Source organism: Christensenellaceae bacterium, from assembly GCA_031260975.1.
GTDB lineage: Bacteria > Bacillota > Clostridia > Christensenellales > UBA1242 > JAISKJ01.
On the sequence record JAISKJ010000002.1, the window covers coordinates 1 to 57,671 of the forward strand.

59 protein-coding genes, 3 tRNA genes and 3 rRNA genes (1 of these 65 running past the window's edge) are annotated in these 57,671 nt (G+C 39.8%); 20 read left to right on the plus strand and 45 right to left on the minus strand.

Going from position 1 to position 57,671, the window contains the following annotated elements:
- The 5 genes from LBN07_00345 to LBN07_00365 form a co-directional block, all read right to left on the minus strand.
- Window positions 1–513: hypothetical protein (locus LBN07_00345; GenBank protein ID MDR0849922.1), on the minus strand; the 513-nt coding region annotated here is incomplete at its 3' end.
- A 20-nt stretch (window positions 514–533) separates the two neighbouring features.
- Window positions 534–1,334, minus strand: coding sequence for a hypothetical protein (locus LBN07_00350; GenBank protein ID MDR0849923.1), 801 nt, complete (start codon window positions 1,332–1,334; stop codon window positions 534–536).
- A 1-nt stretch (window position 1,335) separates the two neighbouring features.
- Window positions 1,336–2,268 (minus strand): ABC transporter ATP-binding protein, encoded by a 933-nt coding sequence (locus LBN07_00355; GenBank protein MDR0849924.1) that lies wholly within the window; start codon window positions 2,266–2,268, stop codon window positions 1,336–1,338.
- A 132-nt stretch (window positions 2,269–2,400) separates the two neighbouring features.
- The gene (locus LBN07_00360; protein ID MDR0849925.1) at window positions 2,401–3,687 is read right to left on the minus strand and encodes a hypothetical protein; all 1,287 of its coding nucleotides are present in this window, start codon (window positions 3,685–3,687) and stop codon (window positions 2,401–2,403) included.
- A 296-nt stretch (window positions 3,688–3,983) separates the two neighbouring features.
- Window positions 3,984–4,463, minus strand: a complete 480-nt coding sequence (locus LBN07_00365) for a hypothetical protein (protein MDR0849926.1) — start codon at window positions 4,461–4,463, stop codon at window positions 3,984–3,986.
- Window positions 4,464–4,551: 88 nt separating this feature from the next.
- Here LBN07_00365 and LBN07_00370 point away from each other — a divergent pair, with 88 nt between their 5' ends.
- From LBN07_00370 to LBN07_00380, 3 genes are read left to right on the plus strand one after another with little or no spacing between them, the layout of a single operon-like run.
- On the plus strand, window positions 4,552–4,974 hold the full coding sequence (locus tag LBN07_00370) for a DUF4417 domain-containing protein (protein ID MDR0849927.1): 423 nt from the start codon (window positions 4,552–4,554) through the stop codon (window positions 4,972–4,974).
- Window positions 4,975–5,020: 46 nt separating this feature from the next.
- On the plus strand, window positions 5,021–5,605 hold the full coding sequence (locus LBN07_00375) for a hypothetical protein (protein MDR0849928.1): 585 nt from the start codon (window positions 5,021–5,023) through the stop codon (window positions 5,603–5,605).
- A complete protein-coding gene (locus LBN07_00380) occupies window positions 5,602–5,793 on the plus strand; it encodes a hypothetical protein (protein MDR0849929.1) in 192 nt (63 codons plus the stop codon). Before LBN07_00375 ends, LBN07_00380 begins: the two co-directional genes overlap by 4 nt.
- Window positions 5,794–5,956: 163 nt before the next feature.
- Here the strand turns inward: LBN07_00380 and LBN07_00385 are convergent, their stop codons facing one another.
- From LBN07_00385 to LBN07_00395, 3 genes are all read right to left on the minus strand, one after another.
- Window positions 5,957–6,238, minus strand: coding sequence for a hypothetical protein (locus LBN07_00385; protein ID MDR0849930.1), 282 nt, complete (start codon window positions 6,236–6,238; stop codon window positions 5,957–5,959).
- 10 nt (window positions 6,239–6,248) lie between these two features.
- The gene (locus LBN07_00390; protein MDR0849931.1) at window positions 6,249–6,635 is read right to left on the minus strand and encodes a hypothetical protein; all 387 of its coding nucleotides are present in this window, start codon (window positions 6,633–6,635) and stop codon (window positions 6,249–6,251) included.
- Between the two features lie 217 nt (window positions 6,636–6,852).
- On the minus strand, window positions 6,853–7,035 hold the full coding sequence (locus LBN07_00395; protein ID MDR0849932.1) for a hypothetical protein: 183 nt from the start codon (window positions 7,033–7,035) through the stop codon (window positions 6,853–6,855).
- Between the two features lie 129 nt (window positions 7,036–7,164).
- Here LBN07_00395 and LBN07_00400 point away from each other — a divergent pair, with 129 nt between their 5' ends.
- Window positions 7,165–8,118 (plus strand): DDE-type integrase/transposase/recombinase, encoded by a 954-nt coding sequence (locus tag LBN07_00400; GenBank protein ID MDR0849933.1) that lies wholly within the window; start codon window positions 7,165–7,167, stop codon window positions 8,116–8,118.
- A 171-nt stretch (window positions 8,119–8,289) separates the two neighbouring features.
- Here LBN07_00400 and LBN07_00405 read toward each other — a convergent pair whose 3' ends face one another.
- From LBN07_00405 to LBN07_00415, 3 genes are all read right to left on the minus strand, one after another.
- Window positions 8,290–8,469 (minus strand): hypothetical protein, encoded by a 180-nt coding sequence (locus LBN07_00405; GenBank protein MDR0849934.1) that lies wholly within the window; start codon window positions 8,467–8,469, stop codon window positions 8,290–8,292.
- 33 nt (window positions 8,470–8,502) lie between these two features.
- Window positions 8,503–8,619 (minus strand): 5S ribosomal RNA (gene rrf, locus LBN07_00410).
- Window positions 8,620–8,737: 118 nt separating this feature from the next.
- Window positions 8,738–11,662, minus strand: a 23S ribosomal RNA gene (locus LBN07_00415).
- A 618-nt stretch (window positions 11,663–12,280) separates the two neighbouring features.
- Between LBN07_00415 and LBN07_00420 the strand changes: the two genes are divergently transcribed.
- Complete coding sequence (locus LBN07_00420; protein MDR0849935.1) at window positions 12,281–12,952, plus strand: HAD family phosphatase; 672 nt, start codon at window positions 12,281–12,283, stop codon at window positions 12,950–12,952.
- Window positions 12,953–13,598: 646 nt separating this feature from the next.
- On the opposite strand, the gene LBN07_00425 is transcribed toward LBN07_00420, so the two are convergent.
- Complete coding sequence (locus LBN07_00425; GenBank protein MDR0849936.1) at window positions 13,599–13,775, minus strand: hypothetical protein; 177 nt, start codon at window positions 13,773–13,775, stop codon at window positions 13,599–13,601.
- A gap of 289 nt (window positions 13,776–14,064) precedes the next feature.
- Between LBN07_00425 and LBN07_00430 the strand changes: the two genes are divergently transcribed.
- Window positions 14,065–15,321, plus strand: a complete 1,257-nt coding sequence (locus tag LBN07_00430; protein ID MDR0849937.1) for an MBL fold metallo-hydrolase — start codon at window positions 14,065–14,067, stop codon at window positions 15,319–15,321.
- A 58-nt stretch (window positions 15,322–15,379) separates the two neighbouring features.
- On the opposite strand, the gene LBN07_00435 is transcribed toward LBN07_00430, so the two are convergent.
- The 11 genes from LBN07_00435 to LBN07_00485 form a co-directional block, all read right to left on the minus strand.
- Entirely contained in the window at window positions 15,380–16,108 is a 729-nt protein-coding gene (locus tag LBN07_00435; protein MDR0849938.1) for a hypothetical protein, read from the minus strand.
- 201 nt (window positions 16,109–16,309) lie between these two features.
- Window positions 16,310–16,597, minus strand: a complete 288-nt coding sequence (locus tag LBN07_00440; protein ID MDR0849939.1) for a hypothetical protein — start codon at window positions 16,595–16,597, stop codon at window positions 16,310–16,312.
- A gap of 96 nt (window positions 16,598–16,693) precedes the next feature.
- Complete coding sequence (locus tag LBN07_00445; GenBank protein MDR0849940.1) at window positions 16,694–16,942, minus strand: hypothetical protein; 249 nt, start codon at window positions 16,940–16,942, stop codon at window positions 16,694–16,696.
- 195 nt (window positions 16,943–17,137) lie between these two features.
- Window positions 17,138–18,693: ribosomal RNA gene (locus tag LBN07_00450) — 16S ribosomal RNA — on the minus strand.
- Between the two features lie 405 nt (window positions 18,694–19,098).
- A complete protein-coding gene (locus tag LBN07_00455) occupies window positions 19,099–19,602 on the minus strand; it encodes a hypothetical protein (protein MDR0849941.1) in 504 nt (167 codons plus the stop codon).
- Window positions 19,599–20,042 (minus strand): hypothetical protein, encoded by a 444-nt coding sequence (locus LBN07_00460; GenBank protein MDR0849942.1) that lies wholly within the window; start codon window positions 20,040–20,042, stop codon window positions 19,599–19,601. Before LBN07_00460 ends, LBN07_00455 begins: the two co-directional genes overlap by 4 nt.
- Window positions 20,043–20,156: 114 nt before the next feature.
- Window positions 20,157–20,747, minus strand: coding sequence for a recombination mediator RecR (gene recR / locus LBN07_00465; protein ID MDR0849943.1), 591 nt, complete (start codon window positions 20,745–20,747; stop codon window positions 20,157–20,159).
- 255 nt (window positions 20,748–21,002) lie between these two features.
- The gene (locus LBN07_00470; protein ID MDR0849944.1) at window positions 21,003–21,323 is read right to left on the minus strand and encodes a YbaB/EbfC family nucleoid-associated protein; all 321 of its coding nucleotides are present in this window, start codon (window positions 21,321–21,323) and stop codon (window positions 21,003–21,005) included.
- A 141-nt stretch (window positions 21,324–21,464) separates the two neighbouring features.
- Window positions 21,465–21,848: a hypothetical protein gene (locus LBN07_00475; GenBank protein ID MDR0849945.1), complete on the minus strand. Its 384-nt coding sequence runs from the start codon at window positions 21,846–21,848 to the stop codon at window positions 21,465–21,467.
- Window positions 21,821–22,918, minus strand: a complete 1,098-nt coding sequence (dnaX, locus tag LBN07_00480) for a DNA polymerase III subunit gamma/tau (GenBank protein MDR0849946.1) — start codon at window positions 22,916–22,918, stop codon at window positions 21,821–21,823. Before dnaX ends, LBN07_00475 begins: the two co-directional genes overlap by 28 nt.
- 11 nt (window positions 22,919–22,929) lie before the next feature.
- On the minus strand, window positions 22,930–24,792 hold the full coding sequence (locus LBN07_00485) for a nucleoside hydrolase (protein MDR0849947.1): 1,863 nt from the start codon (window positions 24,790–24,792) through the stop codon (window positions 22,930–22,932).
- A 152-nt stretch (window positions 24,793–24,944) separates the two neighbouring features.
- Here LBN07_00485 and LBN07_00490 point away from each other — a divergent pair, with 152 nt between their 5' ends.
- A complete protein-coding gene (locus LBN07_00490) occupies window positions 24,945–25,799 on the plus strand; it encodes a hypothetical protein (protein ID MDR0849948.1) in 855 nt (284 codons plus the stop codon).
- 9 nt (window positions 25,800–25,808) lie between these two features.
- Window positions 25,809–26,249 carry a tRNA adenosine(34) deaminase TadA gene (gene tadA, locus LBN07_00495; protein MDR0849949.1) on the plus strand — a complete coding sequence of 147 codons (441 nt, stop codon included), beginning with the start codon at window positions 25,809–25,811 and terminating at the stop codon, window positions 26,247–26,249.
- Window positions 26,250–26,300: 51 nt separating this feature from the next.
- Here tadA and LBN07_00500 read toward each other — a convergent pair whose 3' ends face one another.
- The 3 genes from LBN07_00500 to LBN07_00510 all read right to left on the minus strand — a co-directional run bounded on the left by LBN07_00500 (window position 26,301) and on the right by LBN07_00510 (window position 29,857).
- A complete protein-coding gene (locus LBN07_00500) occupies window positions 26,301–27,095 on the minus strand; it encodes a histidine phosphatase family protein (protein MDR0849950.1) in 795 nt (264 codons plus the stop codon).
- A gap of 165 nt (window positions 27,096–27,260) precedes the next feature.
- Window positions 27,261–28,034 (minus strand): sporulation transcription factor Spo0A, encoded by a 774-nt coding sequence (gene spo0A / locus LBN07_00505; GenBank protein MDR0849951.1) that lies wholly within the window; start codon window positions 28,032–28,034, stop codon window positions 27,261–27,263.
- Between the two features lie 416 nt (window positions 28,035–28,450).
- Window positions 28,451–29,857: a hypothetical protein gene (locus LBN07_00510; protein MDR0849952.1), complete on the minus strand. Its 1,407-nt coding sequence runs from the start codon at window positions 29,855–29,857 to the stop codon at window positions 28,451–28,453.
- A gap of 418 nt (window positions 29,858–30,275) precedes the next feature.
- Between LBN07_00510 and trpS the strand changes: the two genes are divergently transcribed.
- Window positions 30,276–31,331, plus strand: coding sequence for a tryptophan--tRNA ligase (trpS, locus tag LBN07_00515; protein ID MDR0849953.1), 1,056 nt, complete (start codon window positions 30,276–30,278; stop codon window positions 31,329–31,331).
- A 30-nt stretch (window positions 31,332–31,361) separates the two neighbouring features.
- On the opposite strand, the gene LBN07_00520 is transcribed toward trpS, so the two are convergent.
- Window positions 31,362–31,754, minus strand: a complete 393-nt coding sequence (locus tag LBN07_00520; GenBank protein MDR0849954.1) for a hypothetical protein — start codon at window positions 31,752–31,754, stop codon at window positions 31,362–31,364.
- A gap of 103 nt (window positions 31,755–31,857) precedes the next feature.
- Here LBN07_00520 and LBN07_00525 point away from each other — a divergent pair.
- Together LBN07_00525 and LBN07_00530 are read left to right on the plus strand one after the other, a co-directional pair.
- Window positions 31,858–31,941, plus strand: a tRNA-Leu gene (locus tag LBN07_00525).
- 53 nt (window positions 31,942–31,994) lie between these two features.
- Window positions 31,995–32,480: a hypothetical protein gene (locus LBN07_00530; GenBank protein ID MDR0849955.1), complete on the plus strand. Its 486-nt coding sequence runs from the start codon at window positions 31,995–31,997 to the stop codon at window positions 32,478–32,480.
- 157 nt (window positions 32,481–32,637) lie between these two features.
- Here the strand turns inward: LBN07_00530 and LBN07_00535 are convergent, their stop codons facing one another.
- Entirely contained in the window at window positions 32,638–32,907 is a 270-nt protein-coding gene (locus tag LBN07_00535) for an HU family DNA-binding protein (GenBank protein ID MDR0849956.1), read from the minus strand.
- Window positions 32,908–33,181: 274 nt separating this feature from the next.
- Between LBN07_00535 and LBN07_00540 the strand changes: the two genes are divergently transcribed.
- A complete protein-coding gene (locus LBN07_00540) occupies window positions 33,182–33,517 on the plus strand; it encodes a hypothetical protein (protein ID MDR0849957.1) in 336 nt (111 codons plus the stop codon).
- Here LBN07_00540 and LBN07_00545 read toward each other — a convergent pair.
- The 3 genes from LBN07_00545 to LBN07_00555 all read right to left on the minus strand — a co-directional run bounded on the left by LBN07_00545 (window position 33,510) and on the right by LBN07_00555 (window position 36,887).
- Window positions 33,510–34,208 (minus strand): DUF421 domain-containing protein, encoded by a 699-nt coding sequence (locus LBN07_00545; protein MDR0849958.1) that lies wholly within the window; start codon window positions 34,206–34,208, stop codon window positions 33,510–33,512. The genes LBN07_00540 and LBN07_00545 overlap by 8 nt on opposite strands.
- A 235-nt stretch (window positions 34,209–34,443) precedes the next feature.
- Window positions 34,444–35,772 (minus strand): tRNA lysidine(34) synthetase TilS, encoded by a 1,329-nt coding sequence (gene tilS, locus LBN07_00550; protein ID MDR0849959.1) that lies wholly within the window; start codon window positions 35,770–35,772, stop codon window positions 34,444–34,446.
- 242 nt (window positions 35,773–36,014) lie between these two features.
- Window positions 36,015–36,887 (minus strand): radical SAM protein, encoded by an 873-nt coding sequence (locus LBN07_00555; GenBank protein ID MDR0849960.1) that lies wholly within the window; start codon window positions 36,885–36,887, stop codon window positions 36,015–36,017.
- Between the two features lie 123 nt (window positions 36,888–37,010).
- On the opposite strand from LBN07_00555, the gene LBN07_00560 reads away from it, so the two are divergent.
- The 3 genes from LBN07_00560 (at window position 37,011) to pflA (ending at window position 41,107) form a co-directional block, all read left to right on the plus strand.
- The gene (locus LBN07_00560; GenBank protein MDR0849961.1) at window positions 37,011–37,925 is read left to right on the plus strand and encodes a hypothetical protein; all 915 of its coding nucleotides are present in this window, start codon (window positions 37,011–37,013) and stop codon (window positions 37,923–37,925) included.
- Between the two features lie 219 nt (window positions 37,926–38,144).
- On the plus strand, window positions 38,145–40,367 hold the full coding sequence (gene pflB / locus LBN07_00565) for a formate C-acetyltransferase (GenBank protein MDR0849962.1): 2,223 nt from the start codon (window positions 38,145–38,147) through the stop codon (window positions 40,365–40,367).
- A gap of 17 nt (window positions 40,368–40,384) precedes the next feature.
- Window positions 40,385–41,107, plus strand: coding sequence for a pyruvate formate lyase-activating protein (gene pflA / locus LBN07_00570; protein MDR0849963.1), 723 nt, complete (start codon window positions 40,385–40,387; stop codon window positions 41,105–41,107).
- A gap of 53 nt (window positions 41,108–41,160) precedes the next feature.
- On the opposite strand, the gene LBN07_00575 is transcribed toward pflA, so the two are convergent.
- On the minus strand, window positions 41,161–42,024 hold the full coding sequence (locus LBN07_00575; protein MDR0849964.1) for a DegV family protein: 864 nt from the start codon (window positions 42,022–42,024) through the stop codon (window positions 41,161–41,163).
- Window positions 42,025–42,331: 307 nt separating this feature from the next.
- Here LBN07_00575 and radC point away from each other — a divergent pair, with 307 nt between their 5' ends.
- Complete coding sequence (gene radC / locus LBN07_00580; GenBank protein ID MDR0849965.1) at window positions 42,332–43,096, plus strand: DNA repair protein RadC; 765 nt, start codon at window positions 42,332–42,334, stop codon at window positions 43,094–43,096.
- A gap of 8 nt (window positions 43,097–43,104) precedes the next feature.
- On the opposite strand, the gene LBN07_00585 is transcribed toward radC, so the two are convergent.
- The 4 genes from LBN07_00585 to LBN07_00600 form a co-directional block, all read right to left on the minus strand.
- Complete coding sequence (locus LBN07_00585) at window positions 43,105–43,950, minus strand: hypothetical protein (GenBank protein MDR0849966.1); 846 nt, start codon at window positions 43,948–43,950, stop codon at window positions 43,105–43,107.
- Window positions 43,951–44,146: 196 nt separating this feature from the next.
- The gene (locus tag LBN07_00590; protein MDR0849967.1) at window positions 44,147–44,950 is read right to left on the minus strand and encodes a 1-acyl-sn-glycerol-3-phosphate acyltransferase; all 804 of its coding nucleotides are present in this window, start codon (window positions 44,948–44,950) and stop codon (window positions 44,147–44,149) included.
- Window positions 44,951–44,967: 17 nt separating this feature from the next.
- Complete coding sequence (locus tag LBN07_00595; protein MDR0849968.1) at window positions 44,968–46,239, minus strand: glycosyltransferase family 2 protein; 1,272 nt, start codon at window positions 46,237–46,239, stop codon at window positions 44,968–44,970.
- 13 nt (window positions 46,240–46,252) lie between these two features.
- Window positions 46,253–46,654, minus strand: coding sequence for a hypothetical protein (locus LBN07_00600; GenBank protein ID MDR0849969.1), 402 nt, complete (start codon window positions 46,652–46,654; stop codon window positions 46,253–46,255).
- A gap of 207 nt (window positions 46,655–46,861) precedes the next feature.
- Here LBN07_00600 and LBN07_00605 point away from each other — a divergent pair, with 207 nt between their 5' ends.
- Window positions 46,862–48,109: a hypothetical protein gene (locus tag LBN07_00605; GenBank protein MDR0849970.1), complete on the plus strand. Its 1,248-nt coding sequence runs from the start codon at window positions 46,862–46,864 to the stop codon at window positions 48,107–48,109.
- A gap of 225 nt (window positions 48,110–48,334) precedes the next feature.
- On the opposite strand, the gene LBN07_00610 is transcribed toward LBN07_00605, so the two are convergent.
- From LBN07_00610 to LBN07_00620, 3 genes are all read right to left on the minus strand, one after another.
- Window positions 48,335–48,832, minus strand: coding sequence for an NUDIX domain-containing protein (locus LBN07_00610; GenBank protein ID MDR0849971.1), 498 nt, complete (start codon window positions 48,830–48,832; stop codon window positions 48,335–48,337).
- 52 nt (window positions 48,833–48,884) lie between these two features.
- Complete coding sequence (locus LBN07_00615; GenBank protein MDR0849972.1) at window positions 48,885–50,645, minus strand: AIPR family protein; 1,761 nt, start codon at window positions 50,643–50,645, stop codon at window positions 48,885–48,887.
- 255 nt (window positions 50,646–50,900) lie between these two features.
- Window positions 50,901–50,990, minus strand: a tRNA-Ser gene (locus LBN07_00620).
- A 373-nt stretch (window positions 50,991–51,363) separates the two neighbouring features.
- Between LBN07_00620 and LBN07_00625 the strand changes: the two genes are divergently transcribed.
- Window positions 51,364–51,439, plus strand: a tRNA-Pro gene (locus tag LBN07_00625).
- A 20-nt stretch (window positions 51,440–51,459) separates the two neighbouring features.
- Window positions 51,460–51,789, plus strand: coding sequence for a hypothetical protein (locus LBN07_00630; protein ID MDR0849973.1), 330 nt, complete (start codon window positions 51,460–51,462; stop codon window positions 51,787–51,789).
- A gap of 42 nt (window positions 51,790–51,831) precedes the next feature.
- On the opposite strand, the gene LBN07_00635 is transcribed toward LBN07_00630, so the two are convergent.
- From LBN07_00635 to LBN07_00645, 3 genes are all read right to left on the minus strand, one after another.
- On the minus strand, window positions 51,832–52,857 hold the full coding sequence (locus tag LBN07_00635; protein MDR0849974.1) for an NAD(P)-dependent oxidoreductase: 1,026 nt from the start codon (window positions 52,855–52,857) through the stop codon (window positions 51,832–51,834).
- A 397-nt stretch (window positions 52,858–53,254) separates the two neighbouring features.
- Entirely contained in the window at window positions 53,255–53,992 is a 738-nt protein-coding gene (gene pnuC, locus LBN07_00640; GenBank protein ID MDR0849975.1) for a nicotinamide riboside transporter PnuC, read from the minus strand.
- Between the two features lie 170 nt (window positions 53,993–54,162).
- Window positions 54,163–55,002, minus strand: a complete 840-nt coding sequence (locus LBN07_00645) for a hypothetical protein (protein MDR0849976.1) — start codon at window positions 55,000–55,002, stop codon at window positions 54,163–54,165.
- 105 nt (window positions 55,003–55,107) lie between these two features.
- Here LBN07_00645 and LBN07_00650 point away from each other — a divergent pair, with 105 nt between their 5' ends.
- Window positions 55,108–55,254 (plus strand): hypothetical protein, encoded by a 147-nt coding sequence (locus LBN07_00650; GenBank protein MDR0849977.1) that lies wholly within the window; start codon window positions 55,108–55,110, stop codon window positions 55,252–55,254.
- Between the two features lie 150 nt (window positions 55,255–55,404).
- Here the strand turns inward: LBN07_00650 and LBN07_00655 are convergent, their stop codons facing one another.
- The 3 genes from LBN07_00655 to LBN07_00665 all read right to left on the minus strand — a co-directional run.
- On the minus strand, window positions 55,405–56,979 hold the full coding sequence (locus LBN07_00655) for an ATP-binding cassette domain-containing protein (GenBank protein ID MDR0849978.1): 1,575 nt from the start codon (window positions 56,977–56,979) through the stop codon (window positions 55,405–55,407).
- A gap of 1 nt (window position 56,980) precedes the next feature.
- Window positions 56,981–57,154 (minus strand): hypothetical protein, encoded by a 174-nt coding sequence (locus tag LBN07_00660; protein MDR0849979.1) that lies wholly within the window; start codon window positions 57,152–57,154, stop codon window positions 56,981–56,983.
- Between the two features lie 119 nt (window positions 57,155–57,273).
- A protein-coding gene (locus LBN07_00665) for a hypothetical protein (protein MDR0849980.1) crosses the window boundary here: on the minus strand, window positions 57,274–57,671 show its end. It continues 1,321 nt past the right edge of the window; the window shows 398 of its 1,719 coding nt (coding positions 1,322–1,719); its start codon lies beyond the right edge, outside the window — the gene reads right to left on this strand; the stop codon is at window positions 57,274–57,276.

Here is a 57,671-nt window from a genome sequence, read left to right on the forward strand (position 1 = left end):
CAAAACTCTCCACGTCAGCTCATATCTGTCTTCACCTGAGCTTAACTTTATGATTTTTGTTATTTCTCCGCCGAGCTGAACGTTGTGGTTGCTGGTTATTTCAATGGAAGTGGCATAAACAGGAACAAAATAAATTTTTGTTATAACATTACTTCCATCATTTGTTTTAAGTGATATTACCAAATTTCCACTTCCATTAAAAACCACTAACAGCCCCGTATTTGAAATTTGCTCTATTTTATGTTGTGTATTTTCATTCCAAGAAGCAGTAACAGACTTGTCCGAAGTTTCTTCCGGCAAAACCTTCCATGTCAACTCATAACTATCTTGATCACTTCTCATAAAAACAGTTTTGATTTCCTCTTCATATAATTTAATTGTGTAATCGCTTATTATCTCAATAGATTCGGCATAAACTTTAGGGGCTGGGGTGGGGCCTTCGCACGCTGAAAGCGCCCCACCCATAACAAACATAAAACATAAACAAATAATGCTACTCAATAATTTTTTCATATTACACTCTCCCTCAATAATCACTTCAAATTTTGCGCAGCAACCTTACTACTTTTGATTGCAAAGAATATCAAAAGTGCCATGAGCACAAAAGTACTAAGCCCTGCCGACAGATACTCATACCAGGTATTTTTGGCCACGACAAGCGCAACGCCGTTTTGCAGTTGGTCAAGGAACAAGAATGGTGAAAAATTTGAAAGAGTGCTGCTTCCGATGGGTATCATTCCAAAGATATTGCTTACAAAAATCAACGTGAGAATTGATATCAGTGCCGTCAGCCAGCCCTTTTTGATTATTGCATTGAGTGAGATTGTGAACGTTGTTATAAAAATTATAAATACAAGCAGCATAGCATAGTAATACAGCATATCCCAAACAGTTATGTTTGCGGTAAAAAATATAATGGTTATAATCATATGAAATAAGCTTGCCGCAATAAATGCAAGAACAATGGCAGCCGTATTAACAATCAGTTTGCTTGCAATCATGTGGCTGGGTTTGACACCGCTGCATATGGGAAGTGTCCATTTTTTATCCTGCAGCTCCTTGCTTACAACTCGCATAGTCATAATGATTGCCAGAATCACAAAGTATGTTCCCATTATAGTCATGAAATACATCACGCTGTTAGCGTAGGTCATTTCAAACATCACCATCATTCCTGCCATCTGCTCAGCGGCAACCTCAAAGGAGGATACCACTTTCATCATAAAAAATAGCATAACGGACATCAAAGCCATACCTATTCCTGCACCCATATATATCCAAAATTTGCCAGTGCGTAAAACCTCGAGAGTTTCCTTTTTTAAACAAGCTTTCATATCACACCTCCCCCTTTTGCGCTTTAAGGAAGATATCCTCTACCGTGCTTACTTTGAGACTTACAGAAGTAAGTTTGTTTGAAGCCCCTGTGATTATTTCAAAAATCTTTTCCTGTTTGCCCTCTTCAAAAACAATCTCCATACTCTCAGAGATTATCCTTATTTCCTTTACATCTTTTATCTTTTTAAGAGCAGCCTCAACCTTAACAAGTTCTGTGTCATCCCCCAAAACAACAAAAGCATTTTCGCTGAATCTTTTCAAAACGTCATGAAGCGTTCCTTCAACAACGAGCTTTCCTTTGCTGAGAAGCCCCACCCTGTCACACACACGTTCAACATCACTGAGTATATGCGTAGATAAAATTATGGTCTTGCCGCGCTCGCGCAGCCGCTCAATAATTTTAAGCACCTCATATCTTCCCTGCGGGTCAAGCGCACTGCTGGGCTCATCCATAAGTATAATCTGCGGGTTAGAAATAAGGGCCGCTGCAATTCCAAGCCGCTGTTTCATGCCCCGACTATATTTTTTTATATATTTCCCCGCAACATCACTCAGCCCCACCTCACCAAGCAGATAGTCTGTCATAGTTTTGAGTGCTTTCTTATCCTTTTTTTGAGGACTTGATAAATATTCAAAATATTCGTGTGCCGTCATAAAATCAAACATGGCGGGGATATCCAGCATATACCCCACCTTGCCCGAAATGTCGTTTATGGTGCCCATTTTAACACCGTCAATTTCAATAGTTCCGCCGTCCTCTTTGAGCACTCTCGAAATTATATTCATAAGAGTGGTTTTTCCGGCACCATTCGCCCCCACCAGACCATAAACCTCACCATCCTTAATTTCAAGATTGATGTTGTCCAAAACTATCTTTGGCGTCTTGGCCACCTTGTCCAAAAAAGTTTTTGTAACAGCACTTATTTTCAGCATCTTTCCCCTCCTTAATTTTTATTGTCATTGTGAGCTGCACTCCAGAGTATCACTTTCGAAGCAATCCTTCAATTAAAGATGCATCAAGGGATTACCATGTCGGGCAAAAACCCTCCTAATAATGACGTAAGATTAGTGCCCACAGCAATCCATCGCGTGCGGATTTACACTCCCTGACTTTACCTGCTCATAAAGTTCTTCTGTAGCCAGCGAAATCTTTTGTATACGCTCAGGCGTTTTTGACACAAAGAAATATGAATCATTGTTGTCACTGAATGAAACTATGTCATGCCGTTTTAAAAACGGCGTAGAATATTCCACATGAACGGCATAATTTTCAAGCGGTTCTTTCACAATCTCAAAATCCTGTCCGTTAAAACTGCCGCTGACTTTAAAACCACTATTGTCATGCCTGAAGTTTACACTGCCTATAGGAATCATCTTTTTGGGATGCGGCATACTGAAAGCCAACATATTTTCTTCTTCAAATTTATATGCCCCCGTCATAATCTGTTCCTTCACCTGCTCGCGTTCCCAATCATACCACTCCGGAATGCTCAGGGTTTTTCCGCTTCTGTCCTCAAGCTGTCCGTCAGTGCGAAGCTGCCACTCCTGACTACACTTGTTGCATCTGAGAAAACTGTCTTCGCTTGTCATGCCAAACTCCTGACCGCACGACTTGCACTGATACAAAATCTTGTGCAACCCCTCAGCCCTGAAAGGTTCGGTTATCTTTATATTATTTTTAAGCTGATAGTCATAATCATTATACTCAAAAGCGCCCAGCACAATTTGTTTTATTTCGTCAATCTTTTTGGTTTTTATGTCACTCGTGCTTAACACCTGTGTCATGCTGGCATAAACAGGTACCTTACGTTTTTTGTCGGCCCAATCAGGATACTGCAAGTGATGCCCCAGCATCTTTAAAACAACCACCGGCAAGCCCAGAAGTTTAATCATTTTATAAAGTGAATCGGGCATCTTGGCAGTAGCTCCGCTTGGGTTATACCTCGCCTCAGGATAAAGAGTTGTGATATTTTTGTATTTTGTAAGCGTGTGCTTTATCTGTCTTATAATCATAGTATTGTTTGTAAACTTACGTTTAGGAATTGACCCGATGTTTCTGATAAGCGGCGGATAAACAACATAAGCGTCAAGGGACGCAACACTATTCATTCGTCTTGGAAAGGTCGCCAAAGCCGCTATCTCAAAGTCCATAAATTGGTTGTGATTACATAGCATAAGATAAGGCGGTTTAAGGCCTTCCATATTAAACTTTTCAAGCTTTCTCTTTTGTTTTCGCAGTAATATCCTTGACATAAGCCCGATAAACCATATGCTCCAAAGCGACTGCTTCCTGGGCATTTTTATCATGTTATAAGGCTTTACTTTTTTGTGATACTTTAATTTTGTTTCCATAATATTTCCAACTTACTCCCCCTAGAAATTTGTGCTGTAATCAAAAAAACTCTGAATAGCTATCATTTTAAAAATAAATTAAAGATTTAATTTTAATATTCGACATTAAGTTTCTTATTTTTACAATTATATCAAAAAGCACAAACAAAGTAAAGCAAACGAAACCAGCAGAAAATTGATTGACTTAGTCAACCAAATGCCCCTAAACCCCTCTAAAATAGAGATACAAAAAAGAAAAACCCTCAAAACGCCGAGTTTATTGTAATAATTTTATTCTACAAAACAAAAGAGCACTATTATAAGTGCTCCAGATCTAAAATTATCTGATTTGGGAAAGTTTGCGGAAACTCCTTCATTCCGGGATTTTCTTCAAAAATAGCCGCCTTTGTATTAATATTATGCTGCATCAAATTTATCCAGGCGTTTCCTTCTCTTTGAGCCCTTACCAATGAAAATACTCCCCATGCCGTGCCGGCGGCACCAACAGTCATTGTTGTATGTTCACCATATAAAACACCCAAACCCAAGCCAAGAGCCGACACAACTGTAAGCGCACAGCATTTTAACTTATGCTTAAATCCTTTATAATACTCTTCTGCAAAATAATTATGATTTCTATCACAAACATACATAGCAAAATTATAATCAGCTTCAGATGCATTGCCATAAGCAGCCTCAGTCAGGGCTTTATGTTCGTCACCGTTTTTGATTACAACATGGGTTTCACCAAATCTCGTTGAAAGCGGCCAAACTTCCGCTGTCTCCATATATCCCATAACTGTTCCTCCATCAGATAAATATACAAGTTATTTATATTTTTATTATAACACACCCCCCCCCCTCTGTCAATAGGGGCACCAGCCTTTGAAATATGTAGAGCGCCTGCGCAAGGTTAAAAATATTATAGGCACAGATTTCTCGCTATATCATGACACTCCCCTAGCACTGCAAATATATAATACATATAGAAATCGCTGCCTTGACGTTCTTTTTCAAAAATTCGGTTTCAATGTAATACCTGTTGCCAGATGGGGCGATGAAAGCAGTTATGAATGGTGTTTTGCCGGACTGCCTAAAAACAGCACTATTGCTATAAGCAGCAACGGTGCGCTGCGGGGCCATAGCAAAGAATTTTTTCTAAAAGGCTTTGCTGAAATGAAAACTAGATTGAATCCTGAAAAAATAATCTTCATCGGCACAGTGCCGAAAGAGCTGGCTGCGGAGGAATCTATTCTTATCTTTTCAGCTCATCAATTTTCCACTCGAGTGGAAAAACTAACTAACTAAAAACTTGTAAAAAACAAATAAAAGGAGTATACTGTTATGGGTGGACGTGGCAGGTTATAACGCTAAAGGATATAGACACTTTAAAGATGGGCTTGCAGCAGATGCATATTTCAAGAAAAATAACTACGATTGGCATAAAAAATTAACTGACGATGAGATATTTGATATCAAAAAATATACTATTGTAGCAGAAGATATCAATGATTATCTAAGAGACAACTCTATTACTCCAAGTAAATTTGTGCTTGAAACTATATCGGGGATTAGAGGTGCAATAAATAAGTTCAATCTTAAGAATAACATAGTTGTCTATCGTTCTACAAGTTCTCAAGAATTTAATCACGATTTTGAAACAATACAAAATTTAACTCAAAAAGGATATTTAAATAAAGGTTTTCTAAGCGCTAGCGCAGATTATAAGGCAACAGAAAATTTCAAAAAAGGCGAAAATGATATTTTATGGGAAATATCAGTTCCGGCGGGGCGCGGACGCGGTGCTTACATAAATAATATTAGTTATTTTAAAGATAAGGAATATGAGTTTTTATTAAAGGATGGTACCCGAATGAGTATAAATAATGTAAGATATAGGGATGGTAAGTACTATATAAAAGCTGAGGTGATATCATGATAAAAATACCTAAAGAGTTAGAAGAGCGTATGCAGCGAGTAGAGCTTTCCCCCGAGTGGATGGATGGCGTCATAAAAGACTTGCGCGGAGATAAATCATTTGATGAATTTTCAGACCCTCAACTCATAGAAAAAATCATCTACAATCGTGAACGTAAACTTGGTATAAAAACAAACCGCCCTATTTGATTTTCCACTTAAATGAAAGACCTACTTAGAACCTACACACTTACACTCCCGCCGGCAAAAAATAATAAAAACAAAATTTAGTTTAACAAGCTTCATAATAAAAAAAGAGTTGGCATTATAGCCTACTCTTTTTTCTTCTAAAAATAGCTTTCTGTTATATCTCCTAACAGTCGAAAGTTATTTCGCAATAATCAAAATCGTTGTCTCCTACCTTATCACATGAAACTTCAGCCCCATATTTAAAAAATTTATACGTTGTGTTGTAATAAAAAAGTTCTGAATTTTTGCTTCTTGTATAAAATGACCCTAATTCATAACAGTCCATGCTAGAATTTCCGTGCTGCGTTTCTAATTTATCTAGATAAACATTAAAATTAAAATACTCATCAGTCATGTTATATTTTAAGAATTCCTTAAACTTCTTTTTAAAACTTTCTGTAAACATAACAACTCCTTTATCTTGTCTTTAGTTCTTTCGCAAGTTGTTTGTTGTATCTGATTATCGCTTGTGCAACTCTTCGTCCTTCAATTGTTTTGTAATAATATATGTCTGTACCTTCCCCTGAGCCGTCTGTTAATTTCTTTAATTTATGCTTATCAGCAATTTTAGAGCGATTATTATCATAAGTTGAGAACATTTCGTCTTGCAATTCGTAGTATAAATCTTCATCAATTTCTTCATCAATTTCAATGTAGTCATTTAAATATTGAAGTATACTCTCGCTGCTGTAACCTTCATCAAGCCAAAACCCTGATTCTTTGATTTCTTCAAGCATCGCAGTCTCTATTGCGTTTTCAAGTTCCTTAACATTCTTTACTAAAATTTTGTTTTGTGTTTTCATAAAAAACTCCTCGCTCTAAGCTGCGTGGGCTATATCCTCACGTCTTATGCTTTACACGAGAAGCGTACTGTGCTATAATATACACAGCCGCTTCTGTGGCCGGAATAGTTGTTCTTCTTCGTGGGATTGCAACTATTCCTTTTTTTGTAACTTTCTTTGTTACATAGTAATTATATCATATATACGTATATATGTAAACAGTTTTTTCAAATATTTTTTATTTTTCTAAGTCTTTTCGTATAAGTTGTTTTATATATCTACTATACCCACCCTGCTGCTGCTTTTGATATTCAAGTTTATCTATTATGTCAGCTTCAGTTGTTTTTAGGCAAAGAAGTTCATAGCGCATGCCTGATTTCTTTAAATATCGCTCTTGAGCTGTAATCTTTTTATCGCTCATAAATACCCCCCTTTTGCAGAATTATATCATATATACGTATATAATCAAAACAAAATTAAGCAAACTATAATTTGCTTATTGACAAAATTTCAATTTAGTGTTAGAAATTAGAAAAAAGGAGAAAGCAAAATGAGCATTAACTTAAGACAAAGAATAAATATAATTGAAAAACTTACAGTACTTTCGGTGGCCGCTGTAGCGAAATATTATAAAATTAACAGAAGTACAATTTTCAGATGGAAAAAGAACTATGACGGAACTACAGAGAGTTTAAAAAACAAAACTTATGAATTAACTGTAAGACATCCGCGGGCCCAAAGTGATAAGGAAATCAAACACATTGCAGATTTAATAAAGCGAAATCCAAATATAAGACTAAACGAACTTTACGGTAAACTTAGATTAAATTATAGCTACAGCAGGAACCCCGTAACGCTTTATCGCTATCTTCGAAAAATTGGTTATTATGCTACAAATCCATATATACCGTATGTGCCGCAAAAATATGACACACCGGCAGAAATCGGTGTTAAATGGCAGATGGATGTGAAACATATACCAAGGGAGTGTAAAGCGCTTAGAATGTTCGGTGATACAAAATATTATCCATTTGGCATAATAGACGAGGCGACTAGGGAACGTTTTATTTATCCATATCTCGAAATTTCCTCACACTCTACTGTTGATTTCGTAAAACGTGCTATTGCGTATTTCGGCTACAAACCCGAACAACTGCAGACTGACAACGGCCCGGAGTTTGCTCATAACAACAGCATCAAACAAATACATCCGCTAGACATTTTGTGTAGAGAATTAAAAATAAAACACCTTCGTATAAGACCGTACACACCACGTCACAATGGTAAAATCGAAAGAAGTCACCGCAGTGATAATGAACGTTTCTATAAGCACTTAAAGTTTTATTCTTATGAAGATTTAAAAACCCAAATGAAAGCATATTTGAAATGTTCTAATAATATTCCATCTTCAGTGCTTTCAAGTGCAGATGGAAAAAAGAAATGGCTCACTCCACTTGAAAAAAGAAAAGAACTTATGCTATTAAATTGGGGCGTTATAGAATAATCTTTAAATATAGAAACTTTTGGCTGCAGTCATAGCGGCCTTTTGTCGTTTTATTAAATATAAAAAAGCGATCTACCCCTAGGGGTAGGACTTAGAATTCTTTACGTCTTTATTTTATCTTTACTTAAAAAACATACTACTTATCATTGTTTTGTGCAGTTGCGCAAACTTTTATTTAGCGTTGCAAAATCTTGACAATTCTACAGGCACCAGCTGAAAAAACAAAAAAACACCTCTTGCGGTGTCTTTAGACATATTATCAATAGATACTAATGCAGAACTCACAGGACATTGCCCTTTTGCCTTTGGCAAAAGATAATTTTGCGTTGCAAAATTATGTGCATCAAACAAAAAAGCAACCTCCTGCGGTTGCTTTGTTTGATGCACTGGCAATGTCCTATCTTGACGGGCCGTCTCCAGCCAACTATTTTCGGCGATGAGAAACTTAACTTCCGTGTTCGGGATGAGAACGGGTGGGTCTTTCTCTCTATGGTCACCAGTACTTGTATATTAAGAGCTTACGCCCGTAATACCGATTTGTCGAGTGCAAATACACTCACAACTGCATATTCAAACTTCAAATTAGAGCAAATCATAGCGTATTAAAGCTAAATCATTTCTGATCAAGCCCTCGACCTATTAGTATCGGTCAGCTGCATGCATTACTGCACTTCCACCTCCGACCTATCAACCTTGTAGTCTACAAGGGGTCTTACTGACTTATGTCATGGGATATCTAATCTTGTGGCAGGTTTCACGCTTAGATGCTTTCAGCATTTATCCTTTCCGTACTTCGCTACCCAGCAATGCCTCTGGCGAGACAACTGATGCACAATAGGTACGTCCACTCCGGTCCTCTCGTACTAGGAGCAGCTCCACTCAAATATCCTACGCCCACGATGGATAGGGACCAAACTGTCTCACGACGTTTTGAACCCAGCTCATGTGCCACTTTAATCGGCGAACAGCCGAACCCTTGGGACCTACTACAGCCCCAGGATGTGACGAGCCGACATCGAGGTGCCAAACCCCTCCGTCGATGTGAACTCTTGGGAGGGATCAGCCTGTTATCCCCAAGGTAACTTTTATCCGTTAAGCGACGGCAATTCCATACTCTACCGCCGGATCACTAAGTCCTACTTTCGTATCTGCTCCACTTGTAGGTGTCGCAGTTAAGCCCGCTTATGCCTTTATACTCTAAAAATGGTTTCCAACCATTCTGAGCGAACCTTTGAACGCCTCCGTTACTTTTTAGGAGGCGACCGCCCCAGTCAAACTGTCCATCAGACACTGTCCCCTGTCCGGATTACGGAATCAGGGTTAGAATCTCAAAATTTGAAGGGTGGTATCCCAAGGATGGCTCCACGAATACCAAAGTACTCGCTTCAAAGCCTCCCACCTATCCTGTGCATCAAAGTTCGAAATCCAATATCAAATTACAGTAAAGCTCTATGGGGTCTTTCCGTCCAGTCGCGGGTAATACGTATTATCACGCATACTACAATTTCGCCGGGCCCCTTGTTGAGACAGCGCCCAAATCGTTATGCCATTCATGCGGGTCGGAACTTACCCGACAAGGAATTTCGCTACCTTAGGACCGTTATAGTTACGGCCGCCGTTCACTGGGGCTTAAGTTCTATGCTTCGGATTGCTCCTAACACTTCCCCTTAACCTTCCAGCACCGGGCAGGCATCAGCTCCTATACTTCAGCTTACGCTTTAGCAGAAACCTGTGTTTTTGGTAAACAGTCGCTTGGGCCGATTCTCTGCGGCCAACACTTAAGTTGGCACCTCTTCTCCCGAAGTTACGAGGTCATTTTGCCGAGTTCCTTAACAAGGGTTATCCCGCTCATCTTATGATTCTCTCATCGTCTACCTGTGGCGGTTTGCGGTACGGGTACCTAAACACTATCTAGCAGCTTTTCTCGTCAGTGTGAATTCATCGGCTTCGTTACTAAATTTCACTCCCTATCATCACCCAGGGCTTTGATAACAAACGTACTTCACTATTTGTTCCCCTCATGATTTAGCCACGCATTTCCATCCGCGTGGTCCGACTATCCTACTGCGTCCCTGCCTCGACTCTTTGTCGTGTTTCGGTAGTACAGGAATATCTACCTGTTGGACATCACCTACGGCTTTCGCCCTCGGCTTAGTTCCCGACTTACTCTGGGAGGACAAGCCTTCCCCAGAAAACCTTAGACTTTCGATGGTGAGGATTCTCGCCTCACTCTCGCTACTTATACCGGCATTCTCTCTTGTATGCAGTCCACCGCCCCTTTCGATACGGCTTCAGCCCACATACATTGCTCCTCTACCGATGCCTATTACAGCATCCCTAAACTTCGGTGGCAAGTTTTAGCCCCGTGAATCTTCGGCGCCCTATCACTCGACCAGTGAGCTATTACGCACTCTTTAAATGAATGGCTGCTTCTGAGCCAACATCCTGGTTGTTTTAGCAATAAGACATCCTTTACCACTTAACTTGCACTTTGGGACCTTAGTTGTAGATCTGGGTTGTTTCCCTTGTGGCAACGAAACTTATCTCACGCTGCCTGACTCCCTATTATCAATACGTTGGTATTCGGAGTTTGATAAGGTTCGGTAGGCCGCGAAGCCCCCTAGCCCATTCAGTGCTCTACCCCCAACTATCTTTACATAGAGGCTAGCCCTAAAGCTATTTCGAGGAGAACCAGCTATATCCCAGTTCGATTGGAATTTCTCCGCTATCCACAAGTCATCACCGTATTTTTCAACAGACGTGTGTTCGGACCTCCACGATGTGTTACCATCGCTTCATCCTGCTCATGGATAGATCACTGGGTTTCGGGTCTACAGCATGCAACTAATTCGCCCTATTCAGACTCGCTTTCGCTGCGGCTCCGCAACATAGTTGCTTAACCTTGCTACATACCATAACTCGCCGGCCCGTTATACAAAAAGTACGCGATCACACTATATAGTAGTGCTCTCGCCGCTTGTAAGCATGCGGTTTCAGATTCTATTTCACTCCCCTCCCGGGGTTCTTTTCACCTTTCCCTCACGGTACTATACACTATCGGTCACTTGGTCGTATTTAGCCTTAGGAGATGGTCCTCCTGTCTTCACACCGGATTTCTCGTGTCCTGTGTTACTCTGGATACCCCCAGCGGTCTGCTAGTTTCGTTTACGGGACTATTACCCTGTTTCGTGCTGCTTTCCAGCAGTCTTCTACTACTAACATCCCATGCCTTATGGGGTCCTAACCCCGGAGATATTGCTACCCCCGGTTTGGGCTCTTACCCGTTCGCTCACCACTACTTAGGTAATCGTTAATTTACTTTCTTTTCCTCCGGATACTTAGATGGTTCAGTTCTCCGGGTTCCCCTCATTACATTATTTTATTCATGTAATGATACAACGAAATTACTCGTTGTGCGTTTCCGCATTCGGACATCTACGGCTCATAGCTCATTTGCAGCTCCCCGTAGCTTTTCGCAGCTTATCACGTCCTTCGTCGGCGCCAAGTGCCAAGGCATCCACCACACGCTCTTTATAGCTTGATCGTTTAAAATCATCAGAAATCGAAATTTCTCTTTAATAAAGTCTATGATTATTTGTCTTGACAAAAATTATTTTTTAAGATTTTTTTGTTAAGTTAGACTCAGCGTAAATTGCATTTGTTTAATACATATTACACCATAGATACTTTTGTTTTACAAAAATATTTTTTGTGTTTGTGCGAGGCTGTCGCACAAACATTTTGTGTCTACTCTAATTTGCACAATCTAAGATAAATCTCAGACTGTGTTTAAATATGCAGTTGTCAATGTACTCGTTGTGCCGACAGGCACAATCACCGCCTTTTGGTAGTGACAAAGCAAGAATACCACAACGAGGGACCCAAGTCAACAACTTTCTCTGCTTTTTTAACACTTTTTAGCATTTTTCACCAAAAACATATGACACTGCGCCGTGCGTTTGCAAAATGATATCAAAAAAATCTCCACAACCCATCTAAATTCAGGACATTCTGCCCCCAAAGCAGACAATCCCCTCCTACCATATATAGTTCCTCTTTGACAAAAGTGACAGAATTTTTAACATACCTCCTCGCACAAACACTCTGCAAACATTTGTAAAAACAGGCGTAATATGCTAAACTCCTAGAATAAGGGGCAACTATGAAAGATATAAAAGCCGTTATTTTTGATATGGATGGAACCATAATAGACACCGAACCTGTCCTGCTTGAGATTGTGCTGCAAGGTGTTGAATTTCTGGGCTTTAAGCCAAGCAAAGAATTCAGAAACAAACTCTCAAAATACAACGGGGTAAGGCTAATAAACAAAATGTTTTTGTTTGAAGAAGAGTTTGGCCCGTCATTTGATACCGAGGCTCTTTTTGATTATTATATGACCAATCGGATAGACATGTCTGTGAAAATAGGTATAAAAACAAAGCCCGGATTTTTTGAGCTTTTAAACTATCTTAAAAAAACCAAACTCAGGCTGGCACTCTGCACCAGCACTGAAGCGGAGCCGACTAATATCTTTTTAAATGCAGTGGGCATAGATAAAAACATTTTTGAAGTGATTGTCTGCGGCGAAGATGTTAAAAAAACTAAGCCGGACCCCGAAAGTTATTTGCTTACCTGCAAAAAATTGTGTGTAAAACCTAAAGAATGTATAGTTTTTGAAGACAGCGCAGTTGGAGCTATAGCCGCAAGTTCAGCCGGCTGTAACACAATAATGATACCCGAAAACCCGCCCTCCCAAGACATAAAAAGCAACTGCATAGCTATGTTTGATGATATGTTTCAAGCAAAAGAATATCTTCAAAAAGTTTTAAAATAACAAAGTGTATAGTGCCCTCAATTTCAAAGTATTAGCACAGGAACTAAAAAAAGCCCGCAGTTTTGCGGGCTTTTGTCTTTTTTCTCCCCCCTCCCATGACAATAAAATGAATAAAAAATTCTGCAGTCCGCAGCACAACCCAACAACTTGCAAATAATAAACTTCTGTATTAAAGCGGCATCAGTGCTAAATTTATTCGCTTACAAAATTTTGCTACGTTTACAAATTTAGCACTGATGCCGCCAGAAAGTATCAAGCATTAGTTAAGTGATAGAAACCTTCCTTTTCACTTTTTTGCCGTCTGCCCACACTTAATACCCTTGTCATCTCCCTTAAGATATGGCATAACCACCTTAGAAATATAGAGTGAATATTTATTTTGATTAATCATTTCTTTTTCCTCCTGCAACAATTATCACCCCTCAAACAAAGTTTATACAATAAATACTAAACAAGTCAGCCCAACTGCAATTGCAAGACTTCCACAAAACAATGAGAGTTATCCCCGATTTCACCACAAAGTAATTATAGTTGATTCATAAACACATGTCTGAAGCGGGGTTTTAAATAACAAAAAACAACAATCAAAATCGGTTGTTGTTTTTTTATTCTTGTCCTATTTCACACAAAGAATTGTCACAAGATTTTAACAGCACTTTTTCATCTCTTCCGCAAGTTTTTCAATAAGTATGTCTTTATCATCATTTTTTTCAAAAGCAACGCTATATTGTTCAGCAATTTCCTGAAGCTCTGACAAAGAACAGGTTTTCCAGCAATTAATAAATTGTTCCATAGTGGTAAGATTTTCACAACTATCCTTCATATTTATCCTCCTTACTTTAGTGATAGGATATGATATCAAATATCAACCTCTCTTGTCAACCCATTGACAAACTTCTGAGGTTTTTGATTCTCTTTTCCAATAGTGAAAGTTTGACTGCTTCCTCTGCCACCAATTTACACATTTAATTGATTATAAAATGTATGTTAATTATATTACTACATGCTCATTTTTCAAGTTCGAATTAGTTTTGTTTTATCCGACAAAATAATTGCTTTTTATATATAAAATAGGTATACTAACAATAACATTAATTTTTGGGGAGGTCTTTATGAAGCTGACAATTCTGGGAACAGGCTGCGCGTGGACAAAGAGAGGCTGCGCGAATTATCTTTTAGACAATAATATAGTAGTAGACCCAGGTTTTGGCAGCATCAAACAGTTGCTTAAAAGCGACGACCGTCTTATGCACCATGAAAAAATCGAGCGTATAGATCTGGTTATAATTACCCACTTTCATTCAGACCATTATTTTGACATTCCATATATCCTTCAAAAATGCGCTATCGGCAAATATGCCGACAGAAAGCTGACCATAATCGCCCCCGAAGGCGGAAAGAATAATATTATGGAGCTCTGCAGGCTGGGCCTTGAGCGTGAATCATATGAAAAAATAAAGTTCGACAGCTTTATTGAATGGCACGAGTGCCGTCACGGAGAGCCAATCAAATGGCATGACCTTGAAATCACCCCACTAAAAGTGGAACATGGCACCACACTTGCGTTTGGATATATCATAAAGCAGCCCAGCGGCAAGTTGCTTGGGTTTACGGGCGACACCTGTATGTGCGACAGCTACCAATATATGCTGGATAACTGCGACACTCTCGTTGCATGTATGAGCAACACCAAAAAAGAAAAGAAGCTGTTTAATATAGTTGAAGGCATCCAGATTATGAAGAAATACCGCGGTAAGTGCTGCATAATTCCAGCCCACATGACAAGTCAGGGATGGGATTATGCAAGAGAGCGCATTAGAGTTCCTCAGGACCTTGAAGCCTTTGACCTTGAAGTCGACCTTCCTTATGACTTTGAACTAAAAAACCCGCCACAAAAACCAACTAAACCCGCCAAAAACTTTAAGTTCAGCAAAAGCTTTGGCGACCTTAAGGGCACGCGAGTAGACCTTCACCTTCTTAAAGCCAACATGCGTGATGATTATAAGGGAGGACTGCCTGCATATCAATACGAAATCATTGACCGCACCACAAAAATGGTTATAGGCAATATGTTTCTTACAATAGGCTACAACCCATATGTATTAAACGGCGGTAGCGTATTTTTTGACATGGCAGACAATTATGGAAACCTTATGCTTGACACTATGCTCGCCGTCAAGAAAGTGGCACTGCATCACAGAATGGATAAAATTTATCTATCTATCCGCCCAGACAGCAATACCCGCAAACTCTGCGACGAGCTTGGAGCACATCTTGCCGAAATCAAAACCTTTGACGAAAACAACAAAGTATATATAAATAATTCCGATGACCCTGAACGATGCATATATATCTGGAAAATAAATTGAAAACAAAAAAAAGATACCTTAAAGGTGTCTTTTTAATTATCATTTTTATAATCAACAATTAAGTGTTGGCTGTTATTTTGTTGTCACTGTGCCCAAAGCCGCCCGTATCGCGCTCAGTCTTTGAAAGCTCAAAAATCTCTTCTATTTCAACGTCCAAAAGAGGCCCTATTGCTTTTGAAAACACTGCTTGAGCTACCTTGCTGCCTGCCGGCAAAGTTATGGTTTCATTGCCATGATTTGTTACCCAAACACCGGTGAGTGAAAACTTTTCGTCAAATTCATATATCTCTTCAGGCACATACAACCCAAGATTTATCGCATTGCCGCTACGCCCGCGCACACTCGCAATATTGCCCCTTTCTGCAAAAACAAACTCCCCCGATGTTTCTATAAACCCCTTTTTCTCCGGTGCAATTGCAATATCTTTAGCAGAAAAAATATCATAACCCGCAGCAAGTTTGCTTCCGTGGCTTCTTGTGTCAAATTTAATTGGATTTATATAAGGCGCCATTACAATCCATGCAATCATACCGCCCTGCTTTATATCTATCGCTTTTGACAAATTATTTTTAAGAATTACCCCAATTTCTCCGCGATAATCGGCATCAACTGTTCCGGGCTCATTTAACATAATACAATCATTCTTTATTCTCACAACTTTCATTTCAATTCCTTGCTCAAATTCACTGAATAATCCCGTCTTTATAATCGCACGCTGCCCGGAATCAAGGGTGATGTCAACATTGCTAAAAACCGCAAAAATATTATCCGATATTCTCTGAGGCATCTTTGCCCCATCTGCCAATTTTATTTTTAACCTTATTTTTCTTCTTTGTTTCAACCTTTTTTTCCTCTCTGCCTCTTTATAACATAAGTCCTTAATCAAACGCGCTTTCTAATTCCTTCCTCACTTTTATATTATACCATGACAACAGTCATTTTTCAATGGTTTTAATAATAAGCTTAAATATGATTGATGTATTTTAAATCACATATCGCTTCTAATTGATAATTCTTTATTATCATCTTGTGCATTCATTTTTAATTTAATACTCTCAAAAAGCTGCTGTGCCGCCCTTTCAAAAGCGCCCACCTCTTTTGTTATATAAATATCTATTATGTCACTGTATTTGCCGTTTTTTACGTCTTCAATCTCGGTTTTACCCAAACAGAGACGCAAACCGCTAGGGTCTCTGCCGTCATTATTTATGCGCGTTTTTAATACATCCAGCGAAGGCGGTAAAACATACACAACTATTACGTTGTGTTTGCCCAAAATATTTATTACGTTTGCTACTTCAAAAATAGAAAAATCATCAAATGCAAAATCTACCTCATCAAGGGCATTTAGAGCTAAATCCTTTCTTGCGCCCTACCTGACCCCGTTATTATTTGTTACATTATAATACAATCCCTGCCTTGCATTTTCATCAAATTCTTCTTCGGTTATACAATTCTTATCCTCGTTTTCAGTGCGTCTTTTACGTGTAGTATCGGGTGTCAGATATATTGCAGTCATACCTTTATTCGCCATAATCTGAATGATATGCCCTATCATCGTACTCTTACTCACACCCGAAGGACCGGTCACTAAAACAAGCTTTCCCTTTTGCTTTTCCATAAATAGATTATACAATAAACCAAACCAAAAGTAAAGATAAATAAAAAAAGACACCTGTCGTGAGTGACAGATGTCTTTTAAGTGACCATTCTTAATAGTTAAGTTTATGTGTGACCTTTTTTATACTCTTGTTGTCATTCAAGAGGTTTACACCTGTTGGATTGCTCCAACTTCGTCGACTTTCACTTCTCTTTAAAAGGAGGTGATCCAGCCGCACGTTCTCGTACGGCTGCCTTGTTATGACTTCATCCCAGTCGCTGGTATTACCTTAGGCAGTTGCCTCCCTTGCGGGTTAGCTCGCCGACTTTGGGTACTCCCAACTCCCATGACGTGACAGGCGGTGTGTACAAGACCCGAGAACGCATTCACCGCGACATGCTGATTCGCGATTACTAGCAACTCCGACTTCATGTGGGCGGGTTGCAGCCCACAATCTGAACTGAGACCGTCTTTTTGGGATTTGCTCCATGTTACCATATTGCATCTCTTTGTAACGGCCATTGTAGCACGTGTGTAGCCCAAGACGTAAGAGGCATGATGATTTGACATCATCCCCACCTTCCTCCGCGTTATCCACGGCAGTCCTGCTAGGGTGCCCAACTTAATGATGGCAACTAACAGTAAGGGTTGCGCTCGTTGCGGGACTTAACCCAACATCTCACGACACGAGCTGACGACAACCATGCACCATCTGTTTATATGTTATATTGCTATAATTTCACCTGTTTCCAGGCTATGCATACAATGTCAAGTCTTGGTAAGGTTTTTCGCGTAACGTCGAATTAAACCACATGCTCCGCTGCTTGTGCGGGTCCCCGTCAATTTCTTTGAGTTTTAATCTTGCGACCGTACTCCCCAGGCGGGATACTTAGCGCGTTAGCTACAACACGGAAGGAGTCGATACCTCCCACGTTTAGTATCCATCGTTTAGGGCGTGGACTACCAGGGTATCTAATCCTGTTTGCTCCCCACGCTTTCGAGCCTCAGCGTCAGTTACAGTCCAGTGAGCCGCCTTCGCCTCTGGTGTTCCTCCTAATATCTATGCATTTTACCGCTACACTAGGAATTCCACTCACCTCTCCTGCACTCGAGTCTAACAGTATCAAATGCAATTCCCCGGTTAAGCCGAGGGATTTCACATTTGACTTATCAAACCGCCTACGCTCTCTTTACGCCCAGTTATTCCGGACAACGCTTGCCCCCTACGTATTACCGCGGCTGCTGGCACGTAGTTAGCCGGGGCTTTCTCATTAGGTACCGTCGCTATCTTCTTCCCGAATAACAGAAGTTTACAATCCGAAGACCTTCTTCCTTCACGCGGCGTTGCTGGGTCAGAGTTTCCTCCATTGCCCAATATTCCTTACTGCTGCCTCCCGTAGGAGTCTGGACCGTATCTCAGTTCCAGTGTGGCCGATCACCCTCTCAGGCCGGCTAACCATCGTAGTCTTGGTAGGCCATTACCCTGCCAACTAACTAATGGTGCGCGAACTCATCTTTTAGCGGATTACTCCTTTCACCCCTACCCGATGCCGGGCTGTGGTCATATGCGGTATTAGCAACTATTTCTAGTTGTTGTCCCCCTCTAAAAGGCAGATTATTCACGTGTTACTCACCCGTCCGCCACTATGCTGGTCGCTGCACCAAACTACCTCTTTTGAGATAACTTGGTGCAGCAATCAACACCGTTCGACTTGCATGTATTAAGCACGCCGCCAGCGTTCGTCCTGAGCCAGAATCAAACTCTAATGTTAATTGTATAAAGACGCTTACGCGTAATTATCAACTAAATGTTTAATCCGCTCAACAAACTGTAAATTTAAACTGGCGTTTAAATAAAGTGTTTTGCTTGATTAATCAAAGAAATCTCAAGAAACATATTGTTTTTCAAATTGTTCTCAAAAAATCCTATAATAAACCTTAACTATTAAGTTGTAATGGTTCACGTCATCAACCGAAGCAAGTTCGGTAGTGACAATGCAAGAATATCATATAGGCCTTCCCTAGTCAACAACTTTTTTATTGTTTTTGACTGATTTTGAGGGATTTTCTGATTTTTGTCGAACACTAGCCCCCGTGTGTCACAAGTACTGCAACATAAATACAGCCTTTAATTGTCATTCCGGAGCCAAGCGATAGAATTTCAACCTATAAATAACTTATATCTTTTCCAAATCCTTAAAAGACTTTATAGTCATAATCAGCATCTTATGCTCTTCCTCACAATATTCCGGCGGATTTTCAAACATTTTTCTATATTCATCCACCAGCTCATCCTTATATATAATGTCAAGGTCTGTTGCCGCAACCTTAAATCCATCATTATTTCCGACAATCACACTATAGCCAAACCCGCAGCTTTCTTCAACACTGTGAGTCGTCAAAATAACATTATCGCCTATATCTTCGGTCTCAAAGCTTCTGAAGCCCGACAAAAGCTTGGTCTCACGCCCATCATAATCTATCTGCATAAGCACCAGCCCGCCAAAACTATCATTGAGGGTATAAAGATGAACTCCCTGTCTGGCTTTTGCCTTCTTCAGCGCCTGCGCTCTCATCCTTCTGTTGTCAGAAGCAATGCACTCATGCAGATAGTCCTTGCTATAATACTCTTTAAACAATTTTTCATCATATTCAGCTGCACGGGTTATATTACCCTTCATTTCGTTTGTTCCCCTTCAATAAATTTTAACAAAATTTCCAAGAATCTGTCTATGATATTATGGAATATTTCCTTCTTATGCGAATCTGTTATTTCAATTCTTATAAGTTTTGATATAAGCTCGCCTAAAAGTTTATGTATGTCTGAAATACTAAGGTCGCTGTGTATCTGCTCTATATTCTGCCCACATTCCCCCTGACAGAACTCACTAAGCAGTCTGACAGCCGCCTTTAAAAGGTTATAAAACTCCTTAAATCGGTTGTTTTTAATATACCTGAACCGGGCCCTTGCAGCCACACCCAAAAGCCTGCCGGCAAGCCTAATCACCTCTTCAAAAATAAGACTCTCGGTTTTTACAACAATCCTAACAAGCTGCTTATTATACTCCCGCGCAATTTCATCAAACCTATTTAAGTCCAGCGTTTCATCATTATATTTCATAATCCACCTATTGGTTATATATATGTCTTACCCCTACTATTTGATACAACTATGAAATATAATCCGCTATATTAATTTTAACACAACATTTGTAATTTAACAATAAAAAAGAGCCTAAAGCTCTCTTCGGCTCTCAATAGCACGCGTAAGCGTAACCTCATCAGCATATTCAAGGTCGCTTCCTATAGATATACCCTGAGCAAGCCGTGTGACCTTTATACCAAGAGGTTTCAGGATTTTTGCTATATACAGTGCCGTGGCCTCACCTTCAACGTCAGGGTTGGTTGCCACAATAACTTCTTTGGTTTCATTTTTACCCACACGAGTAAGCAACTCCTTTATACGGATATCATTGGGTGTTATTCCTTCAAGCGGGTTTATAACCCCATGTAAAACGTGATAAGAGCACTTCAGTCCCTTAACCTTTTCAAGAGCGGCAATGTCTTTAGGCTCTTTGACTACGCATATCTGAATGTGTTCACGTTGTTTACAAAGACTGCAAGTGTCATCCTCAGTAAAGTTTCCGCAAATAGCGCAAAATTTTATGCTGTGTTTAGCCTCCAGCAAAGCCTTACTGAGGTTATTCACTTCGTGGTCGCTGCTGTTAAGAATGCTATAAGCATATCTCTGAGCAGTTTTGGCTCCTACTCCCGGCAACATCATAAAAGCCCCTATCAATTTATCAAGCGATTTTGGATTCATAATATTATCCTTTTAAAAAACGGGAGCGGACAAATAGCGCAGTTTATCCACTTCTTAAAACATTTTGTTTTATGATTTAGTAAATTTTATTATATTATCTGCCACGAGTCGCCATTGTGGCTTAATAACAAAGGCAGCCTATAAAAATCCTTTATTTCTATTTTAAAACTAATTGGATTTTCACTTACAATAGAGCTAGTAATGGTAACATCCAAATATTTATCACCATAAACAGTTATATTATTATTTTTTGAAACTTTAAAACATTCCCCCGCCCATAGGTCCCATAACTTCCTGCTTCTTGGCGTCCGCCTTGTTTTGAGCGTCGTTTATGGCAGCGGTAATGAGGTCCTCCAGCATTTCAACATCGTCAGGGTCAACTGCCTCTTTCTTAATTCTCACCGCCTTAATCTCTTTGTTGCCGGTAATAACTACCTCAACCATCCCGCCGCTGCTGGAGCCAATTAGCTCCATCTCATCAAGTTCCTTTTGTTTTTTTGCCATCTCAGCCTGCATCTTCTGCGCCTGTCTCATCAGCTGCTGCATGTTTCCTCCGCCAAATCCACCACCAAATGCCATATTAAAATTCTCCTTTTTTTGCGGGATGGGATGCCCCATTGGCAGTGCCCCCCGCTGTCATTTTTGCGGTCTTTCTCCGCTCTTTGATTTTCTAATTAAATTCATGCCTTAGTCTTTTTTTTGGCGGATATCCGCCGCTACTCACTCTTCAACATCAAGCTTTTCCCCAAACTTCCGCTTCAGTTTCAAAGCATTTTCATCAGCCGTCTTATCCTCAACAAATTGCAAGCTCACAACAAGTCCCGGGTTAATCTGCTCAACCGTTTTTGTAAGAAGTGCAAAGTTCTCTTCTTTGACAATTATATTATATATGTATTCCGTCTCAATAAATACCCTAAGAATATTGCCCTCAAGCTGCGTTTTCCTTATGTCACCGCAAGCCGTGTGCAAAACCGGATATTTACTTTCCCTAAGCTTCAGTACCACCTTACCCCACAATGTTGCGGCACTCTGGTCGTTCTTAAATTCCTTCTTGGGTGGTGCATAATCCTCAGCAATCAGTTTTTTTTTAAGAGACTCGCGCATTCTAAGCACGCAATTTCTACCAAAACTCTGGGGTTTAGAGCATACTTCAGGTCATTTTCAATTTGGCTTAGCTTTGTCATATATTCAAGCAGCTTATTACTTTCAACCTTATTGGCCTGTTCACTCAGTTTTTCATAAATCTCAACAGGCTCACGCAGTATCCCCTTTGCGTCCTTACAGGTTTTTATGGTGAGAAGATTTCTAAAGTGCACCGTCAAATCTTTTGTCAAAACTATCAGATTTTTTCCCGCAAGATATGCCGCGTTTATTTCATCAAGCACAGCCCCGATATTGCCTTCTATTATATACCCCGCCAGATTGCTCACAATCTTTTTGTCACTGAGGCCCAAAACATTAAGTGTGGTTTCATAATCTATTCTGCCATCTGCAAACGCAGACACACAATCAGCTATCGACAACGTATCCCTCACGCTCCCCTCACCCGCCGTTGCAATTGCCTGAATAGAGTTTTGGTCACATTCAATTTTACTTTTTTCAAACACCTTTTTAAGCAGTGCCTCAAGTTTTTGATTGCTCACAAGTCTAAAGTCAAACCGCATACACCTTGAAAGTATCGTAGCAGGAAGTTTGTGCACTTCTGTTGTTGCCAAAATAAATATTGCGTGAGACGGGGGCTCCTCCAATGTTTTAAGCAGAGCGTTAAACGCGCTGTCGCTGAGCATGTGCACCTCGTCTATTATATATACTCTATACTTTCCGTGAATGGGGGGATACTTTACCTTTTCACGCAGTTCCCTTATGGCGTCAACACCGTTATTTGAGGCCGCATCAATTTCGAGTATGTCCACAGCTGTGTCGCTTTCAAGATTTTTGCATACTTGACATTTTCCGCAAGGGCTTCCTTTTTCGGGCTTCGCGCAGTTTATGGCTCTGCTGAATATTTTGGCACAGCTGGTCTTTCCTGTGCCTCTGGTGCCCGCAAACAAATAGGCGTGGCCCACTGCACCCCTTTCAATCTGGTTTATTAAGGTTTTAACTATGTGGTCCTGCCCAATCACGTCGTCAAACTTTTTGGGCCGAAACTCTCTGTATAACGCAAGCCGTGCCATATTTTCTCCGATTATTTAGGCAGATTTGCTATCGCTTTAAACAAATCTTCCTTAAATTTTGAAATGTCCATATCAACGCACACAAGCGCATTGGGTTTTTTGCTCTTAAAGTCAACTGCCACATGAGCAATCTCCTCTTTACCGATGCCTTTGACACGCTCCAGATTAATAAACGCCTTTTCGGTCTTTACAATTTCGGGGGCTACTACATACGCTACAGCCGTGCTGTCATGCGTAGCCGCACCAAAGTCGCCCATGTGCCTGTCTTTATATCCTTCGGTCATCTTAGCAAGTGCCTTACCCACAGTTCCGACCTTAGAAAGTCTTTTTATGTCAACGCTATCAAGAAAGGCAAAATGCCCCAGCTCCATCGGCACCATAACAAGCGGAACACCGCTACCCAAAACTATTTCAACCGCATCGGGGTCAAAGGCTATGTTAAATTCTTTATATGGCCTGCCGTATACAATTTCTTTGCTGCCGCCCATAAACACAATCTGCTTAATATACTTTTTTGCGTCTTTATACTTACTTAAAAGCAGCGCAATGTTTGTCATGGGAGCAATTGCTATAATAGTAGTCTTTTGGGCGCCGTTTTGTATGAGTTTTTTATAAATCACATCAGCCGCGTCGCCGTTAATGGGTTTAGCCTTTATGGTTTTGGGGTCATACTTATAACCGCAAAGCCCGACATCGTCCGCTTGATAAACACCCAGCTGAGTAGCATATCTGCTCTCTGCTTTCAAAGGCTTCGAGGCGCCCTTAACCACAGGTGTGGGGCGCTTCAAAAGGTCTGTTATATGAAGCGTATTGTTTAGAGTAACGCCTATTTCAGTGTTTCCGGCCGTAACGCTCAAAAGCTCAGTTCGTACCTTGTCACTGCCTATTGCATAGGCTATAGCAAAAGCGTCATCAACGCCCGGGTCAACATCCATTATAATCGGTATAGTCTGCTCGGTCTGAATCCTCAAAGGCTCTACAAGGTCAAAAAACGCTTCCTTAATACCTTTGGGGTTTATTGCGTGTACCACAGTACAGTTAGGCTTAGCTTTTTCATCAAAATAAGCAAGCCCCGGCCTTGAACTGTCAAATTCCAGCCAGCATTTTGCGCTGACACCTGCAAACAACTCGGGATACACTACATACATAAATGCAATCGGGTCATATATTTTGGATAGCTTTCCGCTGAAAATAGCGTCTTTAGAATACATTAAAGATGCCAGAAGCTCGCCCGTTTTGCTATGTTTGGTGAGAGCATTGATGGCACTGGGTGTAAACACAAGGTCATCGGCCGCCTGAATTGGCACAATATCAACATTAAGCCCTGAGTTTAAAACCACTTGCACGGCGTGTGGGTCGGCATAAAAGTTAAACTCCGCATACTGTGTGGCGTTGCCTTTTCCGTTAATGCTGCCGCCCATAAGCACAATCCTGTCTATTTTACTGAGTGCATCTTTGTGATACGTAATCAGATTGGCAATATTAGTAAGAGGCCCCAGACACAAAATGGTAACCTTTTCCTTGCTTTGCAAAAGCACTCTTCTTATAGCACCACTTGCCTCTTCTTCAATAGGGCTTCCCGTAAAGAGCCCGTCATATACGTAGTTCTTCAGACTTTCAATGGGTTTTATATCCGCCCCAATACCCTCAAATTTTTTGATAAGCGGCGACACCGCACCTTGCGCCACCTCAATATTTTTGTTAAATACCGACAAAATCCTCAGCGCGTTTTCAGTGGCTACCTTAATCGGTCTGTTGCTGCCCACGGTAGTGATAAGTCTTACCTGAACCTTGTCACAAAACAGAGCCATGGCAAGAGCTATGGCATCGTCACACCCCGGGTCACAGTCTATTATCATAGGTATTTTATTCATATCTTTTCTCCTCTCTTTCTCCTCACTATTACATATTATTTTATCACAAACCTCCCTAAAACACCAAATAAAATAAGGCACATTAAAGAGGTTTGCAGCAATTTTAAAAACAAAAATCCCACAAACACAGTTCCCTCTTCATATAATACTGCGTGTATAAAAAATTATCCGGCGGCATATCCCGCCTAAAAAAAACCATACCCAATTTTGCAATCGGCAAATCCGTCTGCGGTCAGGAGATTGTGTGCTTTAAGCTTGGCAGCGGAAGGCCAAAAATAATATTGCAATGCGCTATTCACGCAAGAGAATATATCACAAGCTTTATGGCCCTGAGGCATATCAGCTTTTTGTCAGATTTCAGGCTTAAAGGCACTATTTATTATATCCCATGCACCAACCCTGATGGGGTACGGCTGTGTTTAGACGGGATAAAATCCACCCCAAAAAAGTATCGTAATTTTCTTGTTAAAATAAACAAAGGTACCGACTTTAGACTTTTTAAAGCCAACATAAACGGGGTTGACCTCAATACCAATTTTGACGCAAAATGGGCACAGGGTGAACAAAACATAGGCAGAGCCGCACCCGCAAATTTTGTGGGTCGCCATCCAAACAGTGAACCCGAAACACAAGCTCTCATCAAATTCACCAATCAAATAAAACCCGATTTGACACTAAGCTATCACAGCAAGGGTGAAGTAATATATTACGGCTTTGATAAAAAAATAGACAACCTGTGTAGGTTTCTTTGCCGTAGGCAAAATCGGCACAGCAAAGAACAGGAATATCTTGACACAATCCATAAAATCACAGGTTATAAACTGATTAAAACCAAAAATAGCACCGGGGGCTATAAGGATTGGTGTTTATTTAGAAAAAATATCCAGTCATATACCATTGAAGTGGGCGAAGATATATTAAGTCACCCCATTCCTCTTGAAGAATTAAATGGTATATACGACAAAAATAAGTATCTGCCGCTTGCTTTGCTTGGTGTTTTGTTGTAAAATATATTTATGAACAAGTTTATGCAGGAGGCCCTGAAGCTGGCCGAAATTGCCCGCAAAAAAGATGAGGTGCCCGTGGGCGCCATAATCGTAAAAGACGGAAAAATAATAGCCAAGGGTTACAACAAAAGAGAGCGCAAACAAAATGCGCTCCTTCATGCTGAAATTGTTGCAATCAACAAGGCCTGCAAAAAGCTAAAAAGCTTCAGGCTGATTGACTGTGAGCTTTATGTCACTCTTGAACCCTGCCCTATGTGCGCAGGCGCCATAATCAATTCACGCATCGGCAAAGTATACTTCGGAGCCTACGACCAAAAGCGCGGCTGCGCCGGAAGCATATATAATCTGCTCAGCGACCCGCGCTTTAATCACAACCCAGAAGTCACAGGCGGCATAATAGAAGAGGAATGTGCAAAAATACTTACAACTTTTTTTGAAACAAAAAGATAAAAATTGCCGGCAATATTGCCGACAGTTTTTTATATAATAAAATTTTTAATATTAACCAAATACAGTTTCGGAAGCCCCATTTGAAGAATAAATAAGTTCAGATTGAATTTCAAATGCTTCATTCTGACCCATAGTATACTTGGTCAGTTCTTTAGTTTCAGTGTCAAAAGCTATGGCTGAGCCTTCGGTAACAACTTTGTCATATTCCAAATACAGTCTGTCAACTTCTTTCCTGTTTGCTTTCATCTGATCTTCGGTCAAGCCTTCTGACATAAACAATTCCGGCCGAGTTACCATTATCATCATAAGTGGAATTCCGCAAACATGCCCGCAAACAAACACATCCTTTCCTTCCTTTAGAGGCTGAACAATTATTTTATAAGCCTTACCTATTCTGTGCATAAATTGCGGAATGGGCTCGCTGCCGTATTTTGTCGGTGCCTGCGGATGCATAAGCATCTTAGCATTAACTTCGCCATCATTATAACCCTCCAGCTCACCTGTCAGCCTGCCCATATCCAATACATTAAGCTCTTCTAGTGTGTTAATCTCAACCTCATGCCCTTTATCACAAATAATATCACATGCAATTTGAGCAGCCTCTTGTGTACGTGTCTGAGGCGAAGCAAAAACTTTCAGATTTTTGGCTGTTGCGCCGAGTGCCAGCATAATACCTCCCGCACTGTATGACTGATATTTGCCTAAATCACTCAGGTTATACATGTTTTTAAACCGCTCATAAAGACTATCCCTAAAAACCTCTTCTCTGCCCTGTAATCGTCTGGCATCAACCTTGCCTTCGTGCGCCGGCGTACTTCCGTGTCTTAAAAAATAAATAAACGGCATCTCTTTTCTCCCTAAACAACACAGTATTTAACATTGTATGACCCATTATACCCCCCCCCCGAACGTTTTGTCAATACTTTTTTAAAAACAACATTCTTAACAACAAAAAAAACAACTCAGCCTTTTCATGCTGAATTGTTAATATTAAATCTTCCCACCTTATATTCAGTGTCCAAAACCCTCTATCAGCATCTTATCGGCCACAAGAGCTATAAACTCTCCGTTGGTCGGTTTTTCGTTGCTGTTATAAACCTTTATGCCAAAAAGATTATTGATATTTTCTATCTTTCCTCTGTTCCATGCCACTTCTATAGCGTGCCTAATAGCTCGCTCAACCTTGCTTGCGCTGGTTTCAAACCTGCCCGCAATCGAAGGGTAAAGCTGTTTGGTTATCGAATTGATTATCTCTGGGTTGTCAATAGCCATTTTTATGGCTTCTCTTAAAAACTGATAGCCCTTTATGTGCGCCGGAATTCCCACCGTTATAAATATATTGCTTAGCTTCTCGTCAAGCGTGCGCACCTTTAGTTTAATTAAAGTTGTGCTGCTAATAGAACTATCTTCATCACAAAATTCTTTAATCCGCTTATGCAGCACCTCGTTTTTGACCGGTTTCATCATATAATAACTTGCCCCGAGACTCAGCGCCTTTGCAGCAAAGCCCTCTTGACTTAACGAACTCAACGCTATCATCTTGGGCTTTACGCTCATTTTCTGCACCCTCTCCAAAAGCTCAAAGCCGTCAATGCTGCCCAAAACTATATCAAACACCACAACTTTAGGTTGCAACCTTTCTATCCTTTCAAGCGCTTCAAGCCCATCACCTGCCACTGCCACAACCTCAAATTCACCTGTTTCGTTAAAATACTCCGTCAGCTCTTCCTGCATTGTCTTATTACCTTCAACTATAATCATGCTATACATACTACCGTTTTTCATAATTATCTCCTTTCTTTTTTGTGCTCTCTGCACCGGTATCTGGAGTTTAACACAGAACTTTTGCGTTACAAAACTAAAACTTTGCATTTTTATATCATAAACATGCAACTTTCGCCAGCTTGTGTATAAAAATGTCGAAACTAATCTTTTTGCGACTGTTTTTTCTGGATATTACGCTTTAAACACCAAAAAACCAATATCATGTAAAATCAAAGGCGACAGTTTGCTTTTTATTAAAACAAATCTCTCCTCACAAGCACAGATAAAATGACGCCTTTAAAACAAAAAAAGAGCCCGCAGACCCTTTTCTTTTACTTTTTTTTGCTGCCAAGCTTTGCAAAACAAAAACAAAGCAGAACAAAATTAAATATAACTAATAACGCAAGCCATAATACCATATCTTCTCCTGATATCTGTTAAAGAGTTTGAGCAAAGCTATCCATATCGTAAGCTGCCATATCCGCAATAGCCCGATTTGCTGCTTTCATATTTGAATAAACCTCAACTCCGCCCTGCTCAAAGGTTATCTGACCGTTTTGTATGTTGTCAAGGTTCATATTTATCTGGTCAGGCGGAGCCGAATTGCCATTGGCCAGAGTGCTGCCATCATTAAAGGTCGCGCTCACAAATCCGGTTAATGGGTCCTTCTTCAGCGAAATTGCGCCGTCTTTCGTAGAGTAATTATCAATAGTGCCGGGGTCCACATCATAAATGTTTCCGTTAAACATAATTCTTATTCCGCCGTCCTCTCGCGCACCTATTCTGGGGATTGTATTTGTGGCAAACGGTATCTTAGTAAAGTTGTTGCTTATCTCAACGCCTCTGTCTACAATCTGCTGAAGTCCATTAAGATAACTTGCATAACGGCTGTCAGGAATACCCATTTCAGCCAAAAACTTTTTGTTATATTCTTCCAAAAGCCCCCTGTGATTTTCGGCATTCTGCATGCTTGAAGCAAGCTTAATCACGTTTTGCATATATACTTTAAGCGAACCCTGACGGTCAGCCGGATTAACATTTTTCAAACAATCATCCAGCCAGCAGGTTGCAACAACATTTTGAAGCTCCTTATACTTATCCCCGTTTATGCTGTGAGCGGCATCCTGTTTTACTGCATTTCCGTCAAAAAACTCTTCACACAGTCCGTCAAACTCGTCAGCCCTTTTTCCGAGCAATCCATAAAGCGAAGTCAGGTTTCTCTGTAAAAACTCGCCGTCTACACTGCGCATACCCAGCTTTTCTGAAAACAACTCATAAAGCCCCACAGCCATCTCAACCTGAGCCGAATATGTCCCCTCACCTTCACTCAGCGGATATATCTTTCGTGCCATAGCTTCAGTAAAGCCTTCTTTGAGCATTTTGTTGTTTATCCAATCTCTTATCCTGATATATTGCGGTTTACCGCCTACCCCTAAGCGCATTGCCACACCGGGCTGTGCGATTGTATACTTCTGTCCTCCCAATGTGATTGTTGAATTACCCAGCGTAATGGCATGAATAAACTCATGACATAAAATCTTTTCAGCCTCGGTGTCAGGTGTGGGCGGCAGCAGTTTGTCCGGCCTGATTTTTATGTGAACGCCGCCCCTTTCATCACCATAATGCTCACCCAAAACATTAGCACTGCCTCCGTAACCTACTTCAAATACAAGCTTTCTTTTCATGTGTTCTACAATTTCGTTATAATCAACGCCATTATAAAGCCCCGTCTTTTCAAAATAGGCGTCAACGCGCTTAAGCATATTTTTGACGAGTTCTTCATACTTCCCGCCAACAATAGCGTCAAATCTCAAATTCTTATTCAGCCCTAAAAATGCTCCCATAAACCCTCCATTTCAGCCTATCTTTTCATTGTATATTATATCTCTTTTAAGCTTTTTTGTCAATATTCAATCAATACCGAAATTCCTACTCCCCTTTCCGCTTCCTCTCTCCATAGACAGGTGTATACGTATCACTGAACAATTCTGCAAACATTAACAGTCCCCTTTTCACTAAAGTAGCAGAATGATGCGGTCACGAATATTTTCCTTTTCTTTTTTAGAGGCTATGGTTGTATTAGTCCTGAACGATTCTGCAGACACCACAGGTGTCGAAGCCTTAGTTAAAGACTACTGTATACCATAGCCTTACACATTTCCGAAGCCCTGGTTAAGTGATAAGTATATACCTCTTTTAATTGACTTTAACCCTTCTGTATAGTAAAATGTTTAGGATTTTAAAAAATCAGAGGTAATCTTTATGAAAAATATAATACTTACGGGCGACAGACCCACCGGAAAGCTTCATATAGGCCACTTTGTGGGGTCTCTTAGAAACCGCGTTGAAATGCAGAACAACGGTAACTATGACAAAATGTATGTCATGATAGCCGACGCTCAGGCGCTGACCGACAATTTCGGAAACATCCAAAAAGTGCGTGACAACATAATTGAAGTGGCACTAGACTATCTGTCCGTGGGTCTTGACCCCAAAAAGGTCACTATTTTTATTCAGTCAATGGTGCCGCAGCTGACGGAATTTACTTTCTATTATATGAACTTGGTAACCTTGTCAAGGCTTCAGCGCAACCCTACCGTTAAAACTGAAATAGCGCAAAAAAACTTTGGGCAAAGTGTGCCCGTAGGTTTTCTCACCCACCCCATCAGTCAGGCGGCGGATATCACAGCATTTGACGCCAACCTTGTGCCCGTGGGCGAAGACCAAGAACCTCTGGTTGAACAGGCACGCGAAATTGTGCGTAAGTTTAATGAAATATACGGCCCTACTCTTGTCGAACCTGAAGCAATTCTGCCCAAAAACAAAATATGCCGCAGATTTCCGGGCATTGACGGAAACGCCAAAATGGGCAAATCTCTGGGCAATGCAATCTATCTGAGCGACGAACCCGAAGCTGTTGCCGAAAAGATAAAACAAATGTATACTGACCCCAACCACATAAAGGTTAGCGACCCGGGTAGCGTTAAGGGCAATATAGTGTTTATCTATCTTGATGCCTTCTGCACCGATGAGCACTTCAAAAAATATCTGTCCGGTTATAAAAATCTTGACGAATTAAAAGCATATTATAAAAAAGGCGGCCTGGGAGATGTGACCATCAAAAAGTTTTTGGGCGAGATTTTGAACGAAGTCCTGACGCCCATACGCGAAAAACGCAAGGAGCTTAGCAAAGACAAAAACAAAATCCTTGAAATGCTAAAACAGGGCTCGCTTGAAGCCGAAAAAGTTGCTGCAAAGAATCTCACCCGCCTGAAGAACGCCATGGGCATAAATTATTTTGAAGAAAATAAATTATAAAATCAAATACAAAAAAGAGACATAGTCTCTTTATACAACATCTTTATTTATCCATGTTATGCCGCACGGAAGCTTGAATATAAGAGGCATAAATATAAACAGCACAATAGGAACCAGAATTATTGTCATCACACTGCTGTCAAGCCCCAGCCATACACCCAAAAACGCAAACGGAACACAAAGTATACCAATTTCAATAGCTGATAAAATTAGAATAAGCCACCAATACGACCTGAATTTTTCTGCCCTTTCAGGAATTCGTTCCTCCCTTGGCTTTTTATTGAGCCAAAAATTCACTTTCATCCACTCTTCGGCGGCATCCATATTTTTAATTTCAAGCCCTCTATAATTTTTGAGTATATGAAAATTTTTTGGGTTGAGCGCAATCGTAATTGTTGTCCCATCCTTTTTTGATACCAGCAAACCTGCACACTCTTAAATAATCAAATTTTTATTGCAATAAAACATAATATGTGCTATGATATGAAACACAGGCGGCCGGAAGTTTTTCGGCCACCCAAATTTTGCGGCCATGGCGGAATGGTAGACGCGTACGTTTGAGGGGCGTATGAGGTAACTCGTGCTGGTTCAAGTCCAGTTGGCCGCACCATTTAAGACAGCGTAACAGAAAATTGTTACGCCGTTTTGTTAGGAGGCGGTAACATGGAAAAAATAATAATTTTATCAGGTCCGGGTGATTGCGGCAAAACAAGCACCTTAAACGAAGTAATAAACAAACTTAAAAATAAGGGTGTTGTCAACGAATTATATAGGTCAATACCACGAACGAAGCCTGTGCCCGATAGAACCGTTGTTATCACTATTGCTCAAAAGAAGATAATTATTATTACAATAGGAGACGCTGAGAAATTTGTGCAAAGAGAGTTTAGGCGTGTTGTCGGTGCCACTACTGCAGGTGATAATGCCGATGCCATAAAAAACGGAATTGATAGATTGATTTCATTTGATTGCGATATAATTATTTGCGCCTCAAGAACAGCAGGTTCTGCAAGCCGACGCTTTATAGAAAGTTTTGCAAAAAATAAGGAAATAACGCCAATAGTAATTGGGAAAAAAAGAGAATTAAATGCCGGAAAACAACACAGTGAAAACATTAAAATTGCAGACGAAATTATTAGAAAAATCTGATATAAAAATCTCTTTATTTCCACCCTAATTCTTTTAAATAGGTCATATCAACATACACATTCAATACTTGAAAAGCATAAAAAAACCAAATAAAATCAAAAAACACACCACAATCGGTGTGTCTTTTTTGTTTTTTAGGTATGCAAGAAAAATTTTCTTACAGGCTGTCTTTGAAGCTCTTGCCAAACTTGAATGAAGCAACTTTCTTTGCGGGTATTTTAATTTTCTGTTTGGTAAGCGGGTTGAAACCATCTTTTGCAGCGCGCTGCTTTACGCTAAAGTTTCCAAACCCAACCAGATTGATGGTCTCTCCTTTTTTCAGAGCTACAGTAACCACATCAACAAATGCTTTGTAGGCTACCTCTGCATCCTTGTTTGTAAGCCCTGCGCTTTCGGCAAGTGCTTTTACAAATTCACCTTTGTTCATAGAAATCTCCTTATTTTTTAAATTTCCCCCATTTCAAGGTTGACCTTATTATAGCACATTTACACAGAAAACTCTAGTGATTTAAAGAAAAATCTAAAAAAGTATTTAAGTTTTGCGTGAAATACTATAAAAACTTATTGTTTTTTTTGTTCTTTGTTCAAAAAGTTGACAAATCTTTGGATTAAAAGCATAATTACAGTGGTAGCATACCAACTTTTCTGTTATAATTCCCTACGCCCTTCAGGCTCAGAATGACATTTATAAGGAGATAATAATGCTCACAATCAACATAAAAGACGACTATCCGCCGGCAGACAGTGCTGTAGCTAAAATGCTGATTGAAATTGAAGCCGCCAAGTTCGGCGGAATTTACGCCATAAAAGTAATTCACGGATATGGCTCTCATAATGTGGGAGGAACCATCAAAAAAGAGTGCCATCTGGCTCTAAGCAATCTTAAAAAAACGGGAAAGCTTACCGATTTTATTAAGGGTGAAGAGCTCAGCCCCAACCACAAGCTTTATAACAAGCTTAAAGACTATGTGCCCGAAATTATCATTGACCCCGATTTACATTACCGCAACTCCGGCATAACAGTGGTTATTATTTAGGCCTGAATGACGATCGTTTATAATGCACTTCAATTTCATCTTTGTCTTTATTATATGACGCCAAAAGAATATTTTTCAACTTACGCATACTGCGTATCCTAAGTTTTTTGCGTAGCCATTCAGTGTCCTTATTTATCTTTTCAAGCGCTTCAAGGTTAGGAAGCCCGTCCAAAACGATATAGTCCGTAAGCATGGCCGTGTTTGGATGCATAGCCTTAAAATCCGCCACCTTTACCTGACGGGCGGTGGTTTTTGGCAGCACGCTCACATTTCCGCTGGTTTCAAAAATGGCATAAGCTATTTCAGTTATGTCAAAGTAGCCCTGTGAACGGCATATACTCAAAAGGTCGGTTATGGATATTTTGCTCTTTTTAAGATTTGGATAAAAAATCTTACCGTTGTTTATCAAAATTAACGGCTTACCCTTCAACATCTCCTTTAAAAAAGGATTGGCATTTTCAAGCACAGTATAAACAATGCTGAAGCCAAAAAATATGCCTAAGGCAATAAGATATACAAACCAATTGCCCTCTGTAGAAGTTGCCCACTGCCCCGCTATTGAGCCGATAGTGATGCCCATCACATAATCAATGAAGTCAAGCCCCGCAATCTGCTTGCGTCCCAAAAGCTTTGCCAGCACAAACAACACCACAAACGAGCACACGGTATTCACAACAACCTGCCAAATCATAAAACAATCCTCCGTTTTCTAGTTTGTGAGGATTTCATTTTTTTATATCCACCATCCACTCCTATTACATCTTGTAACCACGAGATTGCCGCGTCAGCAAAGCTTCCTCGCAATGACCAAAGAACATGTCATTGCGAGCCGAAAACATGGCAATCCCATGGCCGTTCCTCCGTGGTGAATATTACAAAACACTTAATATAATAATGAAAAAACTGCGTATAAACGCAATTTTTTATTATATCTCTTTAAAGCTTACAACATACGCGGCTTTGGTGCCCTTGTCAATTCTTACCTTTTCGCTTATCTCAACACCAAGCACACACAGAATTTCACTGCCCTTAGCCAGAACCGGAAGGCTGTCTCTTAGGCGAGCCGGAACCTTTTGATCAATAAGGTATGTTCGCAACGACTTGCTGCCGCCGCCAAATTTTTCAAATGTGTCACCCTTTTCACGTGTTCTCCAAACAGCACCCTTAACCTTGTCAGCGTCCATAATGAGTGCATCTTTCTGCTTCTTAAATTCTGTTGTTCTCACTACCTTTATTTTATACTTTCCGCCAAAGTCAAAGCTGCCCGTCTTAATAGAAGTTTTCTGAGGCACTACTACCTTCTTTTCTTTGTGAGTAATTGTGATATATTCATATTCTTTTACTGCATATGTGCTGTGAGGCAGGTCTATCTTTTTGCCATTTTCGCTGTCAACCAAGTTTCTTATGGCTTCAATGTGCTTGCGCTCAATGTCATAGATGCTGTTTATCTTTTCTAAAGAACGCATAATAATTCTGCCAGTTATGCTACTTGGATATATAAAATAGTTAAGCGGAATTTTTACTGTCGAACCGGTATGAATAATCGCCTCATCATTAATTATGCTTGTGATATATCGGTCGTCCTCTTTGCAAACTGAGCTGAAGTTTATAATGTTGCGGTCAACAGCACCAAACTTGGTCCGCAGTTGCGGCATAATTTTATTTCGCAAAAAGTTTCGGCTAAAGCTGTCGTCAGCGTTTGTTTCGTCCTCTACATAAGGAATTTCATTTATCATAGCATATTTGAGCACGTCATCCGTCTCTACGTCCAGCATGGGCCTAATGTATACGCCATCTCTGACATAACCCATTCCGCTGGCTCCGTTAAGGCCGCTGCCGCGAAGAATATTTAAAAGTATTGTCTCCGCCTGATCACCCATATGGTGAGCGATGGCGATTTTATCTACAATCCCCTTTTGAATAAGCGCGTCAAACATACCATATCTAGCTTCCCTTGCGGCCTGTTCGATGCCAATGTTTCGGGTCTGTGAAAGCTTCAGTGCATCCACCACAAACTTATGGCATCTGATGCGGTGCTCTCTGCAATAACTCATAACAAACTCGGCATCATCCCCCGAGTTTTCTCTGATTTTGTGATCAATTGTGATGGCCACAATATCAACGTCAAGCTCATCTTTGTGCTCGACCATATAATGCAACAAACTCATTGAGTCCATTCCGCCGCTGACAGCAATGCCTATAACTTCTCCGCTCTTAATAAGCCCTTGCTGCTTTATTGTTTGCATAATGTTCATACTATTTCCCCCCAATACTTCTATAGTATACAACATATCGGCAATATTTTCAATACCCTATTTTAGCCTTAATGCCCTAATATTCTTCTCCTTTTATTCTTGTGTAATAACAAAACCAACAGACCCGCCAAAATGCAGTCCTTAATACATAGCTATTATATCAAAAACAGAAATTCCGTCAAATAAATTCGGCATATTGCTCAAACCAAAAATCCCCGAAATAAAAGATTTAAATCTTAAACTCAAGTCTTTTTTAGATAATAATTTACAGGACTATTTAACTTCTTTAGGATATTTTCTCTCACATCCCCCACACAAAAATCCAAATCATCATCACAGTAATGAAGGCAAGTTTTCAACTTTCCTTCGCTTGTTACTCTAAGATGCATCTTTCTGCACAAATCACATTTCCTTATGCGGCACTTAGAGTGAAAAAACGATACTGCATGATAATCACCTTTCCATCCTGTTGCTTCTTGGTAACTGTTCTTTTTTAAAGTAAAACCAAAATTAATAATCAACCTTCTTTGCATTTCATCATAACCATAAACACTCTGGTCGCTGATTTCTCCGTTCTCAATTTCCAATATTTTAATCCTTATCTGATTATTAATGCCCCATTCAACTATTTTAAAAGTATCTTCATAGTCTCCCGTATATACCTTTGAAACCGAAACGTTACATCCGCTGTTTTTTATTTTTATTATGTTTTCTTTAATCTCTTCAGAAGACAAACCAATTGGTGAATCTTTTGAAATAGGAGCATCAAAATAATCCAATCCCACAACCACTCTATCTACCAATTTTTCATTAATCAGCTCTAGCAACTTATCAATAAATATAGCATTGGTATTTATACCAATTTTCAAATTATACTTTTCTTTCAGCGTTTTACATATCTCATAAATCTCAGGATGCAGCAACGGTTCACCACCTGTAAGCCTCATTTGTTTTAGTCCCAAATCATATGAATTTTCAATCAATAAAAAAATCTTTTCTTTGGGCAAATGCCTTGCAATCTTATTACCTTCATTATGACAATAAGAACACTTCATGTTACACGCGGAAGTAACTGATATTCTATACTCATTCATAGGCAATTCAATCTTTTGCACAATTTATCCCCTTCACAGCAAGTATAGCATAAAATATTTTGTCATGCAATAAAATATTGTAATCATAAATCCTCTCTTGTAAAAGTAAAAGCAATGTGGTATACTCCTTAAAAGAGGTAAATTATGACAGGAAAATACATAATAATCGAAATGACAAACGGCTCGGGCAAAACTACAGCCATAAACGCTGCAATAAAAAAAGCAAAAGAATACGGACATGAGCCTGTCTTTTTAAAAACTCCCAGCGAAAAGAACGCAGCTGCCTGCCGCCATACCCGAAATCCCGATAAAATAGCGCTTGCCAAAATTAACGCTTTAGACAAAGCTGAAGCTTCAATAAAGGCATACATTTTGACACGCGAAGGTTTTGATGTACTTCAAGACCGAGGACTTATCAGTGCCTTGATGTATAACGGCCTTGATGACATACCCTTTGAAGAAACCAAAAGCCTCATAGCGAAAGCCACATTCAAAATTCTTAAAGACCCCCGACATCTTAAAGAGCTGGTTGACGAGGTTGCAGACACTCAGACCGAACAGGGGTATCAGCCCAAACAAAAATACAACGGAAAAATCTCTGACCTTCAGGAAGAATTGATAGACCATATAACAATACTAAGTGAATGCATAGCAACTGAAGGACTGATTATGCCTGACATGGTCATCATACCACAGACTGATATGAAGCTTGTTGAAAACAACCTCAAAGCCCGCTTAAAAAACGGTGAAAAGCTTGACGGCTATGAAGAGAGGCATAAAGAGGAAGTGGATATGTTTAAGCAATCCGTTGAGGCATACAAAACCTTTGGCGGAAAGTTTCACCTTATAAACACTCTGTTTGGAAAAGCACCCGAAGAATACGCTGAGCCTCCCGGCCCCGAATTTTTTGAAAAAACCATACAGCATACTGCCGGCATGATTATAAAAGACTTGGAAAAAACTACACCCCCAACCGACGAAGAGATTATGGCGGCTTTTGAAAAAGCTACACCTCTCACCGCTGAACAGAATGCGGAAAACCTCACCCCAGAAGCCTGATTTACAAAAACAAAAACCCCGCAGCGTTTACTGCGGTTTTTTATTTTCAGCAAAACTTAATAAGTACAACCGGAAAATATTCGCTGAAACCTTATTGTCACTGCAATAATTCATTAATTATTATAATATAAAGTGATGGTTAGCAGCCCTCTTTTCTTTATTTTTCTTTTGTAGTTTTTTTTGATTGTGATATACTAATATCAAAATTTGGAGGATTTTATGATTTGGGAAGAATTTAAGGGCACAAAATGGAAAAAAGAGATTGACGTTGAGGATTTTATTATAAACAATTACACCCCCTATGACGGCGATGAGACCTTTTTATGCGGACCCACAGCACGCACAAAAAAGCTTTTTGAAAAAGTTGAAAAGCTGCTTGCGCGTGAACACCAAAAGGGCGGCGTTCTGAATGTGGATACATCCGTTGCCACAGGCATAAATGCTTATAACCCCGGCTACATTGACAAGACGCTTGACATTATCGTGGGGCTTCAGACTGATGCCCCGCTTAAGCGCGGAATAAACCCATTCGGAGGCCTCAGAACATGCGAGCAATCATGCCACGAATACGGTTATCACCTCCCAAACCTTATAAAGGAACAATTCAAATACCGCACCACCCACAACAGCGGAGTTTTCAGAGCATATACCGATGAAATGCGAAAAGCCCGTCACTGCGGAATTTTAACAGGGCTGCCCGATGCCTATGGGCGCGGTCGTCTTATCGGAGACTATCGGCGTGTGGCACTTTATGGAATGGATTATCTGATTGCTCAAAAGAAGGTTGACAAAAACATATTTGGCAAAAGCACTATGACTGAAGAAAGCATACATAATATTGAGGACCTATATCTTCAGATTGACGCCATGGAAGACCTCAAAAAAATGGCGCTAAGCTATGGCATAGATATCTCTAAACCGGCAGAAAGTGCCAAAGACGCCATTCAGTGGCTTTATTTCGGATACCTTGGCAGCGTAAAAGAACAAAACGGAGCCGCCAACAGCATAGGCCGAATATCCGCCTTTATAGATATTTATATCGAGCGTGACCTCAAAAAAGGAATACTTGCCGAAGAAGCCGTTCAGGAGCTCATTGACGACTTTATAATAAAACTGCGGCTTGTAAGACACCTGCGCACAAGTGATTATAATGCACTGTTTGCCGGCGACCCCACATGGGTAACATTAAGCGAAACAGGTTTATCAAGCGACGGACGGCATATGGTTACCAAAACCGCATTTAGGGTGCTTAACACACTATATAGTCTGGGTCCGTCGTCAGAGCCCAATATCACCATTTTGTGGTCAGACCAGCTCCCGCTACCCTATAAACAATTCTGTGCAAAGGTGTCTATTGACACTGACTCCATTCAATATGAAAACGACGACATGATGCGCCCAATATTCGGTTGCGACTACGCCATTTCTTGCTGCGTTTCCGCAATGAAAGAAGGCAAACAAATGCAATACTTCGGAGCTCGCTGCAACCTGCCAAAGCTGTTGCTTATGGCCTTAAACGGAGGAAAGGACGAAATCAAGGGCGAGCAGATAGGCCCTGCCGGAAAGGTCTTTGAAGCGGGTATTTTGGATTATAACAAAGTATATAAGGCCTATAAAGAATATAGCAAGTGGCTGTCGGATCTTTATGTAAACACTATGAACGTAATTCATTATATGCACGACAAATACGCCTACGAAAGCCTGACAATGGGACTGCATGACACCGATGTCACGCGTCTTATGGCATTTGGAATAAGCGGCCTGAGCGTGCTTGCCGACAGTTTCAGCGCAATAAAGTATGCTAAGGTCACCGCCATAAAAGATGAGCGCGGAATAATAACCGATTTCAGCATTGACGGAGACTTCCCTAAATTTGGTAACGACGACGATAGAGTTGACAGCATAGCTCAAGGAATAACCGAGGATTTTTATAATAACCTTATTAAAACCCCATGTTACCGAAATGCTGTTCACACTCTCAGCATCCTCACCATAACAAGCAATGTGGTATATGGTGCCCATACGGGAGCAACACCCGACGGCCGAAAAAAGGGCGAGCCATTTGCCCCCGGAGCCAACCCCATGCACGGGCGTGACAAAAGCGGAGCACTAGCAAGCCTTAACTCTGTTGCCAAAATAAACTATGACTATTGCCGTGACGGAATATCCAATACCTTTTCGGTTGTGCCCTACACCTTAGGACAAACGACGCAGCAGCAAAAAAACACTCTTGTAGAGCTGATTGATGGTTATTTTAAGCAAAAAGGACACCAACTTAATGTAAATGTGCTCAACCGCGAAATGCTGATAGAAGCAATGAATGACCCCAAAAAATATCCCAACCTCACCGTTAGAGTAAGCGGCTATGCCGTAAACTTTAACAAACTTACAAAACAACAGCAGGAAGAAGTAATCAACCGAACCTTCCACGAAAAAATTTAATACCCTTAAGGAGTACTATGAAAGGCTACGTCAATTCAATAGAAAGTCTTGCCACCTTTGACGGCGAAGGCATAAGATACGCAATATTTTTGCAGGGCTGCAATATGAGATGCCATTTTTGCCATAACCCCGAAACCTGGTGCGGGTCGCACGTATATGACCAATATACCCCCAAAGAACTGCTTAACAAAATATTACGGTATAAAAACTATTTCGGAAAGTCGGGCGGTGTAACCTTTAGCGGAGGTGAGCCGCTGCTGCAGGCAAGATTTTTGGCAGAGCTTAGCAAAATGCTTAAGCAGCATGACATAAACATAGTCCTTGACACCTGCGGAAGTGTTTTTAATGATGATGTTAAAAAAGTAATAAAGCTTTGTGACCTTGTCATACTTGACCTTAAATACCCCACCGAAAAAGAATATCACAGCTACACAAGGGGTTCGCTTAAAAGAACTTTGGAGTTTTTAGACTATCTTGAAACCAAAAAAAAAGATACCTGGATACGAACAGTTATCGTCCCCGGCATAAGCGACAGCACAAAATATCTGGAAAAATATCTAAACCTCATAAAGCCCTACTCTTGCATAACCAAATATGAGCTGCTGGGGTTTCACACCATGGGCTTTGCCAAATATCAAAATCTGGGCATAACAAACCCTCTTGAAAGCACACCCGCCCTAAATCCCGACAAGCTCATCAAACTTCAGAACTATGTCAACAGCAAATTAAAAAATGAATAGATTTCCTTGCAGGAGATTTTAAAAGGGGCACACGCCCCTTTTTTTCTATTGTTTTATCTGTTTCCAAAAAAGAATACCGCCAAAGTTCCCGGCCCTGCATGAGCTCCGATAACAAGACCCATGTCATTTATTTCAAAATCTTCAACTGTAATTTTTTCGCTTATTGCCTTTTGAAGCGTCAGCGCATCATTAATACTTTCGGCATGCGAAATATAAATAGTCTGCTCTTCAGGGTTAACAATCTTTTTCTGAACCATATTTGCAATCGCTTTCAACGCAAGGTTACGCCCCAGAGCCTTGCCATACGGAGTAAGTTTGCACAAAGTATCAAAATGCATAAGCGGCTTTATGTGAAGCATGCTTCCTATAATAGCAGTAGATTTCTTCAGCCTTCCACCTCTGTAAAGATAAGCAAGATTATCAACCGTAAACAAATGTACCGCTTTCATTTTGTTTTCATCAACCCATTTTGCTACGGCGTCAATAGTTTTGCCGCTTGCTTTTTGTTTTGCCGCTTCAATCACAATCATACCCTGCCCCATAGCAGCGCAGCAACTGTCAATTACAACAACTTTACGTTCTTTATACTTTTTATTAACCTCTTCAGCCGTGTTACTTGCATTTTCAAAACTTGAGCTCAAAGTTGATGCAAACGCAATATATAAAATATCCTCGCCGCTGCCAAGAACTTTTTCAAATGCATCCGACAAATCGGCACTGTTGACCGCATTTGTCGAAACCGTCTCTTTTTCTTTCATTTTCTTATATACAGTTTTTATAAACTCTTCTGTTTCGTCCTGACCTACAAATTCCTCACCGTTTATGACATATCCCATACTCATAATGGTAATATCATGCTTTTCTGCCTGTTCCTTAGAAAGGCTTGCTCCCGAATCCGTAAAAATTTTAAATGACATTTTCTTTCTCCTTAAAATTGTTTAGTAATCGCATCGCAATTACTTATGCCACAACTTTAGCAGTTTATGACACAAAATCCAAATAAAAATATGCTGCCAGCGCTATACACTTTTTAATACTTGAGTAGAACCATACTGCACATTAATAGAGCCATAGAAATACACTCTACTCACAGTAGAATATGTGCCAAATAAAGGCAGAAATTGCTCAAATCTCAACCCTTTTATTTTGCTTTTGTAATTTATTGACATGTGTTATAATATACACAATCTGAAAAAAATAAACAATAAAAAGGGGGAATGCCTTATGAGCGATAAGAAACCCAACATTCATGCCGGTCATCGCAAGCGTCTGCGCGAACTAGCCAAAGTCGCAGGTCTTGAGACATTGCCTCCGCACCAAATACTTGAGCTGTTTCTTTCTTTTGTAATTCCACACAAAGATGTAAATCCTCTGGCTCACAAATTGATTGAAGAGTTTGGCTCACTTCATGCAGTGTTTGAGGCCCAACCCGAAAGACTTATGGAGGTAGACGGCATCGGCGAAGTCGCAGCATTATTTCTGTCTTTATGTTCACAAATACCTCTTGTTTATCAAAAGAACAAAATTGAAAACAAAATATTACTCACCAGCCCCAGCGCTGTAATCAGGTATCTCAAAAGTACAATTCCTGTTGTGGGAAACGAAAAGTTTTATCTTACTTATATTGACAACAAAAACGAGCTGATCAAAACCGAAAGCTTCGGAGCAGGCTCGGTTGACAACATCCAGCTAAATATCAAAGAGCTGGTGACTAAGGTGCTGAAACATAAAATCGGCGGCGTGATTATGTGTCACACTCATCCGCATGGGAATGCAAATCCATCAGGTGAAGATATACAATTTACCAGACAGTTCTTTATGGGTCTCAGTTCCATCGGAGTACCGCTTTTAGATCACATAATTCTGTCTGCAAAAGACAGTTTTAGTTTTTTAAATAACGGATACATTGACGAGTTTAAAGGAATGTTTAAAAATATGCTGTACCATAGCGTGCAGTTGAAAAATATTATAAAATTCAATAAAGACTAAAAATAAAATTATTTTTCAAAATCAATTCCATATTTTTCTTTAAGCTTTTCCTTTGCCCACATATCCCGCTCGGCTTTTTCGCGGGCTTCTTTCCACGCGGGGGGCTCATCGCTTCTAAAAGTTTCACGGGCAGCGTCAAATTTCTGCAGGATTTCGCGGGTCGCCGCCAAAATTTTTATATCCTCAAAAGCATCCCACCATGCACCCTTGCCCCTGACAAAAGCATGCAGGCTGAGTGAATGGTCTCTGAGGGACTTATACGCTTCATATTTCATATCAACGCCGTCACTGATTCTTCCGCCTGATGAGACACCGTTCGGGCTGCTTGTTCCTACAATATGTGCAGGACTTGGCGCCGTAGGCGTTCTTGTTGGTGATACTGAGCTTCCGCCTACACCCGCTCCCATGCTGGGTGAGCTTATAGAATGCCCTGACACAGGGCTTGTCATTCTGGTTCGAGTACTCTTTCGTTTAAGAGCGCCCAAAACACTTATCGCAGCACCCCCGGCCAGCCTTCCACCCGACTTTGCCAGACTAAAATTTTCTGCTCCCTTAGTCAAATCTTTAAGAGGATTAGGGGTGTTTTTCTTCATTTCCTCATAAAAATCATAGCCATTATTTTTTTCCTTATCTTTGAGCTTTTTCAGTTCCTTTTCAAATTCTTCTTGCTTCTTTTTTTCTATGGCGTCTTTATCAGAACGTGACCAGATATTATCGTCACCGTCAGGTACCCTTTTTGCATTTTTGTGCTGCTCATTTTGATGATTTTGGCGCGCTTTTATAATCAGCGTAAATATTAACCCAAGCAACACAAGGGCTCCAAATACTATCAAAATTATCCACTGAACTTCCATAAAAACCTCTTATGTTTTTATTATATCACACTCTAACAGCATTGAACAGCACTTTATTATTATACCAATTCATTATACTTCTTTTAAAAGTGGCAACAATATTTTTTGATACAAATAAAAAAACTGAGAAAGCTATCCCTCCCCTATGTCAATACCTTTTTCAAAAAAAACAAGACCGCCCGCAGACGGTATAAATTTATTTATTCTCCAAAAAATTTTCCGGCCTTGAACCATTACTATACTCCAGCTTTTTGCCGTAGACTTCTTCATATTTAGCTACATAAGCGCCATAGGCTGCATCCTTCATCTTCTTTATACGCGCTTTGCGCTCAAGCGCATCATCAGGATAAATCGGCTGCATTATATGCACAGTAGCTTTCTTGGGGTTTTTACCCCTGCCCCATTCAATAAACGCAGGAACAACCGGCACACCGCTTTTTACGGCATAGTGATAAGCCCCCTTTTTGTGAGGTCTGGGCTTTTGGTATCTGTGCCAAAGAGCCTCCTCAGGATAAAACAATACATAGCAGTTTTTTTTAAGATAAAAATCTATCGCAACTCCAAGATTGTGCATAGCATGAATATCTGCGCTGAAAGGCAAAAGTCCTCCTGACCTCAAAGCATGCCCAAACCAGCCCTTGCGGTTGTTAAATTCACCGGCTGTTATATATAGCTTATGCCCCGCCACGGCTTGCCTTATCATACAGTTGTCAAGGTCGTGCACGTGATTACTCAAAATTATGGCGGACTTCAGTCCCTTGAGATTTTTCCTGCCCTTTATTTTAAGCCCGAAACCAAAAAAATTAATAACATAGCCCGCCGTAATTACAAGCCCGCGCCAAAAACTGCAACTTAAAAAATTCAGCGGCCCACGTCTTATAAACTTATGCCCTGCCTTAACTTTTTTAATTTTATTTTCGGGAGTAGGAACAACGCGAACATCAAATTCGCCTGCCCGCTCGCGCTCTTCTATAGCTCTAAAAAGTTCCTCTTTTGTCACCAATCATCCCCGCCTACTTATACACTAAACGGCACTCTTTCAACGACTTCCCACGAACATTCTTTTGAAAGCTTTGCCTTGAAATAAATAAGAATATATTCCGATATATAAAATGGATTGAAAAACAGCACACATACTTTTGACCAAAACGATATTTTATAACTTTTGCCCGCCACAATCATTTGATAAAGCGTGTATAGCACAAGCAACACATAAGTAAATAACAGAGAAATTCCACCGTACATAAACGCTAAAAAGCACAGATTATTTTGCAAAATTAAAAGCACAATTCCCGACACCAGCTGAACGGCAATCCCAAGAATGGCACCCACCGCAAAAAGCAGCAGCGGAAGTATTCCATATAAAAAGTCAAAGTTTTGAAATTTTATTTCTTCTCCGTCAAAGGTCTGCTCTTTTATTTTTCCCTTATAAATCTTTTGGCATTGCGTAAACCCTTTAAGCCACCTAATTCTTCGCTTGCTGGCCTCTTTGTGAGTAACGGCTTCCTCAGTATATACCGCTGCGTGTTCATAATAAGTTGTTTTAATGTCCCTTATCATACACTCACACATAAGCTCATAATCCTCAGTAAGTGTGCGGCACGGAAAGCCCCCGATTGCTTTAAGCACTTCTGCCTTTACCATAAGTCCGGTGCCCGTCATATTACACGCTATGTTGTGACTACTTCTATATTTATTGCCCATATCATCAACGCCAATCCAGACAAGGCCTGCGCAGTTGCAAAACAGCGACCTGGATTTTTTGTTTGTGCTCTCAAAGTTCTTAACCTTCTTTTTAAACACAATAACTCCGGCCTCCATCATCATAGCATTGTTGGCTTCTTCTACAAAATTATTCTTAACTATATTGTCAGCATCCACCAAAACATACGAAGCATACTCCCTTTTTTCTTCAAAAAAGTGCTTAACCGCATTGTCAAGAGCCTCCCCCTTGCTTTTGGTATTTTGAGCCACATAAAGCTCTACGCTTGGATATTTAGTCTTTACCACATCTATGGTTGTGTCGTCAAACTTTGATACTACCACAACAATTTCATAAAGCTGTCTGTCATAGGTCTGATTAAGCAGCCCGTCAAGAGTATGTATTATCCCCACGGGCTCGTTGCGTGCCGCAATAAGGATGCAAAGCTTGTTCTTGACAGGATTATTCAATTTTTTTGTTTTTTGAAACGCCCAGAAAAAATAGGTTATACGGGGAATATAACAAAGCAGTGCCACCACTGTTATGATTATATAAACCAAAAATGCTATTTTGAGCGTTGATACCATATCACTTTCCTCTTTAGGCTATTTTTTTATAAATCTTCTGAAGCTGCATAAGCTCAATGGGGTTAAGCTTGCTGAATATCTTTCTGCGTGTGGCGCCAAGCGTTGCCATAAGCGTACGTCCCAGCTTTTTGCCCGATTTGGTAAGAGTTACTATTGATACCCTAGCACTCTTTGCTACAATTGCCACCAAGCTTTGGTCGCTGAGTTTTTTGAGCACTCTAGTGGTGATGGCTCCATCATTTTCAACTGCTTCATTAAGCTGTTTTATAGTCATTCCGTCATTTTGCATAAGTGCAATCAGATAGTTGCCGTGCTGTGAAGAGATATTATACGGCTCCAATTTCTGATTCATCTCCTTATACACCATCTTTGAATACTTTCTGAATGTCATATAAACCGCGTCCATCTTTAACATAATAGAAACCTCCAAAATTAAAGTTCTGGTCAACATTTCACTATTTCATTGACCAAGTCAATAAAACTATACCATATAAGTTTGCCCAAGTCAAATAAAAAGTAAAAGAAAAATAAACAGGCCCCAACCTTTGCAGCCGAATAAAAAAATTCTGTTGAATAATTTAGTCTAAAAAATATCATAATTGGTTTATTAAGGAGAATTTATATGAATCCATTTGAATATCCGGCAAAAACTCTGGAAGATAATGTTTTGAATTGGAAAAAAATGTATCCAAAACCATATGATAAAAAATCGGCTAGCCCCTTTACCAAAATTCGCATTATACTAATGAACGGCACTGAATTTGAATCCACATGGTTCCTGCATCAGTTTTCACGCAACTGCAATGATGCCGACCTGAAGCGTGAAATTGCTTTTATCAGAAATCAAGAACAGCAGCAGCAAAAACGCATCGGCGCCCTCAAACCGCTGGATGAAAACTTTTTGGAAACTACAATAGGCTATGAGCAGCTTGCCATAGAGCTGACTGCAATTCTGGCGCAAAACGAAACAGACAAAAACAATCTTGACGCACTCAATCTTGCTCTTCTTGAAGATTTTGACCATCTTTACCGTTTTGCAAATCTTCTTAAAAAAGATTTTGGCATCGAAGCCGAAACGCTTGTAGGAAAACTTACCGAAATTATGCCCGGAAGGCCTACCATAAACGAACATCGCCACCCTCGCGACTTTGTCAAACGGCACCTTGATGCTAAAACCGCCGCCCCATATTCAAAACTTGTTGCAAGCATTATTACGGCAGCCGAACAACAAACCATGAATTGGTATATGAATATTGCTCAAATTTATCATAATGATATTGGCCGCAAGCTGTTTGCCGAAATAGGCATGGTAGAAGAAATGCATGTCTCGCAATATGAAAGTCTTAAAGACCCAAACTGTACATGGCTTGAAAATTGGCTTATGCATGAATACACCGAATGTTATCTTTACTACAGCATGATGCAGGATGAAACCGACCCGCATATAAAGAAAATTTGGGAGGAACATTTTCAGATGGAAGTGTCACATCTGAAACATGTTGCAAAGCTGCTGGAAAAATATGAAAAGAAAAAGGTTTCTGGAGTTATCCCCAACCCCGAGTTCCCCCGCCTCTTGAAATTCGGCGAAAACAAGGAATATATCCGCAGGGTTCTTAAAGACACCGTTTGGATAACCAGCGACCGTGAAAACTATATTGACGCCCGCAAACTTACGGCTAATGCTGATTTCTTTAAATATAATAAAGCGGTAAATGATAGTCCGGATGATGTAGCAAGCCACCAAATAATTAAAGAAGCCATCAAAACCCGCGGCTTCGGCGGCAAGGATTATCGCTATCAGGAATCCGACCACCCGATTGACGCCCTCAACGACCGCAAAACCGACAACGTAACCATCGGAAAAGAATAGTAAACACTATCTGGTGTTTTTAAAAGGCCCCTTCCGGGGCTTTTTTGTCAACCAAAAAACGCTTAATTATTTTTTACCCTCGAAAGTAATTTTAAACAATACATACAAAGTGTTTTAAATAAATTTTGTCTGGGCTTACACTCCTAAACATTTTATTCCTACTAGTTAAATTATAACACACACAAGTATGTTTTTGTGAACCCAATTCTTTATGTTTATATTCCACTAATAGTTGGTTTTTAATAAATCAAATGAAATAACTGACGTTTCCCGCAACTCTCCGTTTTCAATCAACTCCCTGATTTCTTCCGCATTCTTCCACACGGCAAAATCCACTTCTTCTTTTTGATATTTAAGTTTTTTGCAATCAATCTCTTTTAACAAACAGTATGTATAAAATAATCGTGTGTTTTTATAAGGAAAACTGCCAACATAATTAAGTTCTCTCTTTACAGCCGTTATCCCAAGCTCCTCTTCAATTTCCGAAATACACGCCTCCTCACAGCTTTGCCCTGATTTTACATGTCCTCCCGTAACAGCGTATACTCCTCCTCTTTTCTTCGATGTTTTTTGTATCAAAAATTGCCCCTTTGAATTTTTAATCCATATAAGAACAAGCTTAACAAACTCCCCCTCAGAAATATTCTGCTCTCTTTCAATGGTTTTTTCCAGAAATTCTCCGGCACCATTAAATAAATCCAATACCTCTTTTATTTTTTCCATGAATCAAACCACTCCTTCTAAACTGCCAAACCTATCATTACAAAATAAAAAATTACTTTGCTACCGCCTTAATAAACCTTTCAGCAAACCTGTCGCCTAAGCTTTCTTTAATACTATAAACATAATCTGAATATGCCGCTATAGCCTTATCAATATTTTCCCTATTTTTCAAGCCATCATCAAGCCCATTTTGCAAGTGTTCATAAAAACCTATTATTGTCTTTAACAATTGATTCCATAAATTAACACAATTATTAAAGTCAGTACAATCTTTAAAGCGCAGAGAAAACTTATCCTTTATCTTCCTTGACAATATTGTGTCCATACATTTTGACACCGCAGAAACCAATAACATTTTAGCACCACGCATTCGAAAAAAGCTATATATTCCTTCTTCTTTGTCTATACGACCTTCGCCTTTTAATTTAAGACCAAACTTATAATCATCAATTGCTTTTGACAAGCTATATAAAAATATTACATGCTCTGGGGTCAAAGAGTCTTTGAAAATTGCATTATAATAGTTATCCTCTTGCCATAAATACTTTCTTTTATTATATGCCGTATGTGCATCAAAATGGAAAGCATGTAACAATTGACCAACAAGATAATTATCAAATTGTGTAATTTCCTTATCTATTTTCTTGTCGCTTCTTCTGCCGCCACTATAAAAAAGCTTTGGATATTTTGAAAACTCATAACGCAACCTTGTTTGAAAAGAATCGTTACTTCTCATGTCTGAAGTTAAAATTTCATTCTGCTTATTATTGTTTAAAATAATACTATCAATTATAGAATTAACTTTACAAGTAATAAATCGTATAGGAACATAAAATACGTTTTTAAAATCCATAGAAGCTATTGCACCCGTTGTCTGAGCACCATTAATGATAGTCATGCCTTTCAATGTAAGCTTCTTGGTTTTCTCATTAAAATCGAAAGAATTTACCAAAGCTGTAATACCGTTATTAAATGGCCAAAAATTATCATGATCTTTCTCAATTGTTGTTCTAATTCCTGAGTTAATTGAAAGCTTTTTGGTTTGTGAACCCAAATAGTCTCTTGGATTTCCTGAAAACAAATCCTTATCATATTTAAGATATATATCCTTTATCCAAGACCCCTCAACAGCTGTAACAAAAGCTTCCCAATGAATACCTTTAATAGTAAAACCGTCTTGTACTTTTATAAATAATTTATCTTCAATAACAATCCTCTTATTTGAATTCTCATACCATTTTTCTAATTGATTAATACCAACTTCAACAAATTCAACATTGACATTCTTCTTTGGATATTTTGTATTAAGGTAGGCCAACGTAGTATCTTTGACTTTTTCTAACTGTTTCCTCACCTTGGGGTTTCTGTCTTCATCAAAATTGTGTACATACCACAAATAAATATTATTAATATTATCGTTTTCTAAATTTTCCTGAAAACTTATAATCGCACTCTTAAGAGTTGATGGTATAAATGATACCTTTTTATCATCAAAGATCCAAGCAATAGCTGTATTTAAATCTGCAGCTTTGTTTTCTTTGGCAAGCTCATGTGATGGGGCCAAGTCCCCTTTAACCATAGTTCTTGCTTCATAGGCTTGAGCAATTACTGCGTATCCTTCATCCTCATTAATATATAACAAATCACATTTTTGATCGTCCCCCTCATCCGTAAGTGCCTCAACCGCAACAGAATCAATATCCTCTAAACCATAGCGCAGCTCCAAGGCATACAAAAGGCGGGCATTGTCTCCATACTTGTCAAGCAAATCCCTTCTCTTTTTGAAATCTTCATTAGCTTTAAATTTTCCCATTTACTTTCTCCCTTTGTTTTATAATACTAAAAAATATTAATGTATCAATTATAACACAGGTGCCCATAGACACAATCCTTTTACCTGTAATTTAATAATTTTTTCACTGTCTAAGTTAATCCAAACCAGATAATTTCAATTACATACATTTTGTAAAAAGATATTTTTCTGCGTTTCTCGTGTCTTTTTCCCACAATAAACACAAAAACCCCGCTTTGATGCCCTATCGCTATAAGACATTAAGCGAGGTCTTTATGGCGCAGAGGGTGGGATTTGAACCCACGGTACATGTTACTGTACGCTCGCTTTCCAAGCGAGTGCCTTAGACCACTCAACCACCTCTGCAAAATATTATTATATTTGTGTCACACAGCCAACATCAACAGACTTTTAATTAGTGTCGACAAAGGATTGCAACGCATTTATGTGATGGGTATATTATAATTCAAAACCCACATAATTGCAACAGTATTTTGTTTGTTGAAACAAAAAAGGTGACGGCTTACTTACCTTGAAATTATATCCGTTATACCGTCATGCAAACTCCTTTGCAGAGTGGGCGGAAAATATTGTTAAAGTCTGCTGCTGTTAACTTTGCTCCTTGGTTCACGCGGAGCAGTGTTTTTTTGCGGGAAGAACAAAGTTGGAGACCCTGTGTATTATTTTGATTTTGGGGTTTGCTTTTTTTAAAGTTTTGGTGTATAATAATGCTTACTATCGGGGTGTAGCGCAGTTGGCAGCGCGCATGGTTCGGGACCATGAGGTCGTGGGTTCAAATCCCGCCACTCCGACCACAATGATAATGGGGTAATAAATGAAAAAAGCTTATTCTTACATCGCAAACGAACAATATATGAAACTGCGAGAATACTTTAGGACAAAATTATTGAAAAGTGAAAAACTTCTTCCTGCACATTTGGAAGATAGGCTTAATGTTATTATATCAAAACTATATGAGATGATTTCTATTGAAGAAAATGACGAGGAAATTTATAAACATTTGAAAAAGAATGGAATACAATTCGATGGAATTAAAGATTTGCAAGAATATAGCATTCTTTTTTCGAATGCGTGGAACAATACAAGAATGGTTGCAAATGGAGGATTCACTCCACACGAAATTAAGAAAAAACTTGGACGATAAATTTGAATATAAATTAAAAAAATATTACTGTAAACAACTATGTCAAAACCTTTCAGGGAAACACACTCTCATAGTTTCTTTGATGCTTTGAAGAATGTCGCCGCCACCGTCAAAACCAAGCTCGCTATAGCTTAGTTTTTGCGCGGTGTCGTGCGGGTCTATATAAAACTTCTTATTCTGTATCTGTGTCATAAGCTTTGCGATATCAAGTCCATTTTCTTTGCCTTCCTTTTTGTTCTTACGTTTAATGCCCAAAACTCCCAACGTGCAAAGAAATGCTGGAAATTCTTTATATTTCCTTTTGTCGTTGCCATACTCAAGCATTGCACCAATCAGTTCTTTATAAGTCATATTAGTGCTGCCTATGGGATACATCTGCGCGTGCTCGCCGTTAAAGCTTGCCGCAACCACAGCCTCAGCCACACCCTCAGCACTAACAACAGCAGTGCCGCCGCCGCGCGGGAACATCACACTCTTAAACTTGTCAAAGTGCGAAAGAAGGGCGTCTCTCCAAATGGGTTTTCTCCCTTCGGTTGTGCCGAATATATAAGGCAGCATTAAAATCATAACATCAAACTTGCCTGAACTACCAAGTTCTATCAGCTCCCTAGCCTGATCAACCCTTGCCCTTATATACGGATGATTTTTTGATAATCTGCCGTTATACTTTTGGTCAAAATAAGTGAAGTAAGAATTCATTATAACGCATCTTTTTATGCCAGCTCTTTTTACTGCGGAACAGATTTTTTTACACTCCGTCACCAGCTTTGAATAGAAAAAATCGTAGGCAGGTTTAGGCGGAGTAATACGCTCATCCGGCCCCAGCGCATAAACAAAGGTGTCATATCCCCCGTCTTTCAGCATTTCATAAATATCCTCTTCGCTCATTTCAAACAAATTGCCGAGAGTAAGCCCTATTCTTTTATCAAACCAATCCAGATTATCAAGCTCACCCGGCAAAGATATTGTATCTACTTTTGCTCCCATCTTCAAAAACAGCTTAGCGCTTTTATAACCCAAAAATCCCGTGCCTCCGGCAATAAAAACTTTTTTAACCTTGTGTTTCATATTCTACCTTCTTTTACAATATTCTAACACAAGCCTTTCGTTTTTACAAACAGAACAAAACTTTATTTTTATTATATTTCCTCATCTCCGGCTTCCCTTGCAGAAGTTGCTGCAGCACTCCGGGCTTTTTGGCGTTTTTCAAGCTTTGTCAAAACATAAATGCCATAAGCATCATAAATTATCTGAAATACCTAACAAGCGAATATCGCCAGAAATTCAAGTTGTCCGTTATATACCAGCATCTGCCACAAAAAACAGGGCGTTGTAGCCCAAAACATTCCATCGCTGCTTTGCTGCTATTCGCTGTCTTTATACATCTTTCATTCCTCTAAAAAAGTATACTCTTTCACAAAACTTATTTAAAGCGTCTTTATAATTTTTATATCGCAGTTCAAAATTATTTTTTACAACTGTCGATTTCAGCTGCAACTCTTTGTCTTTTTTCCAATTTCGCCCACTGAATCAACCCATAGATATCATAGATTGCATAAATTAAACATATTGTGACAAACGGAATAAGCGATAAATCTCCCTTAATCACCACCAGCATCCACAACGCTCCCATTGCAAAATCATTCAGAAGAAATACGATTTGGTTTAACTTAACACGCCTGACAGAAAGATATACCGCAAGCATAACTAAGACGGACGAAATTGCGCTGACAATAAGTTCCGCTGTGTTAAAAAACTTAAGCAAAAAATAAACGCCTACAAAAACCAACGGAAACATAATCCCCAGCCCTATCCACTCTTTTATCGACAAATTTCTACGTACTATAACAGTATTATCTTTCTTATCCCTATTCTTTAGCCAGTGAATAATTCCATAAACAAAAAGCGGCACCATAAAACCTGCATAAACAATTACTTCGCCAAAATATTGGTTTGAAAACGCAAGAAAAATATAAAAAATTGCATAACTGACACAAAAAAACTGTGCAATAATTTTACCCTTAGCTTGCATAAAAACGCCAAGTACTCCAAGAACACTGCAAACAACTGTAAGCCAATTTGACTGAAATACTATCAATAAAGTTGTTATGGTTGCAAGTCCGAAAATTAGCAGAAATAAATCAAGAGCACTATACCCCCCCCCCATTACTCTTTTCTTGCCTGCCGTTTGTTTATCTTCCATACATCTTTTATCCTCTAAAAAAGTATACTTCTTTTCTCACTTTTTGACAAATGATTTAATTATTCCGTCATAACAAATTATATTTCTTATCAATATCAAAGCTTAGCAGATGGCAAAAAACAAATCCGCCCTAACAGCGGATTTATTTTATATTTTTAAAAGTTGTACGTTTATACTCCCCAATTAGTCTTTTCTTCATTGGTAAGTGTCTTAACAGTCACTCCGCCAACTTGATTATAGTCATATGTTCTTTGCATATACTCTTTGTCGCTGCCCGCCTTAAACACCTTTTGTTTGAGGTTCCCCATCAAACTCAGTGCCCATTCATACGAAACCTTTTCTATAATAATACCATCATAATCTGCAGGTAAAACGGCACTCGAAAAGCCGGTCATACATGTTCCCGTAGCCTCCATCACAAGTCTTTCGCCTAAATAAAACGGAGAGAAACTAAAAGCTATGTGGCTTGCGGTTTGTTTTTTTCCTACAACATCATCTCCGACCTTGTCTTCAGCCTTAAGACTTTCAACAGTTCGGTCACTAAAGCCCGTTATGTTCAAAAATTCATCGTCCACAAGTTCAAAATCCAAAATTTCGGCCAAAGTATTTTCATATGTAATTGTCACTGCATCAAAAGCGGTTGTGTTGTTTGTATAAGTAATCTTTCGGTAAAGCTCAATGCCGTCATAATAATATTCGGTGGTACTGATAGGCTTGCCGTCGGCATCCTTAACTTCCTTGATTGCCCAAAGCGTGCTGTCGGCATTGTTTGACTGAAGCTGGATTTTTTCACGGTTTATAGTAACACCGTTTTTAAAATGATCTTTTGAAATGACAAACTCATAACTGTCGGCGTCCTGCACCTTCTTTTCAGCGCGGTTCAGCATCCCCGTAATTTTCGTTTGATCTTGACTTATAAGCGTAGTAAACGCCATATCGTTTATCAAAAACACCGCGGCAATACCGCCCAAAAGCGCCAAACATATAATTAAACCAACAATTTTCTTCATTTTCCTCACCTCTCGTTACGCCATGATTTTAACACATCACGGGCGGTTTGTCAAAATAAATTATTCTTTTGACCACAATACTATATGTTTTCATATACTTACTATATGAAAACACCCGACACAGCTATGCTGGGCACAATAATCGCCGAAATTCTGGCAGAAGGATGCTCTCTGCAGGAGCTTTTTAAACTCAAGGCTCTTCTTCACCAAATCTCCGCAACCCTTCACACAATAATAGAAGAAAAGAAATAGCACTATGCTACAATGCTACCCCTTACTAAAAAAATACCCGCAGCAGGGTTTACTATACTTTTTGCTGTGAGGCAAAACAAAACGCATTCCTCTTTGAACGCTTTTGCCAAATAGTGAAAAGTATAGTAAACCCTGCTGCGGGTAAATAAATTACTTCAACGTTTCAAGATATTCGTCATAGGTGATATATTTATCATATTCCTTACCCTTACCTCCAATCCTAATAATCCTGTTTGCAACAGTACTCAAAATTGTCTGGTCGCTTGAAGCAAACAACAGCACCCCCTGATAGTTTGTCATGCCTTTGTTTAAAGCAGTTATACTCTCAAGATCAAGGTGATTGGTGGGCTCATCCAAAATAAGCAGGTTTCCTTGCGTCAGCATAGCTCTGCTCAGCATACACCTCACCTTCTCGCCCCCGCTAAGCACTTTCACGCTCTTCAATGCCTCTTCGCCCGAAAAGAGCATCCTACCCAGCCAGCTACGCAGATATACCCCGTCTTTTTCTTTGCTATACTGAGAAAGCCACTCGGTCAAAATCATATTGCTTGAAAACAGTTCATCATAATTTTTGGGCAGATACGAAATCTTTATAGTTTTGCCCACCTTTACCACGCCGGTATAATCTTTATCAGCGCCCGAAATTATGTCAAACAGCGCAGACACCGCCTTGACATTGTCGCTTAAAAATGCCACCTTATCGCCTTTGTCAATAGTAAAGTTCAGGTTTTCAAAAAAGTCTTTCTTAGTCAGCTTTTCAACAACCAAAACGTCGTTGCCTATCTGCTGCTCAAACTTAAAGTCTATATATGGGTATTGACGACTTGAAGGTTTAATATCTTCAAGCGTAATTTTTTCAAGCTCTTTCTTCCGGCTTGTTGCCTGCTTGCTCTTTGACGCATTGGCACTGAACCTTGCAATAAAGTCCTTCAGCTCCTGAGCGCGTGTTTCAAGCTTTTTATTAGTTTCCTTCATTTGTCTCAAAATCAGCTGACTTGTTTCATACCAAAAGTCGTAGTTTCCCACAAATATACTGATTTTGCCAAAGTCCACATCACAAATGTGCGTACATACCTTGTTTAAAAAGTGCCTGTTGTGCGAAACGGTGATTATAGTATTTTCAAAGTTAAGCAAAAATTCCTCCAGCCATGCAATAGTCTTTATGTCAAGGTTATTGGTTGGCTCATCCAAAAGCAGTATGTCAGGATTGCCGAAAAGCGCCTGCGCCAGCAAAACCTTAACCTTAACCTTAGGCTCAACCTCTGCCATCCTCTTTTCAAATAGCTTACTATCTACGCCAATGTCACTTAAAAGAGTTGCTGCATCGCTCTCGGCGTTCCACCCGTTTAAGTCAGCATACTCCTGCTCAAGCTCTGCTGCCCTTATGCCGTCAGCTTCACTGAAGTTTTCTTTTTGATAAAGCTCTTCTTTTTCGTCTGCTATATCCATAAGCCGTTTGTGCCCCAGCATAACAGTACGCAAAACCGTCTCACGGTCATATGCGTTCTGATTTTGCTGCAAAACCGACATACGTTCGTTTTTGCCCATTACACATTCGCCCTTGCTGGGCTCCAGCTCACCTGAAAGCAACTTTAAAAAGGTGCTCTTTCCGGCGCCGTTTGCACCAATCACACCATAGCAGTTGCCTTTGGTGAATTTCAAATTTACTTCCGAAAACAGTTTCCTGCTTCCAAAGTTCAAACTTACATCTATTACTTGTAACATATTACTTCTCCCTTAAGCAAGCAATCATGCTTGCATTGTTTTTTATAGTTGCGCTGCCAATTTTTTTATTCATTTTTTCTAAGGCACCGGCCCAAAATAAAGCAGTATTTACCACAACCGGCATAGGCGGCTGCGACACACAGCACGCAGCAATAGTTTCACTCCCTTCGCACATAATTTATTAAGGTCGAAATAATATTAACCAATTTATACATAGCAGGGTCAGTATACACCAAAAGCTACACTTTGTCAAAATATAACCCTAACAAAAAAAAACCGCAAATGCGGTTTTTTTTATTCCATTGCCATAATTTGTTCCGGCTTTTGAGCTGGTTTTTTCATAGCAGCATCTTGCTGGTCTCTCATCTCACACATTCTTTTCAAACTTGCCAAATCTTCAGGACTCCCACCACCCATTTCTTCTATAATTTTTGCTCTGTCCACCCAGGTTTCTGTTGGCATTTCAGAAATCTCTTGCAATTTATCCTCTGAAATCTGCTGAGGCGGCGGAGATTGTTTCTCCTGTTGAGAGATATCAGGCCCCATGTAATATTTTTTAACCGCTTCTTTCCCAAATTGTTCTTCTCGTTGGTTTGCTGTTTGATGCATCCGTGCCTTCATAGCCAAAAGATCTTCAGGTGAAAATCCTATTTCGGTTAATTTTTGCTCCAACTCCGCTTCTTCTATCCCAA

Bases quoted from the DNA above. Each gene is read 5' to 3' on its own strand.
- LBN07_00455 (MDR0849941.1), bottom strand. From the start codon at position 19,602: ATGAAGGGTAATATAACCCGTGCAGCTGAATATGATGAAAAATTGTTT.
- tadA (MDR0849949.1), top strand. From the start codon at position 25,809: ATGAACAAGTTTATGCAGGAGGCCCTGAAGCTGGCCGAAATTGCCCGC.
- LBN07_00630 (MDR0849973.1), top strand. From the start codon at position 51,460: ATGAAAAAAGCTTATTCTTACATCGCAAACGAACAATATATGAAACTG.
- LBN07_00380 (MDR0849929.1), top strand. From the start codon at position 5,602: ATGATAAAAATACCTAAAGAGTTAGAAGAGCGTATGCAGCGAGTAGAG.
- LBN07_00545 (MDR0849958.1), bottom strand. From the start codon at position 34,208: ATGATTTGGCAGGTTGTTGTGAATACCGTGTGCTCGTTTGTGGTGTTG.
- dnaX (MDR0849946.1), bottom strand. From the start codon at position 22,918: ATGGCACGGCTTGCGTTATACAGAGAGTTTCGGCCCAAAAAGTTTGAC.
- LBN07_00485 (MDR0849947.1), bottom strand. From the start codon at position 24,792: ATGAATAAAATACCTATGATAATAGACTGTGACCCGGGGTGTGACGAT.
- LBN07_00355 (MDR0849924.1), bottom strand. From the start codon at position 2,268: ATGCTGAAAATAAGTGCTGTTACAAAAACTTTTTTGGACAAGGTGGCC.
- LBN07_00435 (MDR0849938.1), bottom strand. From the start codon at position 16,108: ATGCCTCAGAGAATATCGGATAATATTTTTGCGGTTTTTAGCAATGTT.
- LBN07_00610 (MDR0849971.1), bottom strand. From the start codon at position 48,832: ATGGAAAAAATAAAAGAGGTATTGGATTTATTTAATGGTGCCGGAGAA.
- LBN07_00560 (MDR0849961.1), top strand. From the start codon at position 37,011: ATGACAGGAAAATACATAATAATCGAAATGACAAACGGCTCGGGCAAA.
- spo0A (MDR0849951.1), bottom strand. From the start codon at position 28,034: ATGAAAAACGGTAGTATGTATAGCATGATTATAGTTGAAGGTAATAAG.
- LBN07_00475 (MDR0849945.1), bottom strand. From the start codon at position 21,848: ATGCGCGAGTCTCTTAAAAAAAAACTGATTGCTGAGGATTATGCACCA.
- pnuC (MDR0849975.1), bottom strand. From the start codon at position 53,992: ATGGAAGATAAACAAACGGCAGGCAAGAAAAGAGTAATGGGGGGGGGG.
- tilS (MDR0849959.1), bottom strand. From the start codon at position 35,772: ATGAACATTATGCAAACAATAAAGCAGCAAGGGCTTATTAAGAGCGGA.
- radC (MDR0849965.1), top strand. From the start codon at position 42,332: ATGAGCGATAAGAAACCCAACATTCATGCCGGTCATCGCAAGCGTCTG.
- LBN07_00430 (MDR0849937.1), top strand. From the start codon at position 14,065: ATGAAGCTGACAATTCTGGGAACAGGCTGCGCGTGGACAAAGAGAGGC.
- LBN07_00650 (MDR0849977.1), top strand. From the start codon at position 55,108: ATGAAAACACCCGACACAGCTATGCTGGGCACAATAATCGCCGAAATT.
- LBN07_00360 (MDR0849925.1), bottom strand. From the start codon at position 3,687: ATGGAAACAAAATTAAAGTATCACAAAAAAGTAAAGCCTTATAACATG.
- LBN07_00540 (MDR0849957.1), top strand. From the start codon at position 33,182: ATGCTCACAATCAACATAAAAGACGACTATCCGCCGGCAGACAGTGCT.
- LBN07_00530 (MDR0849955.1), top strand. From the start codon at position 31,995: ATGGAAAAAATAATAATTTTATCAGGTCCGGGTGATTGCGGCAAAACA.
- LBN07_00365 (MDR0849926.1), bottom strand. From the start codon at position 4,463: ATGGGATATATGGAGACAGCGGAAGTTTGGCCGCTTTCAACGAGATTT.
- LBN07_00350 (MDR0849923.1), bottom strand. From the start codon at position 1,334: ATGAAAGCTTGTTTAAAAAAGGAAACTCTCGAGGTTTTACGCACTGGC.
- LBN07_00420 (MDR0849935.1), top strand. From the start codon at position 12,281: ATGAAAGATATAAAAGCCGTTATTTTTGATATGGATGGAACCATAATA.
- LBN07_00635 (MDR0849974.1), bottom strand. From the start codon at position 52,857: ATGAAACACAAGGTTAAAAAAGTTTTTATTGCCGGAGGCACGGGATTT.
- LBN07_00445 (MDR0849940.1), bottom strand. From the start codon at position 16,942: ATGGAAAAGCAAAAGGGAAAGCTTGTTTTAGTGACCGGTCCTTCGGGT.
- LBN07_00605 (MDR0849970.1), top strand. From the start codon at position 46,862: ATGAATCCATTTGAATATCCGGCAAAAACTCTGGAAGATAATGTTTTG.
- LBN07_00535 (MDR0849956.1), bottom strand. From the start codon at position 32,907: ATGAACAAAGGTGAATTTGTAAAAGCACTTGCCGAAAGCGCAGGGCTT.
- LBN07_00595 (MDR0849968.1), bottom strand. From the start codon at position 46,239: ATGGTATCAACGCTCAAAATAGCATTTTTGGTTTATATAATCATAACA.
- LBN07_00645 (MDR0849976.1), bottom strand. From the start codon at position 55,002: ATGAAGAAAATTGTTGGTTTAATTATATGTTTGGCGCTTTTGGGCGGT.
- LBN07_00385 (MDR0849930.1), bottom strand. From the start codon at position 6,238: ATGTTTACAGAAAGTTTTAAAAAGAAGTTTAAGGAATTCTTAAAATAT.
- LBN07_00655 (MDR0849978.1), bottom strand. From the start codon at position 56,979: ATGTTACAAGTAATAGATGTAAGTTTGAACTTTGGAAGCAGGAAACTG.
- LBN07_00600 (MDR0849969.1), bottom strand. From the start codon at position 46,654: ATGTTAAAGATGGACGCGGTTTATATGACATTCAGAAAGTATTCAAAG.
- LBN07_00460 (MDR0849942.1), bottom strand. From the start codon at position 20,042: ATGAAATATAATGATGAAACGCTGGACTTAAATAGGTTTGATGAAATT.
- LBN07_00400 (MDR0849933.1), top strand. From the start codon at position 7,165: ATGAGCATTAACTTAAGACAAAGAATAAATATAATTGAAAAACTTACA.
- pflB (MDR0849962.1), top strand. From the start codon at position 38,145: ATGATTTGGGAAGAATTTAAGGGCACAAAATGGAAAAAAGAGATTGAC.
- LBN07_00470 (MDR0849944.1), bottom strand. From the start codon at position 21,323: ATGGCATTTGGTGGTGGATTTGGCGGAGGAAACATGCAGCAGCTGATG.
- LBN07_00390 (MDR0849931.1), bottom strand. From the start codon at position 6,635: ATGAAAACACAAAACAAAATTTTAGTAAAGAATGTTAAGGAACTTGAA.
- LBN07_00500 (MDR0849950.1), bottom strand. From the start codon at position 27,095: ATGCCGTTTATTTATTTTTTAAGACACGGAAGTACGCCGGCGCACGAA.
- trpS (MDR0849953.1), top strand. From the start codon at position 30,276: ATGAAAAATATAATACTTACGGGCGACAGACCCACCGGAAAGCTTCAT.
- LBN07_00585 (MDR0849966.1), bottom strand. From the start codon at position 43,950: ATGGAAGTTCAGTGGATAATTTTGATAGTATTTGGAGCCCTTGTGTTG.
- LBN07_00425 (MDR0849936.1), bottom strand. From the start codon at position 13,775: ATGAAGGATAGTTGTGAAAATCTTACCACTATGGAACAATTTATTAAT.
- LBN07_00575 (MDR0849964.1), bottom strand. From the start codon at position 42,024: ATGTCATTTAAAATTTTTACGGATTCGGGAGCAAGCCTTTCTAAGGAA.
- LBN07_00395 (MDR0849932.1), bottom strand. From the start codon at position 7,035: ATGAGCGATAAAAAGATTACAGCTCAAGAGCGATATTTAAAGAAATCA.
- LBN07_00660 (MDR0849979.1), bottom strand. From the start codon at position 57,154: ATGTGCGAAGGGAGTGAAACTATTGCTGCGTGCTGTGTGTCGCAGCCG.
- LBN07_00615 (MDR0849972.1), bottom strand. From the start codon at position 50,645: ATGGGAAAATTTAAAGCTAATGAAGATTTCAAAAAGAGAAGGGATTTG.
- LBN07_00510 (MDR0849952.1), bottom strand. From the start codon at position 29,857: ATGGGAGCATTTTTAGGGCTGAATAAGAATTTGAGATTTGACGCTATT.
- pflA (MDR0849963.1), top strand. From the start codon at position 40,385: ATGAAAGGCTACGTCAATTCAATAGAAAGTCTTGCCACCTTTGACGGC.